A 55,987-nucleotide genomic window follows, 5' to 3' on the forward strand; every position below is an offset into this window, starting at 1 on the left:
GAGGAAAACGTTCCGCCCAGTCCTGACTAAATCAGCAGCCTGTTAAAGGGCTGGAAAGCAAAGGAATTTGGCTCTAGAGACGAGGATTAAACCTTGGCAGTGAGCCGAATTGAGATGATTTCGCATGTCGTCTGAGATAAATAGTGATGTCGCGATGTAAAAATATTGTAACGAAATCAATTGGATAAATTTTGACTTGAGATAGCAGCCGATGTCGTCTGACATCCCATGTCGAGCGACACTGACAAGTATCGCAGCCGACCGGGACCCGTCTCGAACCACACGCATGATGACGCACTCGGCGGTCCGGCCGTTTGGAGGTCACGCACCGCAGGTGCCCTTGGCACGGGAAGCTGTGTCTCGGTCTCAGCGCCTAAGCTCACAGATCTCGGCTCCGTCTGCTTCCACGTTACATTGTTGTACTGAAAAGCAGTCCGTTCGACCCTGCGCGGCGACGGCCGCGACTTCAGGTCACGACGTCTCATGGCCGGTCAATGGAAGCGATAGGCGCCGCCTATTTGTCAGCCACGGTCGCGACTGCCATCCTGCCGCCGTATCGCCATTGGGGAGGATGACGACAATGAAGGTATTTCATCGCGGCCGCTTGGCAGGGGCGCTTTCGGTTCTGCTGGCAGGCGCGGCTGTTCCCGCTTTTGCCGAGACTACGGTCCGCATCGGCCATGTGCTGGCCGACAGCCACAGCTGGCACATCGCCGCGCAGGGCTTTGCCAAGGACGTGGCCGACAAAACCGCAGGCGAGGTGAAGGTCGAGATCTTCCCGGGCGGTCAGCTCGGCGCGGAAAAGGACGTGATCGAGGGGCTTCAGTTCGGTTCTGTCCAGGGCGGGATCATCGGGGCCGGGTCGTTCCAGGCCGTCGAACCAAAGCTGGGCATCATCGAGATGCCCTATGCGTGGCCGACGCGCGAAAAGGCCTTTGCCGCGCTGGACGGCGAGTTGGGCTCCGCCCTGGGCGGGCTGCTGGAGGAGAAGGGCATCAAGGTCCTGGCGTGGTGGGAAAACGGGTTCCGTGATGTCACCAACTCGAAACGCCCGATCGCGACGCCCGCCGATCTGGAAGGGCTCAAGATCCGGGTGACCCCCGACAAGGTGAGGCTCGAAACGTTCGAGGCGCTGGGCGCGCAGCCGGCGCCGCTGGCCTTTGGCGAGCTGTATTCGGCGTTGCAGCAGGGCGTGTTCGACGCGCAGGAAAACCCGCTGGCGGTGATCGAGTCGTCGTCCTTCTTCGACGTGCAGAAATACGTTTCCAAGACCGAACACGTCTGGGGCGCCGCGGCGCTGGTCCTGTCGAAACCGGTCTGGGACAAGCTGACGCCCGAACAGCAGCAGATCGTCGAGGCGGCCGCAAAGGACTGGGGCGCGAAGCAGCGCCAGATGGTCACGGACGGCACCGCCGAGACGATCAGGAATCTCGAGGCCAAGGGGATGGTCTTCAACGAGGTCGACAAGGCCGCGTTCGAGGCAGCCGTGAAGCCGGTGTGGGACAACAACGCCTCGGTGTTCGGGGACGACCTGATGGCGCTGGTCGAGAAGTACCGCCAGTGACCCAGGCCCTGCCCGAAATCCGTCATCTGGACGAGATCGAGCCGGCTCCCCTGTTCGATTTCAGCCAGAAGACCGTCTTTTCGCCGAAGGAGCGCGGCGAGGGCTTCATCAAGCTTGCGGTCACCACCGGCCGCAGGGGCGCGCGCAGCGTGGCGCATTCCCATCCGCGCGATGAAGTCACGCTGACGCTCCGCGGCGAGGCGGTCCTGCGTGCCTGCGGGCGGGAATACCACATGACAGCGGGCACGGCGCTGCGCCTGCCGCCGGGCGTCGTGCACGAGGTCGAGGTGCTGTCCGACGAATGGGTCGTGGTCGCCGCCTATTGCGACGAATGCCAGCTCTGCGTGCCGTTGCACGGGGGCAAGGCATGAGCGGGCACGGCCTTTCCGGGGCGCTCGACGGGGCCGCGCGCGCCGTTGGCGGGATCGGTGTCGCGGTGCTTGCGGCGACGGTCACGTGGGTCGTGTTCTCGCGCTATGCCCTGGGCATCACGCCCCGCTGGTCCGAGGAGCTGCCGCGCCTGATCCTGATCTGGGTGACGTGGCTGGGCGTGGTGTCGGCCTTCATCCGCGGGTCGCATTTCGAGGCGGGCATCCTTCCCTTCGTCATGCGCAGCCCCGCCGCGCTGCGCGCGGCACGGATGACGGCGCGCCTGGCAAGCGCGGCCTTCCTGGTGCTGCTGGCGGTGACGGGATGGCAGATCACTCTGTTCACCTGGGATCACGCATCGACGGCGCTTGGCCTGCCGGGCGGGCTTTTCTATGCCGCGCTGCCCGTGGGCGCGGTAGCCTCGCTCGTCGGGCTGATCGCGGCGGAGTTCGGGAAATGAGCTTGGAACTCGCCCTGCTGCTGGGCAGCTTCGCCCTGCTGGTGCTGATCGACGCGCCGATCGCGGTCGCCCTTGGCCTTGCGTCAGCCGTCTATCTCGCGGTGGCCGACATGGCGCCCATGATGGTCGTGGCGCAACGGATGATCGCGGGCATCGACAGCTTCACGCTGCTGGCCATTCCGCTGTTCCTGATGGCGGGGCTGCTGATGGTCCATGGGGGACTGGCCCCCCGCATCGTCAATCTGTTCGCCGCCATGGTCGGCCGCACGACCGGCGGGCTGGCCATCGTCATGGTCGCCGCCTGCATGATGTTCGGGTCGCTTTCGGGATCGGGCGTCGCCGATGTCGTGGCCATCGGCACGATGATGCTGCCCTCGATGAAGGCGCGTGGCTATGACCCGGCGTTCTCGGCGGCGGCGCTGGGATGCGCCGGCTCGCTGGGCACGGTCATCCCGCCGTCGATCGTGCTGATCGTCTACGGCACCGCGACCAACAGCTCGATCGGCGACCTTTTCGTCGGCGCGATCATTCCGGGCCTGCTGCTGGGCGCGGCGCTGATCGCGGTGGCCTGGTGGATATCCCGCAAGAAGGGCTGGAAGGGCACCGAAGCCGTGCGCGCGGGCGAACTGGGAAGGGCGTTCGTCGACGCCATTCCGGCGATGATCGCACCCATCATCATCGTCGGCGGGATCCGCGCCGGCGTGTTCACCCCGACCGAAGCGGCGGGCGCAGGCGTGGCCTATGCGCTGATCGTTGGCGGGCTGTTCTACCGCACGCTGACCTGGCGCGTGATCGGCGACATCCTCCGCGAGACGACCGAGATGACGGGCGCCATCCTGATCGTGATCGCGGCGGCGTCGATATTCGGCTGGATCCTTGCCGCCGAGCAGGTGCCCCAACTGGCCGTCAACGCCATCCTCGGCCTGACCGACAGTGCCCTGGTTGCGCTGGTGCTGATGATGGTGGCGGTCCTCGTGCTCGGCACGTTCATGGAATCGCTGGCGATCATCCTGATCCTGGCGCCGGTGTTCATGCCGGTCCTTGCCGCCTACCAGATCGATCCGGTCTATTTCGGCATCCTGCTGTGCGTGAACCTGGCGATCGGGGCGAACACGCCGCCGCTGGGCATCGACCTGATGGCGGCGTGCCGGACGGCCGGCATCCCGATGTCGGCTTCTTTCCGGTACCTGCTTCCGTTCCTCGGCGCGATGGTCGCCGTCCTGTTCCTGCTGGTTCTCTTCCCGCAGATCATCACCGGGGTGATCGGCTGACGCCGGGCACGCCGCACGAAAGGCAATACAGATGAGCTTCTCTGCCCAAGCGCGGGTCGATCTCGACCGCTTCTGGACCACGATCGAGGCTTCGGCCAAGATCGGTCCCGGACGTCCGGGCGGGCTGTCGCGGCTGACCCTGACCGACGAGGACCGGGAGATGCGCGATCTGTTCGTAGGCTGGAGCCGGGACGCGGGCCTGACCGTCGCGATCGACCCGATGGGCAGCATCTTCGCGCGCCGCGAGGGCACGGACGACACCCTGCCGCCGGTGATGATCGGAAGCCACCTGGACACCCAGATCAACGGCGGCCGCTTCGACGGCATCGCCGGGGTTCTCGCCGGGCTGGAGGTCGTGCGCACCCTGAACGATGCCGGCCACGTGACGCGGCGGCCGATCGTCGTGGCGAACTGGACGAACGAGGAGGGCGCGCGCTTCTCGCCCCCGATGGTCGCCTCTGGCGTGTTTGCCGGGAAGTACGATCTGGACTGGGCGCATGACCTGATCTCGGACGACGGCGCGCGGTTCGGCGATGAGCTGGCGCGGATCGGCTATGCCGGGGATGCGGACATGGGCGGGCCGACGGACGCGTATTTCGAACTGCATATCGAACAGGGTCCGATCCTCGACGTGGAAAGGCGCCAGGTCGGTGTCGTGACCGGCGGCTATCCCAGCTTCGGCATGCGGGTCATGTTCCAGGGCCAGACCGCCCATACCGGCCCGACCCCGATGGATCTGCGCCACAACGCGCTGATCGCCGGGGCGCGCTGGCTGACGGCGGTGGACGACATCGGCTGGGAATTCGCCGTCCATGACGGCAAGGCGACCGGATCGCGGCTGGCGGCCTGGCCGAACAAGCCCGGCATCCTGTCCGAGTCCGCCCAATGCGTCGCCGACGTGCGCCATCCCGACCCGATCACCGCGCGCGTCATGGCCGAAAAGATGCGCCGCGCCGCGCATGCCGCCGCGGCGATGGCAGGATGCGACGTGGACATCGAGGACGAATGGGACTGGGGCGGCGACATCTTCGACGCCGAGCTGATCTCGATCGTCCGGGACGAGGCGGTGCGGCAGGGCTGGAACTGGCGCGACATCCAGTCCCAGGCGGGCCATGACGCCTATCACATGGCGCTGCATTGCCCGACGGCGATGATCTTCACGCCCTGCAAGGGCGGCATCACCCACAACAATCTGGAATCCTGCGAGCCCGGGGATTTCCTGGCCGGGCTGAACATCCTGCTGCACGCCGTGGTCCGTCGCGCGGACCGTGCGAAGGCTTCAGGTCATGTCGGGGTAGATCGCCTTGATCTCCTCGACCGTGTCGACGAAGCGCTGCTCCGCCACTGACAGCTGGCCGCTGTCGGTGAACACCATGAACACATCGGCGCCCAGCACGTGATCGGCGATGTGCAGGCGCCAGATCTGGCCTGTTCCCAGTTCCTGCGCGACGGAATCGACGGGAAGGATGCCGATGCCGATGCCCGCGATGATCAGGCGACGGATCTCGCCCAGATCGTGGCTGGAGGCTGATATCCGCCGGCCGATCCCCAGCCCGTCGCGCAGCAGCGCCATGGGTTCGAGCCCCATGCCTTCCGTCGCGCAGCTGAAGGCGGCGAAGGGTTCGCGGGCCAGTTCGCGGGCCTCGACCTCGGACCGGCCGAACAGCGGGTGCTCGGCCCCGCAGAACACCCCGAACTCCTCGCGCATCAGCAGCCGGCAGGCGACGCCGGGCAGGGGTTTCGCCAGCAGGCAGATGCCCACGCCCTGCTTTTCCTCGGCGATGTGGCGCACCGTCTCGAGCGAGTTCCTGACCTCGATGCGGATCGAGATCGAGGGATTGCGCTGATGGAACAGGCGCAGCGCCTCGTCCAGCAGGCCCGACCGCAGGCGGCTGATGACGCTTAGCGTCAGGGTGCCGAACGCCTCGTCATTGCGGTCCTGCGACAGCTCCGCGATGCGGTTCACGCTGCGCAGGATGTCGGCGCATTCCTGATATACCCCTTCGCCGCGCCGGGTCAGCGCGAAGTGGCGGCTGCCGCGGAAGACCAGCTGGCAGCCAAGCTGTTCCTCCAGCCGTTGCAGCGCCAGGCTGACGGACGGCTGGCTCATCCGCAGCCGCCTGGCCGCGGCGGTGATGCCGCCTTCCTCCGCGATCACGCAGAAGGTGCGCAGCAGGTTCCAGTTCACGTCGGAAGGCTCGGTACGGAGATTCATGGTGTCCTGCGGCGGCGACATGAGTGGCGGGTTGCAGCCAGCGACCGGCGGCCCGCAAGGACGACGCGGTGCACGGGGCTTGGCCTATATCTGCCATAGGCTGCACGTATTTGACACGAATCATTGCCGCTTCGCACTGTCGGAAAGCGACCATGACATCCGTCCACACCCACCGGGAGATTCCGATGCCGCTCAGGATTACCGCGATTTGCCGTGCCGCCGCGACGACCGCCCTGCCGCTCTTGCTGGCGGCGACGGCGCAGGCGTCGGACCTGAAGATGCTGACCAGCTACAACCTGAACGCGGCCTATACCCAGCATGTCGCCCAGCGTTACATCGACATGGTGGGCAAGGCTTCGGACGGGCAGACGACCATCAGCCTGCAGGGACCGGACGTCGTGCCGGCCATGGAACAGCTTCAGCCGGTCGCGGCGGGGGTGTTCGACATCCTCTACACCCACGGGGCCTATCACTCCGACGCGACCGGCGTGGGCGCGGCAATGGATGCGATCAAAGTGGACCCGGCCAGGACGCGCGAAAGCGGCATCTGGGACGTGGTGGACAAGCATTACAACGGCCTTGGCCTCAAGCTGCTGGCGATCGTGCCGCTGGGGTCGTCGGGATTCCAGTACGTGCTGAAGGAGCCGATCACGGCCGCGCCGTCGCTGAAGGGCCGCCGCCTGCGGGGCAGCCCGACCTATACCAACATCACCACGAAGCTGGGCGGCGCGCCCGTGCTCATGTCCTCGGGCGAGGTCTATTCGGCGATGGACCGCGGCGTGATCGACGGCGCGGCGTGGGGGCTGAACGGTGTCAGGGAACTGGGCTGGCACGAGGTCGCCAAGTACGTCACGAAGCCGACCTTCGGGCAGACCTACAACTTCGTCCTGATGAACCTCGACAGGTTCAACGGGCTGGAGCCTGCCGAACAGACCCTGCTGCTGGACCAGGGCAGGGCGCTGGAGGACTCCAACGCCGCCCTGATGGACGAGCTGGCCGTCAAGGAATGGGACGAGCTGAAGGGACTGGGGATGCAGGAAACCCGGTTCGCGCCCGAGGACGTGCCCAACCTCGACGCGCTGGTGACCGAAGGCGTGTGGCAGCTCGGGCTTGAGAAGACGCCCGATGTCGTCGGCGAGATGAAGAGGATCGCCGAGGAACAGGGCATGACCCCGTGACGGCCGCCTGAGCGGAGGGACGGCGATGTTCAGGCTTCACGACGCGGTCACCCGCGCGATGTTCATCCTTGGCGCGATCGCGTTGCTGGGGATCGTCGGCTCCTACCTTGTCGAGGTGGTGATGCGGTACGTCTTCAACGCGCCGACCCTGTGGTCGGGGTCGGCGGTGGCCTATCTGCTGGCCGTCTCGGCGATGCTGGGCATGCCGGAACTGGCGCGCACGAGCGGCCATATCGCCATCACCATGCTCGAGGACCGGATGACGCCTGCGCGGCGGCACTCCCACCGGCGGCAGGTGGCGGCGCTGACCGCCGCGATCTGCGTCGCCGCGGCCTGGATGGTGTGGACCGAAACCGTGCGGCAGGGCCAGTCCGGCACTACGACCGCGCTGGCCGTCCGCATCCCCAAGGTCTGGATTTCCGCCGTCATCACCTACGGCTTCACCAACACGGCGCTGTACTACCTGCGCGCCGCGCTGTGGCCCGCATCCCTGCCGTGGGACACGGCGCCCCGGCAGGAGGTCTGAGCGATGGACTGGCAACTGGCGCTCGCGCTGGCCATCGGCGTGCTCATGGTGCTGTTCGCGCTGGGCGTGCCGGTCTTCGCGGCGTTCCTCGCGATCAACGTCGCCGGCACGCTGTGGCTGATGGGAACGGCCGGCTTCGGGATGTTCACCAACAGCATCTACGACACGGTGACGTCCGAGACACTGACCACCATCGCGCTGTTCGTGCTGATGGGGGAGCTCCTGTTCCGATCGGGATCGATCGACGTCATCTTCGACTCGCTCGACACGCTGATGGGGCGGGTCAAGGGGCGGCTGTATTTCTTCGTGATCGCGCTTTCCACGCTGTTCGGGGCGCTGTCCGGATCGGCGCTGGCCGTGACGGCGATGCTCTGCCGCTCGGCGCTGCCGACGATGCGCGAGCGGGGCTATGACGAGAAGCTGTCGGTGGGGCTGATCCTCGGAGGGGCAGGGCTGGCGCCGATCATCCCGCCCAGCCTGATGGTCATCATCATCGGCTCGCTGGTCGACGTGTCGATCGCGCGGCTGCTGATCGCGGGGATCATCCCCGGGCTGATCCTGGCCGCGCTGTTCGTCGGCTATACGCTGATGCGGATCGCGGCCGACCCGTCGCTCACGCCGCCCGCCGCGGACGAGGACCGCATCGACCGCAGCGGCCCGGCCAAACTGCGCGCGGTTGGGCGGATGCTGCCGTTTTCGATCATCATCTTCTCGGTGATGGGGCTGATCCTGCTGGGCGTGGCGACGCCGTCGGAATCGGCGGCGACGGGCGTCGCGGGCGCCGTGCTGGTCGCGCTGTTCTACCGGCGGTTCAGCTTCGGGATGGCCTGGCAGGCGCTGGTGTCGTCGGTGGGCATTTCGGCGATGATCGTGGCGATCCTCGCCTGTTCCAAGTTCTTCAGCCAGCTCCTGTCGTTCACCGGCGCGACCGCCGGCCTGGTCGAGGCCGCCACCGCCTTCGATGCCGGGCCGATGCTGATGCTGCTGGTCCTGATGCTGATCCCGCTGGTGGCCTGCATGTTCATCGACCAGATCGCGTTCATGATGGTGGTCGTCCCGATCTATGCGCCGCTGGTCAAGCTGTACGGCTATGACCCGGTCTGGTTCTGGACGCTGTTCCTCATCAACCTCGCCGTCGGCAGCCTGACCCCGCCGTTCGGATACAACCTGTTCGCCGCCAAGGGATCGGCCCCGTGGCTGAAGATGCCGATGATCTTTTCCGCCGCGATCCCGATGGTGGCGTGCTACCTCATCGGGCTGGTGCTGTTCGCGCTGGTGCCGAGGCTGGTGACGTGGCTGCCGGGTCTGGTCTGACGAGCAATCGCCGCCGCGGGGCTTCCCCGGCACGGCGCAGGGGGAACCGGGCCGGGCCGCCAGCGCCCGGCCTGCGCCCAGCAGGTTCTCAGTCCGGCAGCCTTCCCCGGAACGGGAAAGCAGGGCGGCCGGCACCCGGCGCAGGCCAGGGCGCCGGGGAAGCGCCGCCGGCACGCTCGCTGCTATTCCGCATGGACCGCGGCGGCGGGGGTCGCGGCCTGCGGACGGCGCAGGATCAGCGTCAATGGCAGCACGGCGATGCACAGCCACATCATCACCAGGAAATCGTCCAGATAGCCGATCATCAGCGATTGCTGCACCACCATGCCGTCCAGCAGACCCCATGCCCCGCCCCCCGGCATCGCTTCCAGCATGGGCTGCAGGCGGACGACCTCCGGCGCAGTCGCGGTCAGGCCCGAGACCAGCTCGGTGTGGTTCACCTGGATGTTGCGCGTCAGCAGGAACCCCACGATCGAGATGCCGATGGACGAGCCGATGTTCCGCACCAAGCTGAACAGCGCCGTCGCGTCTGCCCGCAGCGCTGGCGCCATCGTGGCGAAGGCGGTCGTGGACAGCGGCACGAAGACCAGTCCCATGCCGATTCCCTGCAGCACGCCCGAGGTGACGAACGGCCCGCTGCCCATGATCGGCGAGAATTGCGTCATCAGGTGCAGCGAATAGGCCGTCAGGCCGAGACCGGTGGCGATCAGCAGCCGCGGGTCGACGACCCGCACCAGCCGCCCGACCAGCACCATCGACAGCATCGTCCCGATGCCGCGCGGCGCCATGACCATGCCGGTCGTCATCACCGGATAGCCGTAGATGCGCGACAGCATCGGCGGCAGCAGCGCCATGGACGCCATCAGCACCATGCCGATGACGAAGATCATCACCAGCGCGGCGACGAAATTGAAGTCGGCGAACATCCTCGGGTTCAGGAACGGCTGGTCGGCGGTGGCGATGTGGATCGTCGCCACCCAGAAGCCGATGAGCGCCAGGCCCAGCTCGATCCAGACCTCGGGCGAGGCGAACCAGTCGAGTTCCGCCCCGCGGTCCAGCATCATCTGCAGCGCGCCGACGCCGAGCGCGATGAACGCGAAGCCGAACAGGTCGAAGCGCCGCCGCACCAGCGGCCGTTCCGGCAGGTTGGCGGCGCAGCCCAGGAAGGCCACGATCCCGACCGGCACGTTGATGAAGAACACCCAGCGCCAGTCGAAGCTTTCGGTCAGCCAGCTGCCGAGGGTGGGGCCGATGATCGGCCCGACCATGATCCCCGCGCCCCACATGGCCATGGCCTGGCCCTGCTTTTCGCGCGGGTTGATGTCCAGCATGAAGGTCTGCGCCAACGGCACGATGGCGGCGCCGAACATGCCCTGCATCACGCGGAAAGCGACCATCGAGGTCAGCGACCAGCTGAGCCCGCAGGCGACCGAGGCCGCGACGAAGCCCGCGACCGAGATCAGGAACAGCCGCTTGCGCCCCAGCCGGTCGGCCATCCACCCGGTCAGCGCTGTAACGATCGCCGCGGCGACGATATAGGACGTCAGCACCCAGTTGATCGTGTCGGCCGAGGCGCCGAGGTCCGACTGCATCGACGGCAGCGCCACGTTGGCGATCGTGGTGTCCAGCACCTGCATGATCGTCGCGAGCATGATCGACAGCGTGATCAGGCCCTTGTTGTGAACCTCGACGAGCGGCTTCGACACCGCAGGCGCGGCGCTCACCGCCGGTGATCCCCGACCCAGTCGCGGGCGCCCGCCTCTGCCGCGGCAGCGCGCATCCACAACTGGTCGAGCCCAGTCTGCCGGCCCGTGTCCACCGACACCGTGGCGCTCATCCCCGAGCGCAGCGCGGCCACGTCCTGGCCATCCGTCAGCAGCAGCCGCACGGGTACCCGCTGCGTGACCTTGACCCAGTTGCCGGTGGCGTTCTGCGCCGGCAGCAGCGAGAATTCTGCCCCGGTCCCGGCCCCCACGTCCGCGACCGTGGCGGTGTAGCTGCGGTCCGGGAAGGCGTCGAAGCTGACCTCGGCCGGCTGGCCGGGGGCGATCCCCGCCAGCTGGGTTTCCTTGAAGTTGGCGTCCACCCAGGCGTCGCCGGTGGCGATCAGCGAAAACAGCGGCGTTCCGGCAGCGACGAACTGGCCCGGGCGGAAGGACGACGCCTGCGTCAGGACACCGTCGGCGGGCGCCCGCACTTCGGTCTGCCCGAGCGTGTAGGCCGCCTTCTCGCGCGCGGCGACGGCCTGCTGGACCAGGGGGTGCGCGTCGATTTCCGCACCGGGATCGCCCCCCAGCGCGGCTGCCGCGGCCTCGACCCCGACCTCGGACGTGGCGAGCGCCTGCCGGGCCTGTTCAAGCCGGTTGTTGATCTCGTCCAGCGCCGCGGTGGTCGCGACCCCCCGTCGTGTCAGTTGCGCCTGCCTGCCCGCCTCGGTTTCGGCAAAGCCCAGGTTCGACCGCGCCAGATTTCGCTGGGTGAGCGCGGATGCGTGCGCCGCCTTGAGCTGCCGGACCTGGACCCTCGCCGCCGCGACCGCCGCGTCGGCCTGAGCCAGTGCGATGCGATACGGCTCCGGGTCCACGCGGAACAGCAGGTCGCCGGCCTTCACGTGGCGGTTCTCGGCGGTCTCTGCCTCGACCACGCGGCCCGAAAGATCTGATGCCAGCAGCATCCGCGCCTGGTGCAGGTTGGCGTTCTCGGTCTCCTCGTACCGGCCGCCGCTCAGCCACACGTAGCCCCCGCCCAGGATCAGGGCGACGGGCAGGGACAGCATCAGAAGCCGCCGCCCCATCCCGCCACGCCGCGCCCGGCCGGCGACGACCGGCTGCGCTGCGGAGGGGGGATCTGCGGGCGGGGTATTTGCAGGCGAGGTATTTGCAGGCGAGGTATTTGCAGGCGGGGGCGCTGCGGAGGCAGGATCGTCGGCGGGTGTCGCCGCTTCGGTGCGGGGGGCAGTCATCGTCATTCCCTTGCGCGATCGGGTGCGGCAGGCATCGCCGTGTCCGCACCGTTCAGGTTGTCGTTCAGCCGCGTCAGCAGCGAGATCAGCGTGGCGCGCTCGTCGGCGCTGAAGCCCGTCAACGCGACCTCGTCGGCGGCCTGCGCCACGTCGCCTAGACCGGCCAGCGAAGCCTTCGCGCGCGCCGTCGGATGGACCAGGCAGGCCCGGCGATCGTCGGGGTCGGGCGCTCGCTCCACCCAACCCGCCTGCACCATCCGGTTGATCAGCCGCGAGACGCTGATCGGTTCGATGTCCAGCACCTCGGCAAGCCGGGCCTGCCGCATCGGGCCGCGCTTGCCGAGCACGACGAGCAGCCGCCACTGGGTCGACGTCAAAGCCTTGTCGCGGGTACGCTCCTCGATCGAGCGCCTGAGCGCCCGGCTGGAGTGGTGAAGAAGGGCAACGAGAGACTGCGGCATCGAGCGGATATACTAAGCATGCTTATGTTATGCAAGCCTGGCGTTGCACGAGAATGCGCGCGTTGGATAAAAGGTTGAATTTCCGTTCCGCGTCCGAAGGCGCGATCATGTTCGGACAGCCGGTCGTTGACCTTGCCGCCCATTTGCTTGACATTGATGCTGTAAACCCTGCGCAAATGGCGGGCCGGCCCATGTCGACGCTTTCGACCTATCGAGAGATCAAGGCCGACATCCTTGGCCGCATCCAGGCGCAGGAATGGCCGCTCGGCAGCCGCCTTCCGGCCGAAACCGAACTCGCGGCCCACTACGGATCCGCCCGCGCCACGGTCAGCCGCGCCATGCGCGAGCTTGCCGACGACGGCATCGTCGAGCGGCGGCGCAAGACCGGGACGCGGGTGCGGCTGTCGCCCGTCCGGCAGGCGCGCTTCGGCATCCCCATCGTGCGGTCCGAGATCGAGGAAGCGGGCGCCGTCTACCGCTACGCCCTCGTCCGGTCGCAGGTCGTCGTTCCCCCGGATTTCCTGCGCGCGCGGATGAGCCTGCCTGAAAAGGCAGAGGTGCGCCACGTCGTCTGCATGCATTTCGCCGACGGCAATCCCTACCAGTTCGAGGATCGCTGGATCAGCCTTCTCGCTGTTCCCGATGCCCGAACCGCCGACTTCACCGAGATCAGCCCGAACGAATGGCTCGTGCGGCAGGTGCCGTTCACGCGCGCCGAGATCAGCTTTTCCGCCGCCGACGCGACCGAGCAGCAGGCCCAGCATCTCGACTGCAACCCCGGCGACGCGCTGTTCTGCATCGAGCGGCAGACGGAATGGGAAACCCGCGCCGTGACCTTCGTGCGGATGGTCTATCGCCGGGGCCACCGGATGACGACGCGCTACTGAGACCGCTCAGGCCGAGGCGCGAAGGTCGCGGACCGCGCGGCGATAGGCGGCGGTGATGTCCTCGCGCGCGACGTGGCGGCCGCCCTGCACGACGTGCCGCCCCCCCGCCCAGACATCGGCGACCATGTCGCTGCCGCCGGCGAAGGCGAAGCTGTCCAGGATGGTGTCGCCGGCCAGCCCCTCGAGATCGACATGGGCCATGTCCAGCGCCATGAGGTCGGCGGGCTGGCCGACCGCGATCGTTCCGGCGCCGCGCCCCGCGGCCTGCGCCCCGCCGGCGGCCGCGCTCTCGAAGACGCGGCGGCCGGTCGAAAGCTCAGCCGTCGCCAGGGCCGCGCGGCTGTGATCACGCAGCCGCTGGCTGGTGTCGAGCTGGCGCATCTCCTCGGCCAGCGAGATGCGGATGTTGCTGTCCGACCCGACCGAGACCGCGCCGCCCGCGCCCGTCCAGCGCACGCCGTCGAAGATGCCGTCGCCCAGCGACGCCTCGGTCAGCGGGCACAGCCCCGCGACCGCCCCGGTGCGGGCCAGCGCCTCGGTCTCGTGCGGGAGCATCTGGGTCAGGTGGATCAGGCACCAGCGCGGCGACAGGTCGAGGTTGGCGAGCGCCCATTCCACGGGGCGCGCGCCGCAGGCCGCCTGCACCTCGGCCACCTCGGCCTTCTGCTCGGCCAGGTGCATGTGCAGCGGCCCGTCCGTCAGCGCACTCAGCGCCGCGAAGTCGCGCGGTGCGACCGCGCGCAGCGAATGCGGCGCGACGCCGACGCGCCCGTCCGGCAGGACCGCGACGGCGGACCGCGCGCCCTCGACCAGCCGGGCGAACTGCTCGAGGTCGTTTCCGAACCGCAGCTGCCCGCCGCCGAGCGGGCGCCCGTCGCAGCCCCCGAACTGGTACATCACCGGCAGCAGCGTCAGCCCGATCCCGCTTTGCGCGGCGGCGGCGGCGATCCGGTCCGACATCTCGGGCAGGTTGTCGTAGGGCTGCCCGCCGAACCCGTGATGAAGGTAGTGGAACTCGACGTTCGTGCCGAAGCCCGCCTCCAGCATCTCCATCTGCACGAAGGCAGCGATGGCCTGCACCTGGTCGGGCGTGATGGTGGCCACGAAGCGGTACATCAGCTCGCGCCAGGTCCAGAAGCTGTCGGAGAAGCCGCCAGGGCCCGCGCCGCGACGTTCCGTCAGCCCGGCGATGGCGCGCTGGAAGGCGTGGCTGTGGCTGTTGGCGGGGGCGGGCAGCAGGACCCCGGCGCGGGCGGCGGCGGTGCTGCCGGAGGGCGTCCCGGCCGCGAACCCGCCGCGGGCGACGGAGGCGATCCGCCCGTCCGCGCCAACCGTGACCGCCACGTCGCGCGCCCACCCGTCGGGAAGCAGCGCCTGCCCGGCCCGGATCGTCGCCATGTCTCCGCTCATGCCATCACCCGCTTGACAGTGTTATGCGCAATCATAATGATGTGAATGCATCAGCTTTTGCAAGCGTGAAGGGCCCTCGATGATTCTGACCGACGCAGTCATCGCCACGGCCCGGGACGGGACGTTCGGCGTCACGCGCGACGCCGCCATCGCGATCGCCGGCGACCGCATCGCGTGGGCCGGGGCGCGCGCGGACCTGCCGGCGGAGCACGTGTCGGGCAACGAACGCAGCCTCGGCGGCCGGCTGGTCACGGCGGGGCTGATCGACTGCCACACCCATCTCGTCTTCGGCGGCGACCGCGCGCGCGAATTCGACATGCGCCTGAACGGCGCCTCCTACGAGGAAATCGCCCGCGCGGGCGGGGGCATCCTGTCCACCGTGCAGGCCACCCGGAAGGCCAGCGGCAAGGATCTGCTGGCGTCCGCGCTCGGCCGCGCCGACCACCTGATCGCCGAGGGCGTGACGACGGTGGAAATCAAGTCGGGCTACGGCCTCGACGTGCAGACCGAACTGCGGATGCTGCGCGTCGCGCGCGCCGTGGGCCGGGAACGGCCGTTGCGGGTCGTGACGACCTGGCTTGCCGCCCACGCCCTGCCGCCCGAGTTCGCGGGCGACCGCGCGGGCTACATCGACCGCGTGGTGCTGGACGGCCTGAACGCCGCCCATGCCGAGGGGCTGGTCGACGCGGTCGACGGCTTCTGCGAGGGGATCGCCTTCAGCACGGACGAAATGGCGCGCATCTTCGATCACGCCAGATCGCTGGGCCTGCCCGTGAAACTGCACGCCGAGCAGCTGTCCGACCTGGGCGGCGCGGCGATGGCGGCACGGCACGGCGCGATCTCGGCCGACCACCTCGAATGGCTGGGGGATGACGGGATCGCCGCGATGGCGAAGGCGGGGACCGTCGCGGTGATGCTGCCGGGCGCGTTCTACACCCTGCGCGAGACGAAGCTGCCGCCGATCGAAAGCCTGCGGGCGGCCGGGGTGCCGATGGCGCTCGCGACCGACTGCAACCCCGGCACCTCGCCGCTGACCTCGTTGCTTCTGACGATGAACATGGGCGCCACGCTGTTCCGCATGACCCCTGCCGAATGCCTCGCCGGCGTCACCGGCAACGCGGCCCGGGCGCTGGGCCTGAACGACCGGGGCAGGATCGCGCCCGGCATGCTTGCCGACCTCGCCGTCTGGGACGCCGCCGATCCGGCGGAACTGTCCTACCGCATCGGCTTCAACCCCCTTCACGCCCGGATCTTCGGAGGCGAACTTGTCTGAACTCATCCTCACCCCCGGCGCCGTCACGCTGGACGAACTCGAACGCGTGTGGCGGCAGGGGCTGGCCGTGCGGCTGCACGACGGCGCACGCGCGGGCATCGTCGCCAGCGCCGAACGCATCGCGGCCGCCGCGGCCGGCGACGCCCCGGTCTACGGGGTCAACACCGGCTTCGGAAAGCTCGCCTCGGTGCGGATCGCGCCCGCCGACACGGCGACGTTGCAGCGCAACCTGATCCTGTCGCACTGCTGCGGCGTGGGCGAGCCGATCGAGGAACCGACTGTCCGCCTGATCATGGCGCTGAAGCTTCTGAGCCTCGGGCGCGGCGCGTCCGGCGTGCGCCCGGTGCTGGTCGAACTGATCGAGGCGATGCTGGCGCGGGGCGTGACCCCGGTGATCCCCGCGCAGGGATCGGTCGGCGCGTCGGGCGACCTTGCCCCGCTGGCGCACCTGGCCGCCGTGATGATCGGCGAGGGGCGGGCGACGCATGGGGGGCGCGAGATGGCGGGGGCCGACGCCCTGGCGGCCGCCGGGCTTTCGCCGCTGACGCTGGCGGCGAAGGAAGGGCTTGCGCTCATCAACGGCACGCAGGTCTCCACCGCGTTCGCGCTCGCGGGCCTGTTCGACGGCTTCCGCGCCGCCCGCGCGGTGCTGGTCGCGTCGGCCATGTCCACCGACGCGATCATGGGGTCGACCGCGCCGTTCCTGGACGAGATCCACACCCTGCGCGGCCATCGCGGCCAGATCGTCGCCGCGCGCGCGATCCGCTCGCTCATGCAGGGGTCCGAGATCCGCGAAAGCCACCGCACCGACGACACCCGCGTGCAGGACCCCTATTGCATCCGCTGCCAGCCGCAGGTGACGGGCGCGTGCCTCGACCTGCTGTGGCAGGCCGCCGCGACCCTGCGGATCGAGGCGAACGCGGCCACGGACAACCCGCTGGTCCTGACGACCGCCGACCTGATCGTGTCGGGCGGCAACTTCCACGCCGAGCCGGTCGCCTTCGCCGCCGACCAGATCGCGCTGGCGCTGTCCGAGATCGGCGCGATCAGCCAGCGCCGGATCGCGATGATGGTGGACCCGGTGATGAGCTTCGGCCTGCCGCCGTTCCTGACGCCCGACCCGGGCCTGAACTCGGGCCTGATGATCGCCGAGGTGACCTCGGCCGCGCTGATGAGCGAGAACAAGCACCTCGCGAACCCCTGTTCGACCGATTCCACCCCCACCAGCGCCAACCAGGAGGATCATGTCAGCATGGCCGCCCACGGCGCGCGGCGGCTTCGCCGCATGAACGCGAACCTCGCCCACATCGTCGGGATCGAGGCGATCTGCGCCGCCACCGGGATCGAGGCACGCGCGCCGCTTTCGACCTCGGCGCCGTTGCAGGCGGCGGTCGCACGGCTGCGGCAGGACGTGGCGCCGCTGGGGCAGGACCGCTATCTCGCGCCCGACCTGGTGGCGGCGGCCGGGCTGGTCGCGGCGGATGCGCTGGCCGCCGCGGCGGCGGGCGGGCTGCTGGACGAGGTGCGGGCTTGAGCCCGCCCGTTGTCCCCGTCGAGGTCGCGCAGGGCGACGGGCCGGTGATCCTCGGCCTGCCGCACACCGGGACGTGGCTGCCCCACGACATCCGCGCGGCGCTGAACGACCGCGGCCGGGTCCTGGCCGACACCGACTGGCACATCCACGACCTCTATGCGGGCCTGCTGCCCGGCGCGACGACGGTGCGCGCGACCTTCCACCGCTACGTCATCGACGCCAACCGGGGACCGCAGGACGAGAGCCTGTATCCCGGCCAGAACACCACCGGCCTGGTTCCCACGACCGATTTCGAAGGCGAGCCGATCTGGCAGACGCCGCCCGTGGCCGGCGACGTGGCCGACCGCCTCGCCCGCTTCCACGCCCCCTACCACGCGGCGCTTCTGGCCGAGATCGAGCGGGTCAAGGCGCTGCACGGGGTCGCGATCCTCTACGACTGCCACTCGATCCGGTCGGTGATCCCGTTCCTGTTCGACGGCGTCCTTCCCGACTTCAACATCGGCACCGCGGACGGGGCGTCCTGCGCCCCGGCCATCGAGGCCGCCGCGCAGGAGGTCGCAGCCGCGACGGGCCGTCCCTTCGTGGTCAACGGCCGCTTCAGGGGCGGCTGGACCACCCGCCACTACGGCCGCCCGGAGCACGGCGTCCACGCGATCCAGATGGAACTGGCGCAGTCCACCCACCTCGCCACCGAGGCGCCTCCCTTCGACCTCGACCCCGCGAAGGCCGACCGGATCCGCCGCCCCTTGGGCGAGATCCTGCACCGCCTCGCCGAACTCGCCCCCACCCTGAAGGCCTGATCCATGAACAACCCCCGCCCAAGCTCTCGCCACAACACCCGCGACGTCTTTCCCGCCACCGGCACCGAGATCACCGCGAAAAGCTGGCTGACCGAGGCGCCGCTCAGGATGCTGATGAACAACCTGCATCCCGACGTGGCCGAGAACCCGCACGAGCTGGTCGTCTATGGCGGCATCGGCCGCGCCGCGCGGACGTGGGAGGATTTCGACCGGATCGTGGACAGCCTTCGCGCGCTGGACGAGGACCAGACCCTGCTGGTCCAGTCCGGCAAGCCCGTGGGCGTGTTCCAGACCCACAAGGACGCGCCCCGCGTGCTGATCGCGAACTCGAACCTCGTGCCGCACTGGGCGACGTGGGAGCATTTCAACGAACTCGATCGCCGTGGCCTCGCGATGTACGGCCAGATGACCGCGGGTTCGTGGATCTATATCGGCACGCAGGGGATCGTTCAGGGCACCTACGAGACCTTTGCCGAGGCCGGGCGGCAGCATTACGGCGGCAGCCTCAAGGGTAAATGGATTCTCACGGCCGGCCTCGGCGGCATGGGCGGCGCGCAGCCCTTGGCGGCGGTGATGGCCGGGGCCTGCTGTCTCGCCGTGGAATGCGACGAGACGCGGGCCGATTTCCGCATCCGCACCCGCTATTGCGACGCCAAGGCGCATACGCTCGACGAGGCGCTGGCGCTGATCGAGCAGTGGACCCGCGCCGGCGAGGCGAAGTCGGTCGCGCTGATCGGCAACGCGGCCGAGGTGTTCCCGGAACTCGTGCGCCGCATGAAGTCCAGAGGGCCGCGCCCGGACATCGTGACCGACCAGACATCGGCGCACGACCCGCTGCACGGCTATCTGCCGAAAGGCTGGACCGTCGCCGAATGGCGCGCGAGGCAGGAGACCGATCCGAAGGCCGTCGAAGCCGCCGCCCGCGCGTCGATGAAGGATCACGTCGCGGCAATGGTCGATTTCTGGAACGCCGGCGTGCCGACCCTCGATTACGGCAACAACATCCGCCAGGTCGCCAAGGAGGAAGGGCTGGAGAACGCCTTCGCCTTTCCCGGCTTCGTGCCCGCCTATATCCGCCCGCTGTTCTGCCGCGGAATCGGCCCGTTCCGCTGGTGCGCGCTGTCGGGCGACCCCGAGGACATATACAAGACCGACGCCAAGATGAAGGAGCTGTTCCCCGAGAACACGCACCTGCACAACTGGCTGGACATGGCGCGCGACCGCATCGCCTTCCAGGGCCTGCCCGCGCGGATCATGTGGATCGGCCTCGGCGACCGCCACCGCGCCGGCCTTGCGATCAACGAGATGGTCCGCAACGGCGAGTTGAAGGCCCCGGTGGTGATCGGCCGCGACCACCTCGACAGCGGCAGCGTCGCCTCGCCCAACCGCGAGACCGAGGCGATGAAGGACGGCAGCGACGCCGTTTCCGACTGGCCGCTGCTGAACGCGCTGCTGAACACGGCCTCGGGCGCGACCTGGGTGTCGCTGCATCACGGCGGCGGCGTCGGCATGGGGTTCAGCCAGCATTCCGGCATGGTGATCTGCTGCGACGGGTCCGAAGATGCCGACCGCCGCCTCGCCCGCGTGCTGTGGAACGACCCGGCCACCGGCGTCATGCGCCACGCCGACGCGGGCTATGACGAGGCGATCGACTGCGCCCGCGAGCACGGGCTGAACCTGCCGGGCATCCTCGGATGAAGCCGCGCTTGCAGGTCGTCCGCCGGGGCGAGGCGACCGCGACCCGGTGGAAGAACGGCGGCGGCGTCACGCACGAGCTTGCGACCTGGCCGCCCGGCGCGGGCATCGACGGCTTCGACGCCCGGCTGAGCATGGCCGAGGTGGCGGCCGAGGGGCCGTTCTCGACCTTTCCCGGCATCGACCGGACCCTTGGGATGATCGACGGCGGGCCGATGGTCCTGTCCTTCGGGGCGGGCAGCCCGGACGTGACGCTGATGGCGGATGGACCGCCGCTGCCGTTCCCGGGCGAGGCGCCGGTCCATGCCCGGCTGCAGTCCGGCCCGGTGCTGGACCTCAACATCATGACCCGGCGCGGGATGATGGCGCACCGGATGGTCGCACTGCGGCCGGGCGACGCGCTGCCCCCGGGCACCGTCGCCGCCGTCGCGCGCGGGGCCGCGACGGCCTGCGGGGTCGCCCTGCAAGCGGGCGACGCGATCATCGCGGGCGACACCCTCGCCGGCACCGTCGAGGACGGGTCCCTTCTGGCGGTCGTGCTCGACTGCCTGCCGAAAAGGCAGGTGCGGCCCGCATGACAGTTTCGCGCCGCCTCGCCTATGCTGTGACTTGCCCAGGGCGGGCCGGTCCGGTCACGGTGGCGCGCCAGGCATCCCGGGCGGCGGGGGCCGAGCCGCGCGGCGACCAGAGGCCCGACAACAGGAGAGAGAGATGAAACTTCGCACCACCCTGCGCGCCGCGCTGTTCGGGGCGACCACGCTGGCGCTGACCGCGACCGGCGCGCTGGCCGACATGCTCGACGACATCAAGGCCGCGGGCAAGATCACCACCGCGACCGAAATGCACTACGCCCCCTTCGACATGCTGGAAAACGGCCAGTATGCCGGCTTCAACAAGGAACTGTTCGACGAGGTCGCCAAGGAACTGGGCGTCACCGCCGAATACCAGGACCTGCCCTGGGCCTCGATCCTGCCGGGGCTGGAGGTCAGCAAGTTCGACTTCGTGAACGCGCCCGTGACGATCACGCCGGAACGGATGGAACGCTACGCCTTCACCCTGCCGATCAGCGACGCGACCGTGGCGCTGGTCCAGCCCAAGGGCGGCGACCTGACCAGGCCCGAGGACGTCAAGGGCAAGACCGTCGGCATCCAGAAGGGCACGGCGCAGGAAAAGCAGCTGGAAGCCTATGCCGAAAAGCTGGGCGGGTTCGACATCAAGGGCTACGGCTCGCCGGACGAGGCCTATGCCGATCTCGCCGCGGGCCGGCTGGACGCGGTCGCGGGGTCGGCCCCGAACCTCGCCTACCTGGCCAAGACGCGGGCCGACGTGTTCGAGGCGGTGCAGCCGCCCTTCGGCGAGCCGAAGTACTTTGCCTGGGTCACGCGCAAGGAAGGATCCGAGTCGCTGATCGAGGCGATCAACGCCGCGCTGGTCAAGATCCAGGACGACGGCCGCCTGGCGGCGATGCAGGAAAAGTGGTTCGGCACGGCGACCGCGCTGCCCAAGGAAATGCCGGCCATGTGATCACAAGGCGGGCGGGCCGCGTCGGGCCCGCCCGCAAGCTCGCGAAGGCGCCCGGATGTTTTCCTTCGAGACCATCATCGACAACCTGCCGGTGCTGATCGCCTCGGCCCGCTACACGCTGCTGATCTCCGGCCTCGGCTGCCTCCTGGGGCTGATCTTCGGCGCGGTCGTGTGCATGGGCGCGGTGTCGCGCAGCCGCGCCGCGCGGCGGGCGGCGGCTATCTATGTCAGCTTCTTCCGCGGCGTTCCGCTGCTGATCCAGCTTCTGCTGGCGTTCTACCTGCTGCCGCTGGTCGGCGTGAACGTGCCCGCGCTGGTCGCGGCGATCCTGACCGTCGGCCTGTGCGCCGCGGCCTATATCAGCGAGATCCTGCGCGGCGCGCTGAACGCGATCCCCCGGGGCCAGGCCGAGGCCGCGATCGCCGTGGGCCTGCCGCCGCGCGACATCTGGACCCGCATCCTGCTGCCGCAGGCGCTGAAGATTTCCATGCCGTCGCTCGTCAACGAGCTGATCCTGCTGGTGAAGGCGTCGTCGCTGGTCACCGTGGTCGGCATCGTCGAGATCACGCGGATGAGCCAGTCGATCGCCTCGGCCACCTACCGCCCGCTGGAAATCTATCTCGCCGCGGCGTTCCTGTATCTGGCCATCAACCTCGTGATCGCGGGCGTCGGCCGGACCCTGGAACGGAGATTCGCGCCGTGATCGACCTGTCGCTGTTCCAGCAATACGGCCCGGCGCTGCTGCGCGGGCTCGGCATGACGATCTTCTGCTGGCTCGTCGGCACCGTCTTCGCGATGGCGCTGGGCTTCGTGCTGGCGCTGGTCCAGCGCAGCGTGACGGCGTGGCCGGTGCAGTGGCTGCTGCGCGGCTATGTCGAATTCATCCGCGGCACCCCGTTCCTCGTGCAGCTGTTCGTCCTCTACTACGGCGGCCCGATGCTGGGCCTGCGGCTGGACGCGCTGCCGGCGGGGCTGCTGGGCCTGACCATCTACGGCAGCCCCTATTTCGCGGAAATCTTCCGCGCCGGGCTGAACGCGGTCCCGGTGGGCCAGATCGAGGCGGCGCGCGCGATGGGCTTTCCGCCCGGCGCGATCATGCGCCGGGTGATGATCCCGGTGATGCTGGTGTCGGCGCTGCCGGCGCTGGTGAACTTCTCGATCATCCTGACCAAGGAAACCGTCATCCTGTCGATGATCACCGTGCCGGAGATCATGTTCGAGACCCAGACCATGATGGCCGAGACCTTCGCCTTTGCCGAGGCGACGCTGGTCCTTGCGCTGTTCTTCTGGGTCTTCGTCGAGGCGATCTCGCGCATTGGGCGCAGGCTGGAACGCCGCGCGACCCACTACCTTCTGGACCGGAGCTGACGATGGCCTTGACCACAACCACCAACGCCGCCTCTGCCCGGCTGGAAAACGTGTCGAAGTTCTACGGCGAGTTCCAGGCGCTGCGGGACGTGTCCCTGGTGATCCCGCCCGGCAAGGTGACCTGCCTGATTGGCCCGTCCGGGTCGGGCAAGTCCACGCTCCTGCGCTGCATCAACTTCCTCGAGGAATACGACCGCGGCGGCATCTGGATCGACGACCGGCTGATCGGCTACGACGCCGTCGGCGGGCGCAGGATGGCGCCGGGGCGGCTGCGCGAGATGCGGCGCGACATCGGCATGGTGTTCCAGCAGTTCAACCTGTGGCCGCATATGACCGCGCTGCAGAACGTGGCCGAGGGGCTGGAGCGGGTGAAGCGCCTGCCACGCGCGCAAGCGCAGCGGATCGCGGCCGAGGCGCTGGCCAAGGTGGGCTTGGGCGACAAGACGGGCAACCACCCCAGCCGCCTGTCGGGCGGGCAGCAGCAGCGCGTCGCGATCGCCCGCGCCATCGCGATGCAGCCGCGGATCATGCTGTTCGACGAACCGACCAGCGCGCTGGACCCCGAACTGGTGGGCGAGGTGCTGGCGGTGATGAAGCAGCTCGCCGCGGAAGGGATGACGATGGTCGTCGTCACGCACGAGATGGGCTTTGCCGCCCATGTCGCCGACCGCGTCGCGTTCATGGAGCGGGGCGAACTGGTCGCGGCCGGCACGCCGGCGGAAATCTTCGGCAATCCGGCGGATGCGCGCGTCCGCGCGTTCCTGCAAAGCTATCACGACCGCAACGCGTTCGACGTGCAGGCGGGCTGAGCGCGTCAGGCGTCCCGCCAGGCGTCCCCGTTCAGGCCCCCCGGTCGCGTTCGTCGTGCGCCCACAGGAACGCCACGAAGATCCCCTTCACCAGCCGCAGCAGTACCAGCGTAATGACGGTGGTCACGCCGCAGAGAAACAGCATCAGCGTGAACGGCTCGGTGCTGAACAGCGCCCATGACAGCCAGATCAGCGGGATCAGCAGCAGCATCACGATGGTGATGGTGAAGAACGCCGGCCCGTCGGCGGCGCGATAGAGGCCCAGCTTCTCGCCGCAGACGGCGCATTCAGGCACGGTCTTCAGATAGCCGATGAACATGCGCCCTTCGCCGCAGTTCGGGCACTTGCCGAGCGCGCCGCGCAGGGTCGCCTCTCTCTGGTCGCGCGGTCCGTCGTGGCGCGTCTGGTGGTCGCGGGCCGGGTTGTCCACGGATCCGCCTATCGCTGGTAGGTGGCCTTTGGCCCGGCGAAGTACCAGGCGATCAGGCCGACCACCGGCAGCACCGCCACGACGATGATCCAGATCAGCTTGGACACGCCCGACGCGTTCGAATTGAAGATCGACGCGATCGCCCAGACGTCCAGGACGAAGATGATGAGGCCGAGGAGGCCGCTTAACAGGTTCATCGAGGCTGCCTTTCGCGCATGTTCCGTGCAGGCACAACCGGCGGCGTGCCGGGCAGGTTCCCCTTTCGGCCATCCCGCCCGGTTGCCCCGCCCGCCTGTCACGCCCGGCCGTCATGCGTCCTACAGCACGTAGCGCGACAGGTCGGCGGACCGAGCAAGCTCGCCCAGCTCGCGCTCGACGAAGGCCGCGTCCACCCGCACCTCGTCGCCGCCCTTGTCGGGCGCGGCAAAGGACAGGTCCTCGAACACCCGCTCCATCACCGTGTAGAGGCGGCGGGCGCCGATGTTCTCGACCGTGCCGTTCACCTCGGCCGCGATGCGGGCGAGCGCGGCGATCCCGTCGTCGGTGAAGGAGACGGTCACGCCCTCGGTCCCCATCAGCGCGGTGTACTGGCGGGTCAGGGCATTGTCGGGCTCGGACAGGATGCGGACGAAATCGCCTTCGGTCAGTGCCTTCAGCTCGACCCGGATCGGCAGGCGGCCCTGAAGTTCCGGCAGGAGGTCGCTGGGCTTGGCCACGTGGAACGCGCCCGAGGCGATGAACAGCACGTGGTCGGTGCGGACGGGGCCGTACTTGGTGCTGACGGTCGTTCCCTCGATCAGGGGCAGCAGGTCGCGCTGCACGCCCTCGCGGCTGATCTCGCCGCCCCGGTTGTCCGACCGGGCGCAGACCTTGTCGATCTCGTCGATGAAGACGATGCCCGACTGCTCGACCGCGGCGATGGCGGCGGTCTTGATCGCCTCGTCGTCCAGCAGCTTGTCGGCTTCCTCGGCCAGCAGCAGGTCGTGGCTTTCCGCAACGGTCATCCTGCGCCGCGTCTTGCGGCCGCCGAACGCCTTCATCAGCCCCGACAGGTCCATCATGTTGCCCAAGCCCGGCTGGCCCGGCACCTCCATTCCCAGCGGATTGGAGTTGTCGGTCACCTCGATCTCGATCACGGTGTCGTCCAGTTCGCCGCGCTTCAGCTTGCCGCGGAACATTTCGCGCGTCTGGTCGCGGGCCTGGTCGCCGGCGAGCGCCGCGATCACCCGGTCCTCTGCGGCGGCGCGGGCGCGGGCGCGCACCTCGCCCCGCATCCGTTCGCGCGTGTCGGCCAGCGCGGTGTCCACGAGGTCGCGGATGATCTGCTCGACGTCGCGGCCGACATAGCCGACCTCGGTGAACTTCGTGGCCTCGACCTTCACGAACGGCGCGTGGGCGAGCTTCGCCAGCCGCCGGCTGATCTCGGTCTTGCCGACGCCGGTGGGGCCGACCATCAGGATGTTCTTGGGATAGACCTCGTCGCGGATGTCGTCGGCCAGCCGCTGCCGGCGCCAGCGGTTGCGCATGGCGACGGCGACGGCGCGCTTGGCGTCGTCCTGGCCGATGATGAAGCGGTCAAGCTCCGCCACGATTTCGCGGGGGGTGAGGTCGGTCATGGGTCAGTCTTTCGCTTGTGGTGGCACACCGGCCGGGTCGTGCCGCATCAGCAGGCGGTCGCGGGTCCGGCCGGGATGGTCCGGGATCGCCCGGAAGCCCGTCCTTTCGCAGGCGCGGACCGCGCGGGCGCTGGCGGGATCGGGGTCGATGAAGATGTTTGCGTCGCGTCTTTCCATGCTTGCAGGCGCGGACGGCCGGTTACCGGGGCGAAGGTGAACTCAGCCACCGATCACCTCGACGGTGAGATTGCCGTTCGTGTAGACGCAGATGTCGGCCGCGATCGCCATGGCGCGGCGGGCGACCGTCTCGCCGTCGAGGTCGGTTTCCATCAGGCCGCGCGCGGCGGCCAGCGCGAAGTTGCCGCCCGACCCGATCGCGGCGACGTCGTGTTCCGGCTCCAGCACGTCGCCGGCGCCGGTCACGACGTAGAGCTGCGCACCGTCGGTCACGATCAGCATGGCTTCGAGGTTGCGCAGGTACTTGTCGGTGCGCCAGTCCTTCGCCAGCTCGACGCAGGCGCGTTGCAGCTGGCCCGGCGCGGCCTCGAGCTTCTTCTCCAGCCGCTCGAGCAGGGTGAAGGCGTCCGCGGTCGATCCGGCGAAGCCCACCACCACGTCGCGCCCGCCCGGCGACAGGCGGCGGACCTTGCGCGCCGTGCCCTTCATCACCGTCTGCCCGACGCTCACCTGCCCGTCGCCCGCGACCACCACGCGCCCGCCGCGGCGGACCGCGAGGATGGTCGTGCCGTGCCAGCCCGGGAACCTGTCGTCAGCCATCGATTACCTCCGTCATTGGCCGTGCAGATAGGTGCGGGGGCGCCCTTCCGCAACCGAAAGGCCGGGGCTAGCCTGCGCGGCATGGCGACGCCGCACCTGCATGTCTACCTTGAAGATCCGATGCTTGCGGATGCGCGGGCCGGGCGGTTCAACTTCCTGAACGTGCTGGCGGGGGCTGTGCGGGGGGCGGGCTGGACGGTGGCGTTCGTGCCCAGCGGACCAAAGGCCCGCGCTGCGGCTTCGTCGCGCGACGGCTACGCACTGTTTCACATGGAGCAGCCGGTCCACGACCGCGCGCTGACCTTCCGACGCGCCTATCACTATCCGTTCGGGTCGATCGAGCCGGTGGCCGAACGCTGGCGCTTCTCGGTCGCGCGGGCGGCGTTCGATCCGGCCACCGTCGATCCCGCGCGGGCCGCCACCTTCGCCGCCCGCCTGCGCGACCGGGTGCTGCCCGGACCGCCCCCCATCCGCGGCGACGCCGTGCTGGTGCCGCTGCAGGGCCACATCCGCCGCTGCCGGTCGTTCCAGACGATGAGCCCGGTCGAGATGTTGGACCGCGTCTGCGCCACGGGACGCCCGGTCACGGCGACGCTGCACCCGCGCGAGACGCTGGACGATGCCGACCGCGCGGCGCTGGCCGGACTGACCGGGCGGCACCCGAACCTGACCGTGGGCGGGAACACCGCCGCCGCCCTGCGGGACTGCGCCTTCGTCGCGACGCAGAACAGCGCCGTGGCGTTCGACGGCTACCTGCTGGGCAAGCCGGCGGTGCTGTTCGGGCAGATCGACTTCCACCACATCGCGTTGAACGTGGCCGACGTGGGCGCGGACGAGGCGCTCGCCGCCGCCCCCGCCCACGCGCCCGACTTCGACGCCTACCTGTTCTGGTTCCTGCAACGCCGCGCGATCAACGCCGCCGCCCCGAACGCGCCCGCGCGCATCATTGCGGCCATGAGAAAGGGCGGCTGGCCGATCCGGCCGCCGCCCCTTTCCTGAACCGGTCCGGCCCGATCAGACGTTCTCGTCGATCCAGGCCTTCAGCGCGGCCTTCGGCGCCGCGCCGATCTTGTTCGACACGACCTGCCCGTCCTTGAACAGGAACAGCGCCGGAATGCCGCGGACGCCCAGCTGCGCGGGCGAGTCCGGGTTCTCGTCCACATTGACCTTCACGATCTTGACCTTGCCGTCGTATTCCGTGGCGAGTTCCTCCAGCGCCGGGCCGATCTGGCGGCAGGGGCCGCACCATTCGGCCCAGAAATCGACGACGACGGGGGTGTCGGACTGGCGCACGACGCTGTCGAAATCGGCGTCGGTGGCGTGCTGCGTGGCCATGGAATGCTCCTCGGTGACCGGGATGGGGTTGTTCAACAGCTAGGAAGGCGGGGGCGTGGGGTCAAGCCCGGGCGGGGATCCCCGCCAGCGCCGCCTCGAGGATGTCCCCCGGCAGGTCCATCAGCGCGCGCGCCGCCGTCCACAGCACCGCCGCCTCGATCCGGCGGCCGGGGTAGATCAGGGCCAGCGCGGCGCGGTAGGCGGCCATCTGGCGCAGGATGCCGTCCGGCACGTCCTGGGCGCGCGCGGGCACCTCGGCGTTCGACTTGTAGTCGATGACGAGGACGCGGTCCGGCTCGACGATCAGCCGGTCGATGGTGCCCGACAGGGGGCCGATGCCGGGCAGGTCCACGGCCAGCGGCACCTCGCGCAGGACCGTCGCGCCTTCCGGGGTGAAGGCGGGGGCGAGCGCCTCGGCGCCGATCACCGCCGCCGCCTCGTCCAGCAGCGCGGCCATGGTCGCGTCGTCGGGAAGGCCGCCCTCGGCCCCCGCCAGCGCGGCGCGGGCCAGGGCGGGCCAGTCCGCAGGATCGCGGCCGGGCAGTTCCTCCAGCAGCAGGTGCAGGCGGGTGCCGGCGAGCATCGCCTGCTCGCGATCGAGGCCGGCATCGGCGCCGGTCGTGACCGCCTTCGCCCCGCCCAGCGAGGTCGCGGCCGTGCGCGCCGCGGGCCGCGGGGGCGCGGGCGGCACCGCCGTCGCCCAGGCGGGCAGGGGCGCGGGCACATGCGCGGGCGCGTCGGACGCCGCCGCGACCGCGCCCGGCCATTCGCCGAAGGACAGCCGGCGCGCGGTGCCGACGCCGTCCACCTCGACCGCCGCCTCGTCCAGCCCGGCCACCCGGTCCAGCCCCGCCGCGACCATCGCGTGCCAGCTCTTTTCAGCCTCGCCGGTCTCGCCCGCGGCGGCCACGATCAGCCAGCTTTCCGCCCGCGTCATCGCGACGTAGAGAAGCCGCCGGTTCTCCTCCTCGCGCCGCTCGGCCTCGCGCGCGGCCCAGCCGGTGACGGCGGGCGGGCGCTCGTCCTTGCGCCCGCGCCAGACGGCGGGCGGGCCCTCGGGCGGGGTGATCGTCGCGGGATCGTTGCCGCCCCTGCGGATGGCGGTGTCGGGCAGGATCACGATCGGGCTTTCCAGGCCCTTCGCGCCGTGCACGGTCATCACCCGGATCAGCCCCTCGCCCGCACCGGCGGCGCCGGGCTGGCGGCGGACCTCGGCGTCGTCCTCGGCCAGCCAGACGAGGAAGCCGGTCAGCGACGGCGGCTCGGCCTGTTCGTAGACCAGCGCCTGCGACATCAGCGCGTCGATCCCGTCCTCTGCCTCGTGCCCCAGCCGCGCAACCAGCTTCTCGCGCCCGCCGTGGCGGATGAGCAGCCGCGCCATCAGGTCGTGCGGGCGGATGAAGTCGGCCTGTTCCTGCAGGTCCGACAGCAGGTCCACGATGCCGCGATGTTCCGCCGCGTCGCGCAGCGCGGGCCAGAGCCGTCCCTTGCGCGGCGCGGCGAGGCGGTAGAGCTGGTCCTCGCCCAGTCCGAACAGCGGCGAGCGCAGCGCGGTGGCAAGCGACAGGTCGTCCTCGGGCGTCGCGAGGAAGGACAGGACCGCGCGGATGTCGCGGACCGCCATCTCGGCCGCGAGCTTCAGGCGGTCGGCCCCGGCGACCGGCAGGCCCGCGGCCTTGAGCGCGCGGATCAGTTCGGGAAACAGCCGGCTGCGGCGCTGGACGAGGATCAGGATGTCGCCCGCGCGCACCGGCCGCGCATCGCCGCCGCGCACCGGCAGGATCGGCTGGCCGCGCATGGCGGCGATCTGGCGCGCGATGGCGGCCGCTAGCACCGTCTCGGCGGAATCGGGCGTCGGCGCGTCGACCGGGTCGGACCAGTTCGACGGTTCCGCCTTCTCGGGCTTGGGCACGGCGGGCCACAGGTCCACCCGGCCCGGCAGTTCGTCCTTGAACGCGATGTGGCGCGGCTCGGCGCCGAGGCCGCGCGCGGCGTCGCCCGCGAACACCGCGTCCACCACCGACAGGATCGCGGGCGAGGACCGGAACGAATGTTCCAGCGCCGCCTGCTGCATCGGCGGATCGAGGACCGAGAACGCGGCCGTGAAATCCGCGCGCCGCTGCTCGAACACGGCGATGTCGGCGCCCTGGAAGGAATAGATCGACTGCTTCGGATCGCCCACCACGAACAGCGTTCGCTGGTCCGCACCCGCGCCGTCGCCCGACCGCGCGCCTGCGCCGGCCGCGAACTCTCCCGTCAGCCGCTCGATCACCTGCCATTGCCCGGGCGCGGTGTCCTGCGCCTCGTCCACGAGGATGTGGTCGATTCCGCCGTCCAGCCGGAACAGCACCCACTGGGCCATCGCCCCGTCCGACAGAAGCCGCGCGGTCCGGGTGATGAGGTCGTCGAAGTCGAGCCAGCCCTGCGCCTGCTTGGCGGCGCTGTAGCGGCTGCAGAAGTCGTGCCCGAAGGCCTGCAGCGCCAGCGTGCGCTGCGCGTGCGCCAGCGCGAGCCTGCGGCCGCGCGCGCCCTCGACCCGGCCCATCAGGGCGATCAGGTCGTCCAGCAGCGCCGCGCAGTTCTTCTGGAGCGGCTTGGTGGGGAAGCTTTCGATCTTGGCGCTGTGGGGCTGCTTCGCGTCCTTGCCGAACAGCAGGACGCCTTCGAGCAGCGCAAGCTCCTTCTCTCCGGGCGCGGTCCAGTCGCCCAGAGCCAGCTTCTCGCCCGCGCCCGCGTCCTTGGGACTGCTGCCCAGCAGGTGCGGGATCATCGCCGCGATCACCAGGCAGTCGCCGCCGGGAAACACATCGGCCAGAAGCTGGCCGAAGCTGTCGCCGGGGCGCAGGTCGGCCTGGCGCCAGATCGTGTCGGCGCAGGGCGGGTGGTCGTGGTCGCGCAGGCCCGCCAGGAACCCGTCCAGCCGGTCCTCGCTCAGCAGCATCGCGATGTCCGACAGGCTTTCGACGCCGTCCTTCGCCATCCCTTCGAGGATCTCGGCCCGCAGGTTCGCGGCCGACCGCTCGTCGAGTTCGGAAAACCCGTGCGGCACCCCCGCTTCCAGCGGAAAGCGGCGCAGGACGGCGGCGCAGAAGCTGTGGATGGTCTGCACCTTCAGGCCGCCGGGCGTCTCGATCGCCTGCGCGAACAGCCGCCGCGCCGCGCGCAGGTCGGCCGCCCCGCCGATGCCCAGGTGCCGCAGCTCGCCCCGCAGCGCCTCGTCCGGCAGCATTGCCCAGCCGCCCAGCCGGCCGAGCAGGCGGTTCTGCATCTCGGACGCGGCGGCCTTGGTGTAGGTCAGGCACAGGATTCGTTCCGGCCGGGTGCCGGCCAGCAGAAGCCGCGCCACCCGGTCGGTCAGGACGCGGGTCTTGCCCGATCCGGCGTTCGCGGTGAGCCAGGTGGACCGCCCGGGATCGGCCGCCCGGCGCTGCGCGCGGGTGGCGTCGTCGAGGGTGGCGTCGTCGAGGTTAGCGTCGTCGAGGGGGGCCGCGTGCTCAGTCATGGTCGCCCACCCTTTCCGGCCGGGCATGGTCGGCCAGCGTCCATTCCCCGTAGCGCGAGATTCCGTCGTAGTCGCTGCGGTCGCCTTGCAGCTGCGGCGCGGCCAGCGCCGTGAAGCCCTTGGCGCCGGTGACATAGGCCGTGATCAAGGCGACGAACCCGTCCCACGTCTCGTCCACGACGTCGGGCGAGCAGTCCCGCGCCTCGGTCTCGCCCGCGCCGCCAAGGCGGATGTAGCTGGCGCCGGATACCTCGCGCGCCTCGCCCAGCGCGCCGCGGCGGACCATCGCGGCTTCCAGCGGCAGCTGCTTCTCGAAGCTGCGGATCGCGGCGTCCGAGGGCGGCGCGCCGGACTTGTAGTCGTACACATGCGCCGTGCCGTCATCGAGGTGGTCGATCCGGTCGGGCCTGGCCGTCAGGGTGAAGTCCACGCCCGCGACGTGCTGGACGATGGAATAGCGTTCCTCGATCACCGCCGGGCGGCCCATCGCCAGGCGTTCGTGCTCGTCCGCGACCAGCCGGTCCGCGATGCGCGCGATCCGGGCGCGCCAGAACAGCCGCATCGCGGGCCAGGGGACGTCGCGGGCAAGGACGCGATCGGTCGCCTCCATCAGCCGCTCGCGCAGGACGGCGGGACCGTCGGCGGCGGTCGGCGGCGGGGTCAGGAAGTCGCGGGCGATGTCGTGCAGCACGTTGCCGCGCTCGGCCGCGCCGGGTTCCGGCCGCATGGGGTCGAGCGGGCTGAGCCGCAGCACCTTGCGCGCGTAGATCGCGTAGGGGTCGCGGATCAGCGTGGCGACGCCCGTGACCGACAGGTCGCGCAGCGACCCCGGCGGCGGGATGGGCGAGGGGCGCGGCTGCGGCGGGACGGGCGCCGCCGGGGTCCGCAGCGCCGCCGCCATGTCGAGCCACGCCTGCCCGCGCGCCTGCATCGCCGTCAGCGCCTCGGGTCCCTGCTGGTCGCCGCCCAGGCCCTGGACCAGGTTCACCAGCCGGTTCAGCCAGCGTGACGGCACCGTCTCGGCCTCGGCGTTGCGGCGGGCGCGGGTCAGGACCACGCGGTCCGCCGACAGCCCGATCTGGAAGTCGTGCGCGGACAGGCCGATGCGCCGCTCGGGCGAGGTCAGCCCTGCCTGCCGCCGCATCTGCCGGCTGAGCCACGGGTCGGGGGCGGGCGGCTGCGGCCACGCGCCCTCGTTGAGGCCGGCGAGGATGACGCTGCCCCGCGCCTCGGCCCGTGCCCCGCTCTGCGCCCCGGCCTGCGCCCCGGTCCGGGCCCCGCTCTGCGTCTCGGTGCGCGCCTCGCGCGGGCCGCGGAACCGGATCAGCGGGTGGGCGGCCACGTCCTGCCGCACCGCCTGCGCCTGCAGCTGCGAGGTCAGGAGGTCGGTCATGTCGCCGGGGGTCGCGGCGGGTCCCAGGGGGGCGTGCTCGGCCATGTGGTCGAGCACGGCGCGGGCAAGCTCGCCCGGGCGCTCGTCCCACAGGCGGGATGCTTCGGGGTTGCCGTCAGGCCCCGCCGCCCACGCCTCGGCCAGCGCGCGCAGGTCCGCCAGTCGCCCGGCCAGCGCGCGTGGGCGGCGGTCGTCCGCCAGCGGCGCCATCCGGTCCAGCATCGCGGCGATCCAGCCCGACCAGACCAGCCGATCCGCGTCGGGGCCGTCCGCGCCTCTGCGCGGCCGCTCGCCCCAGGCGCGCAGCGCGGCGCCGTCGGGGAAGGCGGGGCCGTTGCGGCGCAGGTGCAGTTCCAGCTCGCGCGTCTGCAGCAGGTGGACGTTGCGGGGGATGCGCGGGCTGCCGGTCGCGGTCAGCGGGTGTTTCAGGATCACCAGCAGCCGGTCGATCGTCAGCGGCTGCCCGAACAGCCGCGCGACGTGGCGCAGGAACAGCCCCGCCGCCGTCAGCGGCAGCGGCTGGCCCGCGCTGTCGTCCGCGATCAGCCGCCAGCGGTCCAGCGCCGCCTGCACCCGGCGCGTCACCGTGCGGTCGGCGGCGATCAGCGTGACCGGCTCCCCCCGCTCGACCGCGTCGCGGATGACGAAGGCGATGGCCTCGGCCTCGGCCGCGGGGTGGTCGGCCTCGATCAGCGTCAGGTTCCGGGTGGCGTGGCGCAGGTCGCCCAGGGACGGCCCGTCCGCGACCCACTGGTCGGTGACCGGCGCGGGCCGCAGGGCGAGCGAAACGAGCCGCCCGCGCGCCGGATCGGGCGCGGGCGCGCCGGTCCACGGGCGCGGCATTCCGAAGCGGCGGACCAGCGGCGCGAAGCGCGCCTGCGGGTGGTCGTCGGGCGCGTCGCCGTCGTCGCCGAGCCGGTCCCAGACCGCTTGCGGCGTGTCGAAGTCGAAGCCCGGCAGCACCACCGCCCCGTTCGGCAGCGCGGCGACCGCCTGCATGAACAGCCGCGTGCCCCCGTGCGACCCGGTCGATCCCGCGACGATCACCGGCGCGTCGGGCAGGTCGCGGCCGGCGGCCCAGTCCGCCGCCATCCGTTCGGCGGCCCGGCGCTGGCGCGCCTCGCGGTCCACCGGCGGTCCGGACAGGTGGAAATCGGCCGCGATCCGCAGGAAGGCCAGCGCGCGCTGCCAGTGGGCGGCGTGCTCGCCCGCCTCGATCTGGTCCAGCGCGTCTGCGCCGAGCCCTTCGGACTGCATCTCGGCCATGAGGTCGGACAGGGTCGCGGCCAGTTCGGGGACGCTTTGCCCGGGGCGGGCATCGGGCGGCACCGCCTCGACGAGGCGCGCGAGCTGCATCCGCCGGGCAAGCGGCGCGGCAAGCGGCGTGTCCGCCCCTTCGGCGCCGAGATCCGCCAGCAGCCGCAGGCGGGGCAGGAGCAGCGGCCCCCGCGCCTCGAACGCGGCGCGGAGGGCGGTGAGGGTGCGGCCCGAGTTGGCGTGGATCGTGACCTGCGCCAGCGCCTCGGGCGGGCGGCCGGTCATGCGGGCGATCAGCCCGTCCGCGAAGGCGCTCGCGAAATCGGCCCCCGGGGGCAGCGCGTAGAGGCCCGAGAGGTCAGGCATCCGACAGCATCGCCTCGGCCAGCGGGATGCAGTCCGGGCGCCCCACGTCGCACCAGCGGCCGCCATGGACGACGCCGAAGGCGCGCCCGTCCGCGATCAGCAGGTCCCAGAGACGGTTGAGCGAGAACACCTCCTCGCCGATCTCGGCCAGCCGGTCGGTGCGGATGATCTGCGCGCCGCCGAAGACGAGATCGCCCCGCCGCGCGATCCGGCCGTCGGCGGCCAGCGCGAAGTCGCCGCCGCCCACCCGCCCCTCGGCCCGGTCCCCCGCAACCAGCATGAGAAGCGCGTCCATCCGCGCTCCGTCCCAGGCCGCGCGCAGTTCCGCGACCGGGTTCGGACCCGTCCACACCACGTCGGGGTTCATCGTGATCACGGGATCGGTCCCCAGCAGATGTAGCGCGCGGCGCAAACCCCCGCCGGTTTCCAGCAGCAGGTCGGATTCGTCCGACACCGCGACCTCGCTGCCCGCGAGGTGCTTCACGATCTGCTCGCCCAGATGGTGCGTGTTCACCACGATCCGCCGCGCGCCGCCGTCCCTTGCGATGTCGAGCGCGCGGTCCAGCAGCGTGCGGCCGCCGACCGGGATCAGCGGCTTCGGCACCGTGTCGGTCAGCGGCGCCATGCGGGTGCCCCGGCCGGCCGCGAACAGCATCAGTGTGTCGGGCTGGCGCATCGGGCGCGGATCCTTTCGATGATGCCGGCGTCGGGGGCGGTGACCCCGTCGAGCGCGGCGGCGAGTGGCGCGAGATCCGGATGCGCGACATCGCGCCGGACCGCCGCCCAGACGCAGGGCATGAAGTCCAGGTAGCGCGGCTTGCCGTCGCGGACGCAGAGCCGGGTGAAGATTCCCATGATCCGCAGCCCCCGCGCCGCGCCCATCAGCGCATAGGCCGCGCCGAACCGGGCCGGGTCGGCCCCGGTCGCGGCGACGAAGCGGGCGATGCAGGCCGCCTCCACCTTTGGCGCGACGTCGCGGCGGGCGTCCTGCAGGGCGGACACGAGGTCATAGGCCGGGTGCACCGCCACCGCGTCCTGGAAATCCAGCAGCCCGAGCGTGCCGCCGGGCAGAAGGACGATGTTCTCGGCATGGAAATCGCGCAGTCCCGTCACCGCGCGGGCGTCGGCGCAAAGCCGGTCCCACAGGCCGGCGATGGCCTGCGGCACGCCCGTGCCCGCGCCCGGACCGCTTGTGACGGGCACGTACCAGTCGTTGAACAGGCCGACCTGCGCGGCAAGCCCGGCGCCGTCCAGCGCGGCGACGAAGTCGGGCGGGGCGTGGATAGCGAGGTCCGCCAGCAGGTCGGTGACAGCCTCGTAAAGCGCGGGCGCGCGGGCGGGGTCGTCCGCCAGCACGCGGGCGAGGAGATCGTCGCCCAGATCCTCCAGCAGCAGGAAACCCTGCGCGTCGTCGCGCGCCAGCACCTCGGGCGCGTGGAAGCCGCGGGCCCGCAGCCAGTCGGTCATCGCGAGATAGCGCGCGACGCTGCCGGGGGGCGGGTCGTCCATCAGAACCGCGCGCCCAGCCGGGCCGTGCAGCCGGAAGTAGCGCCGGGCCGACGCGTCGCCTGCAAGCGGGTCCAGCCGCGCGTCGGGCCAGCCCGCCCGGTGCAGGAACGCGGCGATCGCGGCGGCGCGGGGGATGGCGGGCCAGCGGGCGGGATCGCCGCACAGCTCGATCGCGCGCCGGTCGGGGGCGGTCTCGCGCAGGGACACCGTCAGCGCGCCGGGGGGCGGCACGCCCATCCGGTCGGGCCACTCGATCAGCGTCACGGCGCCGGGCAGCGCCTCGTCGAGGCCGAGTTCCGCGAGTTCGGACGCGTCGGCCAGGCGGTAGAGGTCGGCGTGCCAGATCTCGGTCCCCGCCGCGTCCTCGTAGGTCTGGACGATGGTGAAGGTGGGGCTGGGCACGTCCTCTGCGGCCTCGCCCTGCCGGGCGCGGATCAGGGCGCGGGCGAAGTGGGTCTTGCCCGCGCCCACCCGGCCGTCCAGCAGGATGGCATCGCCCGGCCGCAGCAGCGCCGCCAGCACGCGGGCGAGGCCGGCGGTCAGCGCCTCATCGGCGTCGGAAAGGCGGGCGAGCGTCGTCATCGCCCGGAACCTAGCGGCTGGGACCGGCCCCGAAAAGGGCCGCGTCAGCCGCCGAGTGCCCGGCCCAGCGCGCGCGCCTCGGCCGCGAGGGTCGCGGCGAGCTGGTCCATCCGCGCCCCCGTCAGCCGCGCCGACGGTCCGGCCAGCGCCAGCGCCGCCACCGGCTCGCCCAGCCCGCCGAAGACCGGCGCGGCGATGCTGGACAACCCGGCCTGCCATTCGCCCGCGTCGCGGGTGACGCCGGTGTGGCGGATGGTGGCGAGATCCGCGGTCAGTTCCCCCTGGTCGGTCAGCGTGGCGTCGGTGTGGAGCGGGAACGCGCCACGGCCCAGCAGCGCCTGCACCCGCTGCAGGGGCAGGTGCGCGATCAGCGCCTTGCCCGCGGCGGTCGCGTGCAGCGGCAGGCGCGCGCCGTCGGGCAGGTCGGCGCGGACCGGGTGCGCGGGGCTGGACTGCCCCACCACCATCGCCGCGTCGCCGTCGGCCACGACGAGAAGCGCGGTTTCCCCGCTGCCCGCCGCAAGCCCGCGCAGGATCGGCGCGGCGCGTTCCCCCAGCCCCCCGCGCCGCAGGAAGGCCGCGCCCAGGCGGAACGCGGCCGGGCCGACCGTCCAGCGCTGGGTGGCGGGGTCCATCTCGGCCATGCGGGCGGCGGAAAGCGTGGTCAGCAGGCGCAGCACCGTCGTCGCGGGCAGGTTCAGGCGCAGGGCGAGTTCAGCGCGGGTCAGCCCGTCGGCGGCCGCCAGCGCCAGCGCCACGTCAAGCGCGCGGGCGACGACGCGCGAGGTGTCGGGCTGCCCGGGCTGAGGATCTGATTCGGCCTGCCGTGCCACGTCTGACCTGCGGTTGGTTGCGGTTCCGCTTGGTGCCATGACCGGCGCCTGCGGCGCAACGAGCCCCTGCATCCTCACGTTTCGTTTCGAGCGGCCGATGTTCGTTGCAAACGAAACAATCACGCTTTATCGCTTTGTCCCGGGGGCGGCGACGCGCAAGCGGGCCGCGCCCCGCCGGCCCCGGCACCCGCACCCGGCGCCCCCGCGGCGCAAGCACGGAAAGGACGACAGATGCAGGATGGAAGCACGACCCCGCGCCCGCAGCAAAGCCTGCCTGCCGGGATGGTCCAGGACCAGGGCGGGAAGGGCACGACCCCCGGCTACATGCCGGGCTTCGGCAACGACTTCGAGACCGAGGCGCTGCCCGGCGCCCTTCCGCAGGGCCAGAACAGCCCGCAGAAGGTGAACTACGGCCTTTATGCCGAACAGCTGTCGGGCACCGCCTTCACCGCCCACATGCCGGAACGGACCTGGTGCTACCGCATCCGTCCCTCGGTCAAGCACGTGGGCCGCTTCGCGCCGATCGACGTCCCGCACTGGAAGACGGCGCCGAACGTCCTGCCCGGCGTCACCAGCCTGGGCCAGTACCGCTGGGACCCGGTGCCCCATTCGGCGGAACCCTTGACCTGGATCACCGGCATGCGGACCGTCACCACCGCGGGCGACGTCCACACGCAGGTGGGCATGGCGAGCCACGTCTACCTGGTGTCGCGGTCGATGGAGGACGAGTACTTCTTTTCCGCTGACAGCGAGCTGCTGGTCGTTCCGCAGGAAGGCCGGCTGCGCTTCTGCACCGAACTGGGCGTCATCGACCTTGAACCGCAGGAGATCGCGATCATCCCGCGCGGACTCGTCTACCGCGTCGAGCTGGTCGAAGGCCCCGCCCGCGGCTTCGTGTGCGAGAACTACGGCCAGATGTTCGAGCTGCCGGGCCGCGGCCCGATCGGCGCGAACTGCCTGGCCAACCCGCGCGACTTCAAGTGCCCCGTCGCCGCGTTCGAGGACCGGCAGGCGCGGTCCCGCGTCGTCATCAAGTGGTGCGGCGAGTTCCACGAGACGTTCATCGACCACAGCCCGCTGGACGTGGTCGCGTGGCACGGCAACTACGCGCCCTACAAGTACGACCTGCGCGCCTATTCCCCGGTCGGCGCGATCCTGTTCGACCACCCCGACCCGTCGATCTTCACGGTGCTGACCGCGCCCTCGGGGCTGCCCGGCACCGCCAACATCGACTTCGTGCTGTTCCGCGACCGCTGGCTGGTGGCCGAACATTCGTTCCGCCCGCCGTGGTACCACAAGAACGTCATGTCCGAGCTGATGGGCAACATCCACGGCATCTACGACGCCAAGCCCAACGGCTTCGTCCCCGGCGGGGTCAGCCTGCACAACATGATGCTGCCGCACGGCCCCGACCGGAACGCGTTCGAGCACGGCTCGACCGAGCCGATGGTCCCGGCCAAGCAGGTCGAGACGATGCAGTTCATGTTCGAGACCCGCTTCCCGCAGATGCTGACCAAATGGGCCGCGACGGAAATGCCGCTGCAGGACGACTACGTCGACTGCTGGCAGAGCCTGGAAAAGAAGTTCGACGGCACGCCCGGCACGAAGTGACGCCTGAAACGAAGGACAGACCGATGACCGACACGGCCCGCAGCTGGATCGCCAGCGCGAACGACCCCTGCACCGACTTCCCGCTGCAGAACCTGCCCTACGGCGTGTTTTCAACGGCCGGCGACCGGCTCCGCTGCGGTGTGGCGATCGGGGACCGGATCGTGGACCTTGCCGCGGCCGAAAAGGCGGGAAAGCTGGACGCCGCGGGAACCTTCGCGGCGCCCGTCCTCAACGACTTCATCGCGCTGGGCCGGCCCGCCTGGGACCGGGTGCGGGCGCGGCTGACCGAGCTGCTGGCCGAAGGCGGCGACCGCGACCTGCCGACCGTCGCCATGGCCGACGCGACGCTGCACCTCCCGATCCGGGTGACGGAGTTCACCGACTTCTACGCCTCGAAGAACCACGCCTTCAACGTGGGGGCGCTGTTCCGCGGCCCCGACAACGCGCTGCCGCCGCAATGGACCCACATGCCCATCGGCTACAACGGGCGCGCGTCCTCGGTGGTGGTGTCGGGCACCGACATCGTGCGGCCCATGGGGCAGGTCCGCGGCGAGAACGGCCCGGAATGGACCGCCTGCCGCCGGCTCGACCTGGAACTGGAGCTGGGCGCGATCGTCGGCGCCGACACCCCGATGGGCGAACGGCTGAGCGTCGAGGACGCGGAGCGCGCGATATTCGGCTATGTCCTGCTGAACGACTGGTCGGCGCGCGACATCCAGGCCTGGGAATACCAGCCGCTGGGGCCGTTCCAGTCCAAGGCGCTGGGCACCACGATCAGCCCGTGGATCGTCACCGTCGCCGCGCTGGAGCCGTTCCGCTGCGCGGGGGCGCCGCGCGACAACCCGCTTCTGCCCTACCTGCGCGAGGAGCGGCCGGGCTTCTTCGACATCAACGTCGGCTGGTCGCTGAACGGGCAGGAGATGGGGCGGACGAACTACAACGTGATGTATTTCTCGTCGGCGCAGCAGCTCGCGCACCATACCGAAAGCGGCTGCCCGATGCGGGTGGGGGATCTGCTGGGCACCGGCACGATCTCGGGTCCGTCGCGCGACCAGACCGGCGCGCTTCTGGAAATGACGCAGAACGGGAAGGAGCCGGTCAGCGTGAACGGCGAGACGCGGACCTTCATCGAGGACGGCGACACCGTCGCGCTGCACGGGTTCGCGCAGGCCGACGGCTACCGCATCGGCTTCGGCCCCTGCAGTGGGACCATCCTGCCGGCGCGGGGCTGAGGCGTGGCGCGGCCGGTCCTGCACGACTACTGGCGGTCCTCGGCCGCCTACCGGGTGCGGCTCGCGCTGGCGCTGAAGGGGATCGACCACGACACCGTCGCCGTGGACCTGACGCAGGGCGCGCAGCGCGCGGCCGGCTACCTGGCGCTGAACCCGCAGGGGCTGGTGCCCGCGCTCGAGATCGACGGGCTGCTGCTCACGCAGTCGCTGGCGATCATTGCCTATCTCGACGAGACGCGGCCCGCGCGCCCGCTGCTGCCCGACCATCCCTCAGACCGCGCGCAGGCCCGGGCACTGGCGCTGGCGGTCGCGTGCGACATCCACCCGCTGTCGAACCTGCGGGTGCTGGAGAGGGTCGAGGCGCTGGCCGGCGCGGAGGCCCGCACGGCCTGGAACGCCGACAACATCGCGTCCGGGCTTGCCGCGGTGGAACGGCTGCTGGAACGCGTCCGCGGCGGCCGCTTCGCCATGGGCGATGCGCCGGGGCTTGTCGAATGCGCGCTGTTGCCGCAGCTTTACAACGCCCGCCGCTGGGGCGTGCCGATCGACGGCTGGCCGCACCTGTCGCGGATCGCGGCGAACGCCGACGGCGACAGCCGGCTGGCGGCCGCCCATCCCGACCGGGCCAGGGAAATGGCGGCGGCCCGGGCGACAACCGACTGAACCGGCCGCGCGCCCCGCGCGCCGCCGCCAAGGAGCCCGGTCATGCAGATCGAAGAGTTCTTCCCCTACAAGCTCGCGGTCACGGCCGACGTGTTCTCGCGCCAGCTCGCGTCGGTCTATGGCGGCCGCCACGGGCTGTCGCGCGAGGAATGGCGGTTCCTGTTCCTGCTGGAAGGGTCGGGCGGCGTCAGCTCGCTGTCGCTGTCGCAGCGCACGTCGCTGGACAAGGTGCAGGTCAGCCGCGCCGCGGCCCGGCTTGAGGAAAAGGGCCTGATCACGCGCACGGTGCTGGGGTCCGACCGGCGGCAGCGCAACTACAGCATCACCGCCAGGGGCGAGGCGCTGTTTCGCAGCGCCTTCGCGGCGGTCGAGGCGCGCGCCTCGGCCATCCTCGGCGAGATGCCGCCGGACGACCACGCGGCGCTGGTCCGTGGGATCGCCGCGCTGGACCAGGCGGTCGCGAGGGTGGCGGCCGCGGCGGGTGCGGGCGACGCGAACGACGCCGCCGCCGCCGACGATCCCGCGCGGCAGGACGCGGCGGGCTCGAACCGATAGCCTGGGGCCGCTCGCTTCGGCCTGCAGCTCCGGGCCAACAGCTTCTGGTCAACCGGCGGACACCGCGCGGATCGCCCGGGCGCCGGGCGTCACGTCGCGCGGCGCGGCGCGTCCGTCCACCACGGCCCCTTGTCGCGCAGGCGGTCCCAGCCCTTCTGCGCGGCGCGGGCTGCGGCGGCCTCGCGCGCGGCGAGATCGGCCGCGAGGTCGTCGGGGATGTGCGGCTGCCCGCCCCCGGTCCCTTCCGCGTCCTGCGCCGCTTCCTCGGCATGGGCGCGCAGGCCCGCGATGTCGTTCATGATCCCCAGCGCGTCCTGCAGCTTCGTCATCCGCGACAGGAACCCCTTGGCGGCGTCGGCGGGCCAGAGCGGGCGGAACGCCTCGGTCAGGTAGCGCATCGACTTGGCGTCCTTGCGGAACTCGTGCCGGTCCTCGATCGACAGGGCCGACAGGTCGTCGCCAAAGGCGAGCATCGCCGCCCACGCCTCCTGCAGGGCAAGCTGGCCGATCACCGATGCCGGTGCGTTCGCCAGCCTGCGGCCCGCGCCCTTGCGCCAGAAGTCCGCGTCGCCAAGCCGCGCCTCGACCTGGGCGGCCAAGGTCTGCGCCGACCCGTCCGACAGGCGGGCGCGCAGTTCCTCGCGCAGCGTGGCGGCGGCGGCGGCGTGTGCGTCCGCTGCCGGCGTGCCCGCGAACTCGGCCGCGCGCACGTCGGCGTCGCGCAGCGGCCCGAAGGCGCGGAAGGCGCGGCGCAGGTCGCGCTGGAAGGACCTGAGCCCGTCCGCCGACTGGATCGGGGCGAAGCCGCCGACGATCGCGCGCATCCGCCGCAGCGCGACACGGGCCTTGTGGGTCGGCTCGGGGTCCGAGCTTTCGAGGACGAGCGCGCGCTGCCGGTCGTATTCGGCAGCGCCCGCGCGCAGCAGGGCGGACAGCGCCTCGGCCCCGGTCATTCCTGCGGCCACGGTGGTCGCGGGCCTGGCGCTGCCGTCCGGCGCGGGGTCCGCGGGCCGCGCCGCCCGGTCCCCGGAGTGCTTCTTCGCCCGGCCCCGCTTTCCGGCCCCGGCGTCCTTGCGGGCGGCTTTCGTCATGGTCGTTCCCCCCTCCTCCTGGCGGCCGCCGCGGCGGCGCGCGTGGTTGCGCCCTCGACGGCCCGTGCCAGGGTGCCGTCGGGATCGGTAAGGCTCAGCGCGATGTCGAAGTGGTGATGGCCCGGCATGTCCACCGGCTCGGCCCGGTTGCCCGCGGCTTCCCACGCGGCGATGTAGCCCGCGGTCTGGCGCTTGAACTCGTCCGTCTCGTCACCGCCCGCCGCCGCCAGCAGGATCGCGTCGCTTCCGTGGGGGACGTGGCGGACCGGACTGTTGCGATCGACCGCGCCGTCGTCGAAGCGCATGAAGTCGTTGACGTAGCTGTGGCGCAGCGGCTCGAGGTCGTGGACGCCCGACAGGGCGAGGCCCACGCCGATCGTGTCGGCCGGGATCCCGAACCCCGCCGTCCACCCATCCGCCAGCAGCATCCCGACCAGCTGCCCGCCCGCCGACGACCCTCCGACGGCGAAGGGCTGCGGCCCGATCCGGAAGCGGTCGCGGTGGCGGGCGAGGAAGGCTGTGGCGGCGCGCACCTGCCGCACGATCTCGTCGAGGTCGGCCCCGGGCACCAGCGTGTAGTCGAGCACCGCCACGTGAAAGCCGCGCCCGTGCAGGCCACGCGCGGCGAAGGCGTTGTCGTCCTTGGACAAGGCCCGCCAGTAGCCGCCGTGGATCCACACGAACAGCGGCGCGCCGGGTTCCGCGGGATAGAAGTCCAGCCGCTCGCCGCTTCTCTCGTCATAGACGATGTCGCGTTCGTGCGGGATGTCTGCGCGCACGCGGTCGCTTTCGGCGCGGTAGCGCGCCAGCTCGTCGTCGTAGGCGGCGACCGTCTCGCGGGCGTTGTACTGCCGGTCCATCTCGGCCCGGTCGTAGGCGGGGGGGTTCGTCATCGATCCTCGCGCGCGGCTGGATGCCCGGCAGGTCAGACTACGCGCGGCCGCCCGAAAAGTTCACCGCCGGGCGCCGCGGGGAAAGCAGGCGCGGGGCGCGAACGCCGCCCTGCGCCTGCCCGCCGGCCTCAGCCCTCGGGGAAGAACACGAACCTCAGGACGAACAGCGCCGCCACCAGCCACGTCGCCGGATGGACCTCGCGCGCGCGCCCGGTGAGCAGCTTCAGCACCGCATAGCTGACGAAGCCGAAGGCAAGCCCGTTCGCGATCGAATACGTGAACGGCATGGCGAGCGCGGTCAGCACCGCCGGCGCCGCTTCGGTCGCGTCGTCCCAGGTCACTTCCGCGAACTCGCGCAGCATCAGCGTCGCGACGTACAGCAGCGCGGGCGCGGTTGCGGTCGCGGGGACCGATCCGGCAAGCGGCGCCAGGAAGGTCGCCAGCAGGAACAGGATCGCGATGGTGACGGCGGTCAGCCCCGTGCGCCCGCCCGCCTGCACGCCCGACGCGCTTTCGACATAGGCGGTGGTGGACGAGGTGCCCAGGAGCGAGCCTGCCACGATGGCGGTCGAATCCGCCATCAGCGCGCGGCTGAGGCCCTGGTTCGTGTGCTGCGGCCCCTCGACCAGCAGGCCCGCCCGCTTGGCCACGCCGATCAGCGTGCCGGTGGCGTCGAACACCTCGACCAGGACCATGACCAGGATCACGTGGAAGATGCCGGACTGCAGCGCGCCCCAGACATCCAGCTGCAGCAGCGTCGGCGCGATCGGCGGCGGGGCCGACACGATGCCGCCGAAGCTGCTGGCGCCGATCAGGATCGACATGACGGTGATGACGAGGATCCCGATCAGGATTGCGCCCGGCACCCGCAGGTGATCGAGCGCCGCGATGATGAAGAAGCCCGCGATCGTCAGCAGCGGCCCGGTCTGGGTCAGGTCGCCCAGGCCCACCAGTGTCGCCGGGTTGGCGACGACGATCCCCGCCGTCTTCAGCGCGATGATGGCGAGGAACATCCCGATCCCGGCGGCGATCGCGCTGCGCATGGACCGCGGGATCCCCTCGATCAGCCAGCGCCGCACGCCGGTCAGCGTCAGCAGCAGGAAGATCACGCCCGAGATGAACACCGCGCCCAGCGCCTGCTGCCAGGTGTAGCCCAGCGCGCCCACGACCGTGAACGCGAAGAACGCGTTCAGGCCCATGCCCGGCGCCATGCCGATGGGCCAGTTCGCCCACAGCCCCATCACCAGCGACCCCAGCGCCGCGGCCAGGCAGGTGGCCACGAAGACCGCGTTCCGGTCCATCCCGGTGGTCGACAGGATGTCGGGGTTGACGAAGATGATGTAGGCCATCGTCAGGAAGGTGGTCAGACCGGCGAGCAGCTCGACCCGCACGCTGGTGCCCTTCGCCCGCAGGCCAAAGAACTGTTCGAGCATCTTTGAAGTATCCTCCTGCGGAAACGGTCCGCCTGGGTCCTGTATGACGATTTCGTGTTGATGAATCATCCGCGAAGCGGGCCGGCCCGTGCAGGGGCGCGGGATATTTTCGGATTGTCGCAAAGCTGCATCAGCGACGCGGGCCCTTGGCGCGCGCGCGCCATGCGCTAGTCTGGGGGCGCAATCAAGAAGGGGGTTCCATGCGTTACAGCCGCGACATGCGCGGGCACGGCGAGGTCGCGCCCGATCCGGCCTGGCCCGGGGGCGCCCGCATCGCCGTCCAGATCGTCGTGAACTACGAGGAAGGCGGCGAGAACTCGGTCGAGCACGGCGATGCCGCGTCCGAGGCGTTCCTGTCCGAGATCGTGGGTGCGCAGCCCTGGCCCGGGCAGCGGCACTGGAACATGGAAACGATCTACGACTATGGCGCGCGGGCGGGCTTCTGGCGGCTCTACCGCCTGCTCGAAGGGATTCCCGTCACCTGCTACGGCGTCGCGACCGCGCTCGCGCGCAGCCCCGAACAGACCCGCGCGATGATCGACGCGGGGTGGGAAATGGCGACCCACGGGCTGAAATGGATCGACTACAAGGACGTCCCGCGCGACATCGAGGCCGACCACATCCGCCGCGCCGTCGAACTCCACACCCAGGTCACCGGCGCGCGGCCGCTGGGCTTCTACCAGGGCCGCGCCAGCATGAACACGGTCGCGCTGGGCTGCGAGGAGGGGGGGTTCGAATACCTCGCCGACAGCTACGCCGACGAACTGCCCTACTGGCACGTGCACGACGGGCGGCCGCAGCTGATCGTGCCCTATACGCTCGACGCCAACGACATGCGGTTCGCCAACGGCGGCTTCACCAACGGCGAGGAGTTCTTCATCTACCTGCGCGACGCCTTCGACTGCCTGTACCGCGAAGGGACGCAGGGGCGTCCGCGCATGCTGTCCGTGGGCCTTCACTGCCGCCTCGCCGGCCGGCCGGGCCGGGCCGAGGGGGTGAAGCGCTTCCTCGACCACGCCCGCGCGCATGAGGGCGTGTGGTTCGCCTCGCGGCTGGATATCGCCCGGCACTGGAAGGCGGCGCACCCCTTCACGGCCGCAGAACGCCCGTCGCAGCTCGACCGCGACGCGTTCGTGGCGCGCTTCGGGTCGATCTACGAACACTCCCCCTGGGTCGCGGAACGTACCTGGGACGCCGAGATGGGCGCGGCCCACGACAGCGCCGCGGGGCTGGCCGCCGCGATGGCGCGCCAGTTCCGCGCCGCGAGCGACGACGACCGCCTCGCGGTCCTGCGCGCCCACCCCGACCTCGCCGGCAAGCTCGCCGCGGCGAAGCGGCTGACCGCCGACAGCAGCGCCGAACAGGCGAGCGCGGGGCTGGACGCGCTGACCGACGCCGAGCGGGCCGAGTTCACCCGCCTGAACGAGGCCTATGTCGCCCGCCACGGCTTTCCCTTCATCATCGCCGTGCGCGACCACGACAAGGCCGGGATCATGGCGGCGATGACCCGCCGGCTCGACAACGACACCGGGACCGAGCGGTCCGAGGCCGAACGCCAGGTCGCCCGGATCGGCGAACTGCGGCTGAAGGCCATGCTGGATTGAAACAGGACGGGGGCGCTGCCCCCGCCGCGCGATGCGCGCCTCCCCCGGGATATTTCGTCAAAGAAGAAGGGGCGAAGTTCTTCTTTGCACAAGTATCCTCCGGGGGTCCGGGGGTGGAAAACCCCCGGCGGGCGCGGCCACAGGACAGGAGCTTGGACATGATCGACGACACGACGCCCACCGGCAACCCGGCCCCGATCCCGGGCGAGCCCGCCGCCGCCGTCCGCCGCGGCACCTACGCGGGCCCCGTCGCCGGCCTGCCGCCGCAGACCGGCCTGACCACCGACACCGCCGTCTTCACCGAATCCTACGCTGTCATCCCCCGCAGCGTGATGCGCGACATCGTCACCAGCTACCTGCCCGGCTGGACGGGGATGCGGATGTGGATGCTCGCGCGCCCGCTCAGCGGGTTCGCGGAAACCTTCAGCCAGTACGTCGTCGAGCTGGCCGAAGGCGGCGGATGCGACACGCCGGAGGCCGACCCCGAGGTGCAGTCCGCGCTGTTCGTGACCGCGGGCGAGATCGACGTCACCATCGCCGGCGCGCGCCACCGGCTGGGGCCGGGCGGGTTCGCCTATGTCCCGCCGGGCGCAGACTGGTCGGTGGTGAACGCGACGCCGGGCAACGCAGGCTTCCACTGGTTCCGCAAGCGCTGGCAGCCGGCGCCGGGCGTGACCCCGCCCGACCCGATCGTCGCGCACGAACAGGACATCCCGCCCTCGGCCATGCCCGACACCGAGGGCGCGTGGGCCACGACCCGGTTCGTGGATCCCGCCGACCTGCGCCACGACATGCACATCACGGTCGTGACCTTCGGCCCGGGCGGGTCGATCCCGTTCGCGGAAACCCACGTCATGGAGCACGGGCTGTTCGTGCTGGAAGGCAAGGCCGTCTACCGTCTCAACCGCGACTGGGTCGAGGTCGGGCCGGGCGACTTCATGTGGCTGCGCGCTTTCTGCCCGCAGGCCTGCTACGCGGGCGGACCGGGGCGGTTCCGCTATCTGCTCTACAAGGACGTCAACCGGCACGCGGCGCTGTGGCCGGTGCGCTAGGCGCTTCTCAGGGGGCGAAATCCGCCCCGGCCGAGCCGATGACAATCACCGGCGCGTCGCTGTTGTCGATGAAATGACCGTCGAGATAGGGATACGCCGCAAGCGTGAACGACACGCCGACGCCGAACTCCCACGGGCGCGGCTGCCGCAACTCATAGGTTCTGTAGCCGTCGATGCGGGCAGCCGGTGCGTTGACGAAGTCGCGGTTCGACAGCATCGCGATCCGGCGGCGGCCATCCCACAGATGAACGTCCTCGATCAAACCGGAATTCCGATACCCGGCGATCTGCTGGAACCCGAGGAAGATTCGGATCAGCTTCATCCGCGCATTGTCCAGGAACACGGGCGCGGAAATCGCGACGTGGAACCAGCGCGAGAAGCCTGGTCGCATCGTGATCTGCGTGCCCCATCCGAAGTGGTTGAAGTTGAAAAGGCCGCCGTCCTCTGCGGGTGGGCTTTCGGCCACTACGGCGTTTCCATGAACCCAGCTGGCTGTGAACCCGACCATTTCCTCGCTCCTCCCAGAACGGACATGGTATGATTCGTATACCACGAGTCGGGGTCCACGATCACCCCTTCATCGCCCGCCCCCGCACGTAGGTCTGCACGACGGCGCGGTCGTCGCCCATGATCTGGAGGATGAACAGCTCTTCCGCCAGCGACCCCGCGGCCTCCGCCCGCAGCGCCATCGCCGGGGTGGCGCGCGGGTCCAGCACCACGAGGTCCGCGGCGCGGCCGGGGGCGACCTGGCCGATCTCGTCCTCCATCCCCAGGGCGATGGCGTTGCCGCGCGTCGCCCAGTGGAACGTCTGCAGCGGGTGCATCCGGCGGCCCTTCAGTTGCGCGATCTTGTAGGCTTCGTTCAGCGTCGCCAGCATCGAATAGCTGGTGCCCGCGCCGATGTCGGTGGCGACGCCCGTGGCCACACCCGCCGCCCGCGCCGCGTGATCGTCGAACAGCCCCGAGCCGAGGAACAGGTTCGAGGTTGGGCAGTGGATCGCCCGCGTCCCGCTTTCGGCCATGCGCGCAAGCTCGCGCGCGCTCAGGTGGATCGCGTGGCCCATGAGCGTCCGCGGACCCAGGAGCCCCGCGCGGTCGTAGATGTCGAGATAGTCGCGCGCCTGCGGATACAGCGACAGGGTGAAGTCGATCTCGGCCAGGTTCTCGCTCAGGTGGGTCTGGACGTGCAGGTCCGGATGCTCGGCCACCAGCGCGCCCGCCGCGCGAAGCTGCTCGGGCGTCGAGGTGATCGCGAAGCGGGGCGAGATCGCGTAGCGCAGCCGGTCCCGCCCGTGCCAGCGGGCGATCAGCGCCGTGGTCTCGTCGTAGCCCTGCTGCGCGCTGTCCAGAAGCCCGTCCGGCGCGTTGCGGTCCATCATCACCTTGCCCGCGACCATCGCCATGCCGCGCGCCTGTGACGCGGCAAACAACGCCTCGGCGCTCGCCGGGTGGACCGAGCAGAAGGCGCAGGCGGTCGTCGTCCCGTGCGCCAGCAGCAGGTCCAGGAACGCGTCCGCCATCGCGCCCGCGTGGCCTGGGTCCGCGAACCGCAGCTCGGCCGGGAAGGTGTAGGTATTGAGCCAGTCCAGCAGTTGCTCGCCCCAGCTCGCGATCACCTGCACCTGCGGAAAGTGGATATGCGGGTCGATGAAGCCCGGCATGACGATGTGGGGGCGGTGGTCGATCTCCACCGCGGCGGCCGCGTCCGGGCGGCTCGCGATGTCGGCGTGATCGCCCACCGCGACCACGCGGCCGTCGTCGATCAGGATCGCGCCGTTCTCGTGGTAGTCGTGGTTTTCGGCGCTGTCGGCCGGATCGGCATGGAAGGTCAGGACGCGGCCGCGCACGAGGGTTTTCATGAAGGTCTCCGGGAGGGGGGGGCGTCAGGGCCCGTCGTGCAGGGCAGGCGTATCATGCTCGATGGGCGCGGGGGCGTGGGTCAGCAGTCGCGCGGTGATCTCGGCAGCGGCGAAGGCGGCGATCACCTCGGGGCGCTTGTCGCGCGGAAAACCGGCCGCGATAGGGCAGGTCAGGCGCGCCGGGTCGGCGCCGTTGCTGCGGGCGAAACGGTCGAAGGTGGCGCGCTTGGTGCGGCTGCCGATCATGCCGACATAGGGGGCGTCGGCCCTTGCCAGCGCCTCGACCCCCAGCAGGAAGTCCAGCGCGTGGTCGTGGGTGAGGATGACGAAGGACGCGCCCGGAGGGGCCGCGCGCACCTCTGCCTCGGGCAGCGGCGTCAGCGTGGTCGGCACGCCCGGCGCCGCGAGCGACAGTTCCGCCGCGCGCTGGTCGATCAGCCGGGGCGAGAACGGCAGCGGCATCAGCGCCCGCGCCAGCGCCCGGCCGACATGGCCCGCGCCGAAGATCAGGACCGCGGGGCCGGGGGCGGGGGCCCGCGCAGGCGCCCGGTCCAGCGCCAGTTCCACCCGGCCGCCGCAGCACTGGCCGATCTCGGGGCCGAGCGGCACGTCCATCCGCGCCTCGGCCTCGCCCTTCGCCAGCATCATCCGGGCGCGGTCGATCGCCAGGTATTCCAGCTGCCCGCCGCCGATCGTGCCGGTGACGGCCGCCGGGCCGACCATCATCTCGGCCCCTTCCTCGCGCGGGGTGGATCCGCGGGCGCGGGTGATGCGGACGCGGATCATGGGGTATCGGCTGACCGCAGCCGCTCCACCGCCATCAGCACCCGTTCGGGCGTCGCGGGCGCGTCGAGTCGCGGGCATTCGCGGTAGCCCGCGACCGACGCGACGGCGTGGCCGATCGCCTCGAACACGGAAATGCCCAGCATGAACGGGGGCTCGCCCACGGCCTTGGACCGCCTGACCGTCCGCTCGGCGTTGACCGACCAGTCCGCGAGCGCGACGTTGAAGACCTTGGGCCGGTCCGAGGCGAGCGGGATCTTGTAGGTCGAGGGCGCGTGGGTGCGCAGCCGCCCCTTGTCGTCCCACCACAGTTCTTCCGAGGTGAGCCAGCCGGTGCCCTGCACGAAGGCGCCCTCGACCTGGCCCTTGTCGATCGCCGGGTTGATCGACCGGCCGACGTCGTGAAGGATGTCCGCCCGCTCGATCACGTATTCGCCCGTGAGCGTGTCGACCGACACCTCGGAACAGGCGGCGCCGTAGGCGTAGTAGTAGAACGGCCGCCCCCGGCCCGCCGCGCGGTCCCAGTGGATCTTGGGCGTGGCGTAGAAGCCCGCCGCCCACAGCTGCACCCGCGCGAGATAGGCCGTCTGCACGACCCTGGAGAACGGGATCACCTCGTCCCGGACGCGGACGTGGTCGCGGAGGAACTCGATCTCGCCGGGCTCGGCGTCCTTCGCCTCGCACAGGAACGCGACCAGCCGCGCCTTGATCTGGTTGCACGCGTCGAGCGCGGCCATGCCGTTCAGGTCGGTCCCGGACGAGGCGGCGGTGGCCGAGGTGTTCGGCACCTTCTCGGTCGTGGTCTTGGTGATGCGGACCTGCTCGACGCCGACGTTGAAGGCCTCGGCCACCACCTGCACGATCTTGGTGTGAAGGCCCTGACCCATCTCGCAGCCGCCGTGGTTCAGCATGATCGAACCGTCGGTGTAGATGTGGACCAGCGCGCCGGCCTGGTTGAAATGCGTGGCGGTGAAGCTGATCCCGAACTTGACCGGCGTCAGCGCGATCCCGCGCCGGATAACCCCGCCCGAGGCATCCGCCCGCGCGTTCCAGTCCAGAACGGCGCGGCGTCGGGCGGCGTAGTCGCACGACCCTTCCAGCTCGCCGATCAGCTGCGGCAGGATCACGTTTTCCACCGGCTGGTGGTAGGGCGTCAGCTGCCCGTCGGTGTAGAAGTTGGCCTTGCGGACGGCGAGCGTGTCCTGGCCGGTGGCGTAGGCGATTTCCTCGATGATGCGCTCGGCCACGATCACGCCCTGCGGGCCGCCGAAGCCGCGGAAGGCGGTGTTCGAGACGGTGTTCGTCCGCAGCGGGTGGCTGCGGACCTCGACGTCCGGGTAGAAATAGGCGTTGTCGGCGTGAAACAGCGCCCGGTCCGTCACCGCCATGCTGAGGTCGGCGGAAAAGCCGCAGCGGGCGTACCAGTCCCCGGTGACGGCAAGGATCCGGCCTTCGTCGTCGAAGCCGACCGAGTAATCGGTGACGAAGTCGTGCCGCTTGCCGGTCGCGATCATGTCGTCGTCGCGGTCGGGGCGCAGCTTGACGGCGCGGTGCCACTTCTTCGCGGCGATGGCGGCCACGCAGCAGAACAGGTTCATCTGCGTTTCCTTGCCGCCGAACCCGCCGCCCATCCGGCGCACGTTCACGACGACCGCGTGGGCGGGCACGCCCAGCGCATGGGCGACCATGTGCTGCACCTCGGTCGGGTGCTGGGTCGAGGTGAAGATCGTGACCTCGTCATCCTCGCCGGGGATCGCAAGCGCGATCTGCCCTTCGAGGTAGAAGTGGTCCTGCCCGCCGATGACCATCCGGCCATCGACCCGGCGCGGGGCGGCGGCGAGCGCGGTTTCCGGGTCGCCCCGGCGCAGCGTCATGCCGGGCTGGACCAGCGATCCCGCCTTCCTCGCGGAAAGCGGGTCGAGGACGAAGGGCAGTTCCTCGTAGTCCACCTTCGCCAGCACCGCGGCGCGGCGGGCCTGGTCGCGGGTCTCGGCCACGACGGCGAAGATCGGCTGGCCGTGGAACATGACCTCGGTTTCCGCGAAGATCGGGTCGTCTTCCTTCTGCACCGGGCTCACGTCGTTGTGGCCGGGGATGTCGGCGGCGGTCAGCACGTCGATCACGCCAGGCGCGGCGCGGACCGCGTCGAGGTCCATCGACCGGATGCGCCCATGCGCGACGGTCGAGAGCCCCAGATAGGCGTGGAGCGCCCCTTCCGGCAGGACGAGGTCGTCGGTGTAGTCGGCCCGGCCGGTCACGTGCTTGGGGGCCGATTCGTGCGGCGTCTCGGCCAGCGTGCCGCCCAGCGTCCCGGCCCGCGCGTCGGGCAGCGTCGTCGTGGCGGCAGTGATGTCGTGGTCGTGCTTCATGTCATTTCCCCCGGCTCATTCCGCCACGGCGCGTTGCAGGCGCACCGGCATCCCCGACGCCGCTGCCGCACCCGATTGTTCCAGCCAGAAGCGCCGGAAGAAGTTGCCCGCGACCGCCCGGCGATAGTCGGCAGAGGCGCGCCAGTCGCTCAGCGGGGTGAAATCGCCCGCCACGGCGCGGGCGGCGGCCTCGAACGTCTCGGCGGCGAAGGGCCGGCCGTTGAGCGCGGCCTCGGCCGCAGGGGCGCGCCTGGGCGTGCCCGCCATGCCGCCGAAGGCGACGCGCGCGTCGGTGATGATCCCGTCCTCGACCAGCACCCGGAACCCGGCGGCGACCGCCGAGATGTCGGCGTTCGCGCGTTTCGACACCTTGTAGGCGGCGACCAGCGCCGCGCCCTTGCGGGGGATCACGATGGTCTCGATGAACTCGCCCGGCGCGCGGTCCTGCTTGCCGTAGTCGATGAAGAAGTCCTCGAGCGCGATCTCGCGCCGCGCGTCTCCCTTGCGCAGCGCGATGCGCGCGCCGAGCGCGATCAGCAGGGGCGGCATCTCGCCGATGGGCGAGCCGTTGGCGATGTTGCCGCCCAGCGTGCCCGCGTTGCGGATCTGCCAGCCGCCGATGCGCAGGACGTAGTCCTCGACCTCGGGGAAGTGGTCGGCGAGCACGGGGACGAACTCGGAATAGGTGACGCCCGCGCCGATGCGGATGGCGTCGTCCGCCACCGCCACGTCCTTCATCAGGTGGCCGACGAAGACGCCCGGGCTGATGGGACGCAGGAACTTCGTGACCCACAGCCCCACGTCGGTCGCCCCCGCGACGACGGTGGCCTGAGGATGGTCGGTCAGCACGTGGGCGAGGTCGTCGCTGTCGGCCGGGACGATGGCGCGCTCGTCACCGCGCGACACGTCCGCCCGGCTGCCCGCGATCGCCTGCAGCTTCGCCGTGACCTCCGCCCGCTCCTGCATCAGCGCGTCACGCGCCTGGCCGCCTGCGTGGCCCGCGGCGAGCGCGGCCTTCACGATCGGCTCGTAGCCGGTGCAGCGGCACAGGTTCCCCTGCAGCGCGGTTTCGACCTGCACCACGGTCGGATGCTCGTGCGTCATCCACAAGCCGTAAAGCGCCATGACGAATCCCGGCGTGCAGAAGCCGCACTGGCTGCCGTGGTGGTCCACCATCGCCTGCTGCACGGGATGCAGCCCGCCGTCTTGGCCACGCAGATGCTCGATCGTGACGACGTGGCAGCCGTGGCAGGCGGCGAGAAAGCGGATGCAGGCGTTGATCGGCTCATAGACCAGCGCGCCTTGGTGCAGCCGCCCCACCAGCACGGTGCAGGCGCCGCAGTCGCCTTCGGCGCAGCCTTCCTTGGTGCCGGTGAGGCCCCGCCCCAGCCGGAGGAAGTCCAGCACCGTGTCGCCGGGCCCGGCTTCGGTCAGCGTGACCTCGGTCCGGTTCAGCAGGAAACGGATGGGCTGGCCCGGCTGCTGGCCCGAACGCTGGCCCGATTGCTGGTTCATGCTGTCGCTCATGCGAGTCGTCCCTTCGGTGGCCGTTGAGACCTAGGCAGTTCGGCGCGCTTGCCGAATGCCTTTCGATGGTGAAGAGTTTACACCTCTTTTTGAAAATGGGCGGTCAATGTCGTATCTGGACAGCTTGCGCGTCTTTGTCCGGGTGGTCGAGAAGGGCTCGATCACCGCGGGCGGGCGCGACATGCGCCTGTCGCCCGCCGGTGCGTCGAACCGGATCAAGGAGCTTGAGAACCGCTTCGGCGTCCGGCTGCTGAACCGCACCACCCGCAGCCTGACCACGACCGAGATCGGGCAGCTGCTCTACGACCGCGCCCGCGCCATCATTGAGGCGGTGGACGCGGCCGACGCGCTGGTGGCGAGCCACTCGGGGTCGCCGCAGGGGGTGATCCGGGTCGTGGCGCCGCTGGGGGTGGGGCGGCGGCTGATCGCGCCGCTGATCCCGCGCTTCTGCGAACGCTGGCCCGAGGTGCAGGTGCGGCTGCGGCTGACCGACCGCGGCGTGAACCTGATCGAGGACGCCGCCGACGTCGCCTTCTTTCTGGGCGAGCCCGAGGATTCGACCTTCGCCTGGCGCCGGATCGCGGAATGCGCGCGGGTGCTGGTGGCCTCGCCCGGCTATCTCGCCGCGCACGGCACGCCGCGGGTGCCGGACGACCTGATGGTCCACAACTGCCTGCTGCTGCGGTTTCCCCGCTCGCCCGAGTATTTCTGGGTGCTGGACACGCCCGAGGGGCGCGCGAAGCTTGCCGTGACTGGCCGGTTCGACGCGGACGCGGGCGACGTGCTGACCGCCTGGGCGCTGGACGGGGCCGGGATCGCGAACCGCCCCCGCTACGAGGTCGCGGCGCATCTGGCGGACGGCAGCCTGGTGGAGCTGCTGCCCGACACGCCGCCGGTGCCGGTCCAGTTCGGCGCGCTGCTGCCGCACCGGCAGCTGCAGGATCCCAAGGTGCGGCTGTTCGTCGATTTCGCCGTGCAGGAGCTGAAGGGCGCGCTCTAGTTCGCCGCAACCCGCGCCCCGGCGACCGAGCGGAACCAGTCGCGCAGGACTGCGCGCTCCTCGGGCTCGATGTAGCTGACGTTGGCAGGGGGCATCGCGTCGGTCAGCCCGGCCTGAAGGTAGATGTCGCGGGCCGCGCGGGCGATCTGGGCGTCTGTTTCCAGCGCCACGCCGCGCGGGGCGGTGGCGATGCCGGGCCAGCCCGGCTCGGCCGCGTGGCACATGGAACAGCGGCTGAACACCACGTCGCGCACCTGCTCGAAATGCGGGTCGGCGACGAACGCCTGCTCGCGCGCGCCGAGGCGCGTTTCCTCGTCGGGAAGCGCCTGCGTGCCCAGCGTCGAAAGCCAGACCACCCCGGCGAACAGCAGCGCCGTCACCGCCCAGGTCCACCACGGCCATTTCCGTCGCGCATGCTTGGTGTTGAAGAAGTGCCGGATCGTCACGCCCATCAGGAACACCAGCGCCGCGATCAGCCAGTTGTAGCGGCTCGCGAACGCCAGCGGGTAGTGGTTCGACAGCATCAGGAACACGACCGGCAGCGTCAGGTAGTTGTTGTGCGTGCTGCGCAGCTTGGCGATCTTGCCGTATTTCGGGTTCGGCTTGCGGCCCGACTTCAGGTCCCGCACCACGATCCGCTGGTTCGGCATGATGATGAAGAACACGTTCGCCGTCATGATCGTGGCGGTGAACGCGCCCAGATGCAGCAGCGCCGCGCGGCCCGTGAACACCTGGTCATAGCCCCACGCCATCACCACCAGCAGGACGAACAGCAGGAGCATGAGCGCGATGGGACGCTCGGCCAGCTCGCTCTTGCACAGGCGGTCGTAGATCATCCAGCCGATGCTGAGCGACGCGGCCGAGATCAGGATCGCGGTCCAGACCGACAGCTCCATCTTCGCGGGGTCGATCAGGAACAGCTCGGCCTGCGCCCAGTAGACCACCATCAGCAGCGCCGCGCCGCTGAGCCAGGTGGCGTAGCTTTCCCATTTGAACCAGGTCAGGTGCTCGGGCATCCGCTCGGGCGCGACGAGGTACTTGGTGATGTGGTAGAAGCCGCCGCCGTGGACCTGCCATTCCTCGCCGTGCGCCCCC

The 55,987-nt window shown here is 70.7% G+C and carries 51 protein-coding genes (1 of these 51 cut by a window edge); 26 read left to right on the forward strand and 25 right to left on the reverse strand.

What is annotated here, in order from left to right:
- Window positions 1–580: 580 nt before the first annotated feature.
- Genes ELI80_RS13905 through ELI80_RS13925 form a run of 5 tightly spaced genes read left to right on the forward strand, consistent with a single transcriptional unit; the run spans window position 581 to window position 5,012 of the window.
- The gene (locus ELI80_RS13905; RefSeq protein ID WP_136652651.1) at window positions 581–1,564 is read left to right on the forward strand and encodes a TRAP transporter substrate-binding protein; all 984 of its coding nucleotides are present in this window, start codon (window positions 581–583) and stop codon (window positions 1,562–1,564) included.
- Entirely contained in the window at window positions 1,561–1,935 is a 375-nt protein-coding gene (locus ELI80_RS13910; RefSeq protein WP_136652652.1) for a cupin domain-containing protein, read from the forward strand. Before ELI80_RS13905 ends, ELI80_RS13910 begins: the two co-directional genes overlap by 4 nt.
- Window positions 1,932–2,393 carry a TRAP transporter small permease gene (locus ELI80_RS13915; RefSeq protein WP_136652653.1) on the forward strand — a complete coding sequence of 154 codons (462 nt, stop codon included), beginning with the start codon at window positions 1,932–1,934 and terminating at the stop codon, window positions 2,391–2,393. The genes ELI80_RS13910 and ELI80_RS13915 overlap by 4 nt, the downstream gene beginning before the upstream one ends.
- Window positions 2,390–3,664 carry a TRAP transporter large permease gene (locus tag ELI80_RS13920; RefSeq protein ID WP_136652654.1) on the forward strand — a complete coding sequence of 425 codons (1,275 nt, stop codon included), beginning with the start codon at window positions 2,390–2,392 and terminating at the stop codon, window positions 3,662–3,664. The genes ELI80_RS13915 and ELI80_RS13920 overlap by 4 nt, the downstream gene beginning before the upstream one ends.
- 31 nt (window positions 3,665–3,695) lie before the next feature.
- A complete protein-coding gene (locus ELI80_RS13925; protein WP_136652655.1) occupies window positions 3,696–5,012 on the forward strand; it encodes a Zn-dependent hydrolase in 1,317 nt (438 codons plus the stop codon).
- Here the strand turns inward: ELI80_RS13925 and ELI80_RS13930 are convergent.
- Complete coding sequence (locus tag ELI80_RS13930; RefSeq protein ID WP_136652656.1) at window positions 4,944–5,879, reverse strand: LysR family transcriptional regulator; 936 nt, start codon at window positions 5,877–5,879, stop codon at window positions 4,944–4,946. The two genes, ELI80_RS13925 and ELI80_RS13930, sit on opposite strands and share 69 nt — an antisense overlap.
- A gap of 152 nt (window positions 5,880–6,031) precedes the next feature.
- Between ELI80_RS13930 and dctP the strand changes: the two genes are divergently transcribed.
- Genes dctP through ELI80_RS13945 form a run of 3 tightly spaced genes read left to right on the forward strand, consistent with a single transcriptional unit; the run spans window position 6,032 to window position 8,897 of the window.
- The gene (dctP, locus tag ELI80_RS13935; protein ID WP_136652657.1) at window positions 6,032–7,057 is read left to right on the forward strand and encodes a TRAP transporter substrate-binding protein DctP; all 1,026 of its coding nucleotides are present in this window, start codon (window positions 6,032–6,034) and stop codon (window positions 7,055–7,057) included.
- 25 nt (window positions 7,058–7,082) lie between these two features.
- Window positions 7,083–7,583 (forward strand): TRAP transporter small permease, encoded by a 501-nt coding sequence (locus ELI80_RS13940; protein WP_136652658.1) that lies wholly within the window; start codon window positions 7,083–7,085, stop codon window positions 7,581–7,583.
- Between the two features lie 3 nt (window positions 7,584–7,586).
- Entirely contained in the window at window positions 7,587–8,897 is a 1,311-nt protein-coding gene (locus ELI80_RS13945; RefSeq protein WP_136652659.1) for a TRAP transporter large permease, read from the forward strand.
- A 182-nt stretch (window positions 8,898–9,079) separates the two neighbouring features.
- Here the strand turns inward: ELI80_RS13945 and ELI80_RS13950 are convergent, their stop codons facing one another.
- From ELI80_RS13950 to ELI80_RS13960, 3 genes are all read right to left on the reverse strand, one after another.
- Window positions 9,080–10,621, reverse strand: a complete 1,542-nt coding sequence (locus ELI80_RS13950) for a DHA2 family efflux MFS transporter permease subunit (RefSeq protein ID WP_236641506.1) — start codon at window positions 10,619–10,621, stop codon at window positions 9,080–9,082.
- Window positions 10,618–11,673 carry an HlyD family secretion protein gene (locus tag ELI80_RS13955; protein WP_236641507.1) on the reverse strand — a complete coding sequence of 352 codons (1,056 nt, stop codon included), beginning with the start codon at window positions 11,671–11,673 and terminating at the stop codon, window positions 10,618–10,620. The genes ELI80_RS13950 and ELI80_RS13955 overlap by 4 nt, the downstream gene beginning before the upstream one ends.
- Window positions 11,674–11,861: 188 nt before the next feature.
- Window positions 11,862–12,320 carry a MarR family winged helix-turn-helix transcriptional regulator gene (locus ELI80_RS13960; protein WP_136652661.1) on the reverse strand — a complete coding sequence of 153 codons (459 nt, stop codon included), beginning with the start codon at window positions 12,318–12,320 and terminating at the stop codon, window positions 11,862–11,864.
- A 191-nt stretch (window positions 12,321–12,511) separates the two neighbouring features.
- On the opposite strand from ELI80_RS13960, the gene hutC reads away from it, so the two are divergent.
- Window positions 12,512–13,207 carry a histidine utilization transcriptional repressor HutC gene (gene hutC, locus ELI80_RS13965; protein WP_236641508.1) on the forward strand — a complete coding sequence of 232 codons (696 nt, stop codon included), beginning with the start codon at window positions 12,512–12,514 and terminating at the stop codon, window positions 13,205–13,207.
- Window positions 13,208–13,213: 6 nt separating this feature from the next.
- Here the strand turns inward: hutC and ELI80_RS13970 are convergent, their stop codons facing one another.
- The gene (locus tag ELI80_RS13970; protein WP_136652710.1) at window positions 13,214–14,605 is read right to left on the reverse strand and encodes a formimidoylglutamate deiminase; all 1,392 of its coding nucleotides are present in this window, start codon (window positions 14,603–14,605) and stop codon (window positions 13,214–13,216) included.
- A gap of 91 nt (window positions 14,606–14,696) precedes the next feature.
- On the opposite strand from ELI80_RS13970, the gene hutI reads away from it, so the two are divergent.
- The 9 genes from hutI (at window position 14,697) to ELI80_RS14015 (ending at window position 23,620) form a co-directional block, all read left to right on the forward strand.
- Window positions 14,697–15,890: an imidazolonepropionase gene (hutI, locus tag ELI80_RS13975; RefSeq protein WP_136652662.1), complete on the forward strand. Its 1,194-nt coding sequence runs from the start codon at window positions 14,697–14,699 to the stop codon at window positions 15,888–15,890.
- Entirely contained in the window at window positions 15,883–17,424 is a 1,542-nt protein-coding gene (hutH, locus tag ELI80_RS13980; RefSeq protein WP_136652663.1) for a histidine ammonia-lyase, read from the forward strand. Before hutI ends, hutH begins: the two co-directional genes overlap by 8 nt.
- On the forward strand, window positions 17,421–18,224 hold the full coding sequence (gene hutG, locus ELI80_RS13985) for an N-formylglutamate deformylase (protein ID WP_136652664.1): 804 nt from the start codon (window positions 17,421–17,423) through the stop codon (window positions 18,222–18,224). The genes hutH and hutG overlap by 4 nt, the downstream gene beginning before the upstream one ends.
- Window positions 18,225–18,227: 3 nt before the next feature.
- The gene (gene hutU, locus ELI80_RS13990) at window positions 18,228–19,922 is read left to right on the forward strand and encodes a urocanate hydratase (protein ID WP_136652665.1); all 1,695 of its coding nucleotides are present in this window, start codon (window positions 18,228–18,230) and stop codon (window positions 19,920–19,922) included.
- Window positions 19,919–20,497: a HutD/Ves family protein gene (locus tag ELI80_RS13995; RefSeq protein WP_136652666.1), complete on the forward strand. Its 579-nt coding sequence runs from the start codon at window positions 19,919–19,921 to the stop codon at window positions 20,495–20,497. Before hutU ends, ELI80_RS13995 begins: the two co-directional genes overlap by 4 nt.
- 133 nt (window positions 20,498–20,630) lie before the next feature.
- Window positions 20,631–21,443 carry a transporter substrate-binding domain-containing protein gene (locus ELI80_RS14000; protein ID WP_136652667.1) on the forward strand — a complete coding sequence of 271 codons (813 nt, stop codon included), beginning with the start codon at window positions 20,631–20,633 and terminating at the stop codon, window positions 21,441–21,443.
- A gap of 55 nt (window positions 21,444–21,498) precedes the next feature.
- On the forward strand, window positions 21,499–22,146 hold the full coding sequence (locus ELI80_RS14005; protein WP_136652668.1) for an amino acid ABC transporter permease: 648 nt from the start codon (window positions 21,499–21,501) through the stop codon (window positions 22,144–22,146).
- A complete protein-coding gene (locus ELI80_RS14010; RefSeq protein WP_236641509.1) occupies window positions 22,143–22,811 on the forward strand; it encodes an amino acid ABC transporter permease in 669 nt (222 codons plus the stop codon). The genes ELI80_RS14005 and ELI80_RS14010 overlap by 4 nt, the downstream gene beginning before the upstream one ends.
- A gap of 2 nt (window positions 22,812–22,813) precedes the next feature.
- A complete protein-coding gene (locus ELI80_RS14015; protein WP_136652669.1) occupies window positions 22,814–23,620 on the forward strand; it encodes an amino acid ABC transporter ATP-binding protein in 807 nt (268 codons plus the stop codon).
- 31 nt (window positions 23,621–23,651) lie between these two features.
- On the opposite strand, the gene ELI80_RS14020 is transcribed toward ELI80_RS14015, so the two are convergent.
- The 5 genes from ELI80_RS14020 to hslV form a co-directional block, all read right to left on the reverse strand.
- Window positions 23,652–24,050, reverse strand: a complete 399-nt coding sequence (locus tag ELI80_RS14020; RefSeq protein WP_236641510.1) for a DUF983 domain-containing protein — start codon at window positions 24,048–24,050, stop codon at window positions 23,652–23,654.
- 8 nt (window positions 24,051–24,058) lie between these two features.
- Window positions 24,059–24,247, reverse strand: a complete 189-nt coding sequence (locus ELI80_RS14025; RefSeq protein WP_136652670.1) for a PLD nuclease N-terminal domain-containing protein — start codon at window positions 24,245–24,247, stop codon at window positions 24,059–24,061.
- Window positions 24,248–24,367: 120 nt separating this feature from the next.
- Complete coding sequence (gene hslU / locus ELI80_RS14030; RefSeq protein WP_136652671.1) at window positions 24,368–25,666, reverse strand: ATP-dependent protease ATPase subunit HslU; 1,299 nt, start codon at window positions 25,664–25,666, stop codon at window positions 24,368–24,370.
- Between the two features lie 3 nt (window positions 25,667–25,669).
- A complete protein-coding gene (locus ELI80_RS16110) occupies window positions 25,670–25,843 on the reverse strand; it encodes a hypothetical protein (protein WP_161596486.1) in 174 nt (57 codons plus the stop codon).
- A 42-nt stretch (window positions 25,844–25,885) separates the two neighbouring features.
- Window positions 25,886–26,443 carry an ATP-dependent protease subunit HslV gene (hslV, locus tag ELI80_RS14035; RefSeq protein ID WP_136652672.1) on the reverse strand — a complete coding sequence of 186 codons (558 nt, stop codon included), beginning with the start codon at window positions 26,441–26,443 and terminating at the stop codon, window positions 25,886–25,888.
- Between the two features lie 81 nt (window positions 26,444–26,524).
- Between hslV and ELI80_RS14040 the strand changes: the two genes are divergently transcribed.
- Window positions 26,525–27,442, forward strand: coding sequence for a hypothetical protein (locus tag ELI80_RS14040; RefSeq protein ID WP_136652673.1), 918 nt, complete (start codon window positions 26,525–26,527; stop codon window positions 27,440–27,442).
- 15 nt (window positions 27,443–27,457) lie between these two features.
- Here ELI80_RS14040 and trxA read toward each other — a convergent pair whose 3' ends face one another.
- The 6 genes from trxA to ELI80_RS14070 are packed head-to-tail and all read right to left on the reverse strand — an operon-like array spanning window position 27,458 to window position 37,220.
- Window positions 27,458–27,802, reverse strand: coding sequence for a thioredoxin (trxA, locus tag ELI80_RS14045; protein ID WP_268939890.1), 345 nt, complete (start codon window positions 27,800–27,802; stop codon window positions 27,458–27,460).
- Window positions 27,803–27,839: 37 nt separating this feature from the next.
- Window positions 27,840–31,280, reverse strand: coding sequence for a double-strand break repair helicase AddA (gene addA / locus ELI80_RS14050; protein ID WP_136652675.1), 3,441 nt, complete (start codon window positions 31,278–31,280; stop codon window positions 27,840–27,842).
- Window positions 31,273–34,296, reverse strand: a complete 3,024-nt coding sequence (addB, locus tag ELI80_RS14055; RefSeq protein WP_136652676.1) for a double-strand break repair protein AddB — start codon at window positions 34,294–34,296, stop codon at window positions 31,273–31,275. The genes addA and addB overlap by 8 nt, the downstream gene beginning before the upstream one ends.
- Window positions 34,289–34,972, reverse strand: a complete 684-nt coding sequence (locus ELI80_RS14060) for a nucleotidyltransferase family protein (RefSeq protein WP_201740651.1) — start codon at window positions 34,970–34,972, stop codon at window positions 34,289–34,291. Before ELI80_RS14060 ends, addB begins: the two co-directional genes overlap by 8 nt.
- The gene (gene tsaE / locus ELI80_RS14065; protein ID WP_136652677.1) at window positions 34,951–36,387 is read right to left on the reverse strand and encodes a tRNA (adenosine(37)-N6)-threonylcarbamoyltransferase complex ATPase subunit type 1 TsaE; all 1,437 of its coding nucleotides are present in this window, start codon (window positions 36,385–36,387) and stop codon (window positions 34,951–34,953) included. Before tsaE ends, ELI80_RS14060 begins: the two co-directional genes overlap by 22 nt.
- Before the next feature lie 44 nt (window positions 36,388–36,431).
- Window positions 36,432–37,220: an IclR family transcriptional regulator gene (locus ELI80_RS14070; protein WP_161596487.1), complete on the reverse strand. Its 789-nt coding sequence runs from the start codon at window positions 37,218–37,220 to the stop codon at window positions 36,432–36,434.
- Between the two features lie 282 nt (window positions 37,221–37,502).
- On the opposite strand from ELI80_RS14070, the gene hmgA reads away from it, so the two are divergent.
- The 4 genes from hmgA to ELI80_RS14090 are packed head-to-tail and all read left to right on the forward strand — an operon-like array spanning window position 37,503 to window position 41,281.
- The gene (gene hmgA / locus ELI80_RS14075; protein ID WP_201740653.1) at window positions 37,503–38,831 is read left to right on the forward strand and encodes a homogentisate 1,2-dioxygenase; all 1,329 of its coding nucleotides are present in this window, start codon (window positions 37,503–37,505) and stop codon (window positions 38,829–38,831) included.
- 23 nt (window positions 38,832–38,854) lie between these two features.
- Window positions 38,855–40,063: a fumarylacetoacetase gene (gene fahA, locus ELI80_RS14080; RefSeq protein WP_136652680.1), complete on the forward strand. Its 1,209-nt coding sequence runs from the start codon at window positions 38,855–38,857 to the stop codon at window positions 40,061–40,063.
- A gap of 3 nt (window positions 40,064–40,066) precedes the next feature.
- The gene (gene maiA / locus ELI80_RS14085) at window positions 40,067–40,726 is read left to right on the forward strand and encodes a maleylacetoacetate isomerase (RefSeq protein ID WP_136652681.1); all 660 of its coding nucleotides are present in this window, start codon (window positions 40,067–40,069) and stop codon (window positions 40,724–40,726) included.
- 42 nt (window positions 40,727–40,768) lie between these two features.
- On the forward strand, window positions 40,769–41,281 hold the full coding sequence (locus ELI80_RS14090; RefSeq protein WP_136652682.1) for a MarR family winged helix-turn-helix transcriptional regulator: 513 nt from the start codon (window positions 40,769–40,771) through the stop codon (window positions 41,279–41,281).
- Window positions 41,282–41,370: 89 nt separating this feature from the next.
- On the opposite strand, the gene ELI80_RS14095 is transcribed toward ELI80_RS14090, so the two are convergent.
- From ELI80_RS14095 to ELI80_RS14105, 3 genes are all read right to left on the reverse strand, one after another.
- Window positions 41,371–42,372 (reverse strand): CHAD domain-containing protein, encoded by a 1,002-nt coding sequence (locus ELI80_RS14095; protein ID WP_136652683.1) that lies wholly within the window; start codon window positions 42,370–42,372, stop codon window positions 41,371–41,373.
- On the reverse strand, window positions 42,369–43,265 hold the full coding sequence (locus tag ELI80_RS14100; protein WP_136652684.1) for an alpha/beta hydrolase: 897 nt from the start codon (window positions 43,263–43,265) through the stop codon (window positions 42,369–42,371). The genes ELI80_RS14095 and ELI80_RS14100 overlap by 4 nt, the downstream gene beginning before the upstream one ends.
- 128 nt (window positions 43,266–43,393) lie before the next feature.
- Window positions 43,394–44,698 (reverse strand): NCS2 family permease, encoded by a 1,305-nt coding sequence (locus ELI80_RS14105; RefSeq protein WP_136652685.1) that lies wholly within the window; start codon window positions 44,696–44,698, stop codon window positions 43,394–43,396.
- Window positions 44,699–44,898: 200 nt separating this feature from the next.
- Between ELI80_RS14105 and puuE the strand changes: the two genes are divergently transcribed.
- Together puuE and ELI80_RS14115 are read left to right on the forward strand one after the other, a co-directional pair.
- Window positions 44,899–46,302 (forward strand): allantoinase PuuE, encoded by a 1,404-nt coding sequence (puuE, locus tag ELI80_RS14110; RefSeq protein WP_136652686.1) that lies wholly within the window; start codon window positions 44,899–44,901, stop codon window positions 46,300–46,302.
- A 158-nt stretch (window positions 46,303–46,460) separates the two neighbouring features.
- Complete coding sequence (locus ELI80_RS14115) at window positions 46,461–47,354, forward strand: bifunctional allantoicase/(S)-ureidoglycine aminohydrolase (protein WP_136652687.1); 894 nt, start codon at window positions 46,461–46,463, stop codon at window positions 47,352–47,354.
- Window positions 47,355–47,361: 7 nt separating this feature from the next.
- On the opposite strand, the gene ELI80_RS14120 is transcribed toward ELI80_RS14115, so the two are convergent.
- The 5 genes from ELI80_RS14120 to xdhA all read right to left on the reverse strand — a co-directional run bounded on the left by ELI80_RS14120 (window position 47,362) and on the right by xdhA (window position 53,892).
- A complete protein-coding gene (locus tag ELI80_RS14120) occupies window positions 47,362–47,862 on the reverse strand; it encodes a hypothetical protein (protein WP_136652688.1) in 501 nt (166 codons plus the stop codon).
- Between the two features lie 61 nt (window positions 47,863–47,923).
- Window positions 47,924–49,213, reverse strand: a complete 1,290-nt coding sequence (guaD, locus tag ELI80_RS14125) for a guanine deaminase (protein WP_136652689.1) — start codon at window positions 49,211–49,213, stop codon at window positions 47,924–47,926.
- 24 nt (window positions 49,214–49,237) lie between these two features.
- Window positions 49,238–49,999, reverse strand: coding sequence for a xanthine dehydrogenase accessory protein XdhC (gene xdhC, locus ELI80_RS14130; protein ID WP_136652690.1), 762 nt, complete (start codon window positions 49,997–49,999; stop codon window positions 49,238–49,240).
- Window positions 49,996–52,365, reverse strand: coding sequence for a xanthine dehydrogenase molybdopterin binding subunit (gene xdhB, locus ELI80_RS14135; RefSeq protein WP_136652691.1), 2,370 nt, complete (start codon window positions 52,363–52,365; stop codon window positions 49,996–49,998). Before xdhB ends, xdhC begins: the two co-directional genes overlap by 4 nt.
- A 15-nt stretch (window positions 52,366–52,380) precedes the next feature.
- Complete coding sequence (gene xdhA / locus ELI80_RS14140; RefSeq protein ID WP_236641511.1) at window positions 52,381–53,892, reverse strand: xanthine dehydrogenase small subunit; 1,512 nt, start codon at window positions 53,890–53,892, stop codon at window positions 52,381–52,383.
- A gap of 106 nt (window positions 53,893–53,998) precedes the next feature.
- Here xdhA and ELI80_RS14145 point away from each other — a divergent pair, with 106 nt between their 5' ends.
- Window positions 53,999–54,892 carry a LysR family transcriptional regulator gene (locus ELI80_RS14145; RefSeq protein ID WP_136652692.1) on the forward strand — a complete coding sequence of 298 codons (894 nt, stop codon included), beginning with the start codon at window positions 53,999–54,001 and terminating at the stop codon, window positions 54,890–54,892.
- On the opposite strand, the gene ELI80_RS14150 is transcribed toward ELI80_RS14145, so the two are convergent.
- A protein-coding gene (locus ELI80_RS14150; protein ID WP_438943077.1) for a urate hydroxylase PuuD crosses the window boundary here: on the reverse strand, window positions 54,889–55,987 show its 3' portion. 140 nt of this gene lie beyond the right edge of the window; 1,099 of the gene's 1,239 nt are visible here — the last part of the coding sequence; the start codon falls outside the window, past its right edge; the stop codon is at window positions 54,889–54,891. The two genes, ELI80_RS14145 and ELI80_RS14150, sit on opposite strands and share 4 nt — an antisense overlap.

The sequence above is a fragment of the Paracoccus aeridis genome (genome assembly GCF_004923205.2).
Classification (GTDB): domain Bacteria; phylum Pseudomonadota; class Alphaproteobacteria; order Rhodobacterales; family Rhodobacteraceae; genus Paracoccus; species Paracoccus aeridis.

Excerpts from the sequence above, each read along its gene's own strand:
- xdhB (WP_136652691.1), bottom strand. The coding sequence starts at position 52,365 with ATGAAGCACGACCACGACATCACTGCCGCCACGACGACGCTGCCCGAC.
- tsaE (WP_136652677.1), bottom strand. The coding sequence starts at position 36,387 with ATGACGACGCTCGCCCGCCTTTCCGACGCCGATGAGGCGCTGACCGCC.
- ELI80_RS14100 (WP_136652684.1), bottom strand. The coding sequence starts at position 43,265 with ATGACGAACCCCCCCGCCTACGACCGGGCCGAGATGGACCGGCAGTAC.
- dctP (WP_136652657.1), top strand. The coding sequence starts at position 6,032 with ATGACATCCGTCCACACCCACCGGGAGATTCCGATGCCGCTCAGGATT.
- ELI80_RS13940 (WP_136652658.1), top strand. The coding sequence starts at position 7,083 with ATGTTCAGGCTTCACGACGCGGTCACCCGCGCGATGTTCATCCTTGGC.
- ELI80_RS16110 (WP_161596486.1), bottom strand. The coding sequence starts at position 25,843 with ATGGAAAGACGCGACGCAAACATCTTCATCGACCCCGATCCCGCCAGC.
- ELI80_RS14060 (WP_201740651.1), bottom strand. The coding sequence starts at position 34,972 with ATGCGCCAGCCCGACACACTGATGCTGTTCGCGGCCGGCCGGGGCACC.
- ELI80_RS14105 (WP_136652685.1), bottom strand. The coding sequence starts at position 44,698 with ATGCTCGAACAGTTCTTTGGCCTGCGGGCGAAGGGCACCAGCGTGCGG.
- ELI80_RS13920 (WP_136652654.1), top strand. The coding sequence starts at position 2,390 with ATGAGCTTGGAACTCGCCCTGCTGCTGGGCAGCTTCGCCCTGCTGGTG.
- xdhA (WP_236641511.1), bottom strand. The coding sequence starts at position 53,892 with ATGAGCGACAGCATGAACCAGCAATCGGGCCAGCGTTCGGGCCAGCAG.
- hslU (WP_136652671.1), bottom strand. The coding sequence starts at position 25,666 with ATGACCGACCTCACCCCCCGCGAAATCGTGGCGGAGCTTGACCGCTTC.
- ELI80_RS14095 (WP_136652683.1), bottom strand. The coding sequence starts at position 42,372 with ATGACGAAAGCCGCCCGCAAGGACGCCGGGGCCGGAAAGCGGGGCCGG.
- hslV (WP_136652672.1), bottom strand. The coding sequence starts at position 26,443 with ATGGCTGACGACAGGTTCCCGGGCTGGCACGGCACGACCATCCTCGCG.
- ELI80_RS13945 (WP_136652659.1), top strand. The coding sequence starts at position 7,587 with ATGGACTGGCAACTGGCGCTCGCGCTGGCCATCGGCGTGCTCATGGTG.
- guaD (WP_136652689.1), bottom strand. The coding sequence starts at position 49,213 with ATGAAAACCCTCGTGCGCGGCCGCGTCCTGACCTTCCATGCCGATCCG.
- ELI80_RS13960 (WP_136652661.1), bottom strand. The coding sequence starts at position 12,320 with ATGCCGCAGTCTCTCGTTGCCCTTCTTCACCACTCCAGCCGGGCGCTC.
- ELI80_RS14145 (WP_136652692.1), top strand. The coding sequence starts at position 53,999 with ATGTCGTATCTGGACAGCTTGCGCGTCTTTGTCCGGGTGGTCGAGAAG.
- ELI80_RS14115 (WP_136652687.1), top strand. The coding sequence starts at position 46,461 with ATGATCGACGACACGACGCCCACCGGCAACCCGGCCCCGATCCCGGGC.
- ELI80_RS13930 (WP_136652656.1), bottom strand. The coding sequence starts at position 5,879 with ATGAATCTCCGTACCGAGCCTTCCGACGTGAACTGGAACCTGCTGCGC.
- ELI80_RS14090 (WP_136652682.1), top strand. The coding sequence starts at position 40,769 with ATGCAGATCGAAGAGTTCTTCCCCTACAAGCTCGCGGTCACGGCCGAC.
- fahA (WP_136652680.1), top strand. The coding sequence starts at position 38,855 with ATGACCGACACGGCCCGCAGCTGGATCGCCAGCGCGAACGACCCCTGC.
- hutU (WP_136652665.1), top strand. The coding sequence starts at position 18,228 with ATGAACAACCCCCGCCCAAGCTCTCGCCACAACACCCGCGACGTCTTT.
- ELI80_RS14040 (WP_136652673.1), top strand. The coding sequence starts at position 26,525 with ATGGCGACGCCGCACCTGCATGTCTACCTTGAAGATCCGATGCTTGCG.
- hutI (WP_136652662.1), top strand. The coding sequence starts at position 14,697 with ATGATTCTGACCGACGCAGTCATCGCCACGGCCCGGGACGGGACGTTC.
- ELI80_RS14025 (WP_136652670.1), bottom strand. The coding sequence starts at position 24,247 with ATGAACCTGTTAAGCGGCCTCCTCGGCCTCATCATCTTCGTCCTGGAC.
- ELI80_RS14120 (WP_136652688.1), bottom strand. The coding sequence starts at position 47,862 with ATGGTCGGGTTCACAGCCAGCTGGGTTCATGGAAACGCCGTAGTGGCC.
- ELI80_RS14015 (WP_136652669.1), top strand. The coding sequence starts at position 22,814 with ATGGCCTTGACCACAACCACCAACGCCGCCTCTGCCCGGCTGGAAAAC.
- ELI80_RS14000 (WP_136652667.1), top strand. The coding sequence starts at position 20,631 with ATGAAACTTCGCACCACCCTGCGCGCCGCGCTGTTCGGGGCGACCACG.
- ELI80_RS13995 (WP_136652666.1), top strand. The coding sequence starts at position 19,919 with ATGAAGCCGCGCTTGCAGGTCGTCCGCCGGGGCGAGGCGACCGCGACC.
- addA (WP_136652675.1), bottom strand. The coding sequence starts at position 31,280 with ATGACTGAGCACGCGGCCCCCCTCGACGACGCTAACCTCGACGACGCC.
- hutC (WP_236641508.1), top strand. The coding sequence starts at position 12,512 with ATGTCGACGCTTTCGACCTATCGAGAGATCAAGGCCGACATCCTTGGC.
- xdhC (WP_136652690.1), bottom strand. The coding sequence starts at position 49,999 with ATGATCCGCGTCCGCATCACCCGCGCCCGCGGATCCACCCCGCGCGAG.
- ELI80_RS14005 (WP_136652668.1), top strand. The coding sequence starts at position 21,499 with ATGTTTTCCTTCGAGACCATCATCGACAACCTGCCGGTGCTGATCGCC.
- ELI80_RS13970 (WP_136652710.1), bottom strand. The coding sequence starts at position 14,605 with ATGGCGACGATCCGGGCCGGGCAGGCGCTGCTTCCCGACGGGTGGGCG.
- puuE (WP_136652686.1), top strand. The coding sequence starts at position 44,899 with ATGCGTTACAGCCGCGACATGCGCGGGCACGGCGAGGTCGCGCCCGAT.
- ELI80_RS13915 (WP_136652653.1), top strand. The coding sequence starts at position 1,932 with ATGAGCGGGCACGGCCTTTCCGGGGCGCTCGACGGGGCCGCGCGCGCC.
- ELI80_RS13905 (WP_136652651.1), top strand. The coding sequence starts at position 581 with ATGAAGGTATTTCATCGCGGCCGCTTGGCAGGGGCGCTTTCGGTTCTG.
- addB (WP_136652676.1), bottom strand. The coding sequence starts at position 34,296 with ATGCCTGACCTCTCGGGCCTCTACGCGCTGCCCCCGGGGGCCGATTTC.
- ELI80_RS13955 (WP_236641507.1), bottom strand. The coding sequence starts at position 11,673 with ATGCTGTCCCTGCCCGTCGCCCTGATCCTGGGCGGGGGCTACGTGTGG.
- ELI80_RS13925 (WP_136652655.1), top strand. The coding sequence starts at position 3,696 with ATGAGCTTCTCTGCCCAAGCGCGGGTCGATCTCGACCGCTTCTGGACC.
- hmgA (WP_201740653.1), top strand. The coding sequence starts at position 37,503 with ATGGTCCAGGACCAGGGCGGGAAGGGCACGACCCCCGGCTACATGCCG.